Below are 57,671 nucleotides of genomic sequence, written 5' to 3'. Positions count from 1 at the left end.
GGGATCAGGCAGAATAAATCCGCCAGTACCGGTCGGGCCGTCATCAGCTCAAGATGATACGGCGCGCTGAAACGCCCGGCGGTGAGGGGCGCGGGTTTGCTGACGGCAATCGTCGCCTGTTTGCGGATTTTTGCGCAGGCGATGGACGGGCTGTCTGATTCGGCAGCGTTCGCCGAAATCGCACGTTTCACGCAGACGTACTGCGATTCCGGGTAATGGTTGCGGATCCAGGTATCGAGATGGTCATCGCCGGTCACCAGCCACAGCGGGACGCCCAGTTCAGCCCCGGCGGCGGCGTATAAATCACTTTCGCCCACCACATTGCCGTTAAGTTTGACGCGGTAAAAAGCGCGGCCATTGATGGTGTGCGCCAGTACACCGTTTTCGCCCGCAGCGGTGTGAAAACCGACAAACATCAGACCATCGTATTGCTGCTGTTGCAGCCCTTCGACCATCGACAGGCCGCGCGGTTTGCCCTGCACCAGACGGGCGCGCGGGTCGATTTTATCGGCGCGCAGGTTTTGCATCATCGCGTGGCTGTCAGCGACCGTCACTTCCATCGCGCCACCGGCAAAGGCACCGTCAATGGCGGCGTTGACTTCCCCTTCCATCAGCGCACGGGCGGCGTCGTAATCCGCATTGCCGGGGCTGCATTGTTCAGGGCGCATCACGCCCGCGATCCCTTCAATATCTGCAGAGATAAATACTTTCATCATTCGTTCCCTATTTGGTTGGGTGACCAGACTCCCCCGGCGTTCTCCTCGTGAGAGGGGAAGGCGCCAGGCGAGTTCGCCAGATTATCTAATACGTCACTTAACCCCAGCCGGTAATGTCCGTCGAATCCGCAGACCGTTTCTGCACTCAGTAAGGCATCCATGATCGCGTGCTCGGTGGCGTCCGCCGCCATCGCCAGCAGCGGTTCCAGCGCACCGTCGGATAACGTGACACCGTCACGCTGAGTTGAAAAAGCCAGCGCGATATCCCCCGAGCCGTGCCCCCAGTAACTGCCAAGGCGCCCTAACCCGGCACCGGCGCGTTTGGCGATGCGCGAGAGCTGGCGGCTGTCGAGATAACGGTCGCAGGCCATGATGATGATCACCGAACCGGCGTCAACCTGCGGAGCAAGTTGCGGTAAAACCTGCGCGATCGCCTCGCCCGCCCGTACACCGTCGAGCGTCAGTTCTGAAAGTTTGCCAAAATTCGCCAGCACCAGAACGCCCAGCGTGGCATTCAGTTCTTCACACCAGCGGGAAGCGGTGCCAACCCCACCTTTCAGGCCGAAACAGCTCATGCCGCGCCCGGCACCGACGCTGCCACGGGTGAAAGACGTTGCTGCGCTGTCGATGGCTGTTAACGCGTCATCTTCACACACCGCCATGGCCTGAATGTCGTTAAGGTAGAAGTCATTGCACTCGAGGATCACCGGATTGATGGTCGCATCCGGGCGGCCAATCTGTGGAAATTGCTGGCAGCTGCGGGCGATCATCGCGTTGAATATCGCACCGGTGGCGAAAGTGTTACTGAGCAGGATCGGGGTTTGCAGTTCGCCCAGTTCAATCAGCTGAATCAGCCCCATCGGTTTGGCAAATCCGTTGAGCACCGCCACGCCACAGGGCAGCGGGTGCTGATAAAGCGTGTCCCCCGGCGGCACAATCGCGGTGACGCCGGTCTGCACGTTTCCCGCCGCCAGCGTGCTGTGACCGACGGTCACGCCGTCAACGTCAGTGATCGCGTTGGTGGCGCCGCATGCATATCGCGGGCGAAAAATCTGGCGCGTGGTGCGCCAGCGGTGCAGCAACGCGGCCAGCGCCTGTTGCGTGAATTCATCATGTTCAGGGGCTTGCGGATGCATCACTCTTCCAATTCAGCGGGTTAAGTCAGTTTTACTATTTCTTTAGTTTAGGATCCAGCGTATCGCGCAGCGCGTCGCCGAGCAGATTAAATGCCAGGACTGTGAGAAATATCGCAAGCCCGGGGAAAACGCTGACGTTCCATTTTCCCGCCATCATCATATTGCGGCTCATTGCCAGAATATTGCCCCATTCAGGGACGTCCGGTTCCGGGCCAAGCCCGATAAAGCTCAGGCTGGCCGCCGTCAGAATACTGGTTCCGATGCGCATGGTGAAATAGACAATCACATTCGACAGCGTGCCCGGCAGAATGTGGCGCAAAATGACCACTCTGTCCGGCGCGCCGACACAGCGAACCGCTTCGACGTAAGCACTTTGTTTGATCGATAATGTGGCGGCGCGCACGATGCGGGCAAATACCGGCACGCTGAACACCGCGACTGCAATAATCACGTTATTCAGACCGGGGCCAAGGATCGCCACCACCGCAATCGCCAGCAACATGCCCGGAAAGGCGAACAGTACGTCCGAGCCGCGCATGATCAGCATATCGAGCCATTTGCCATAATAGCCCGCCAGCAACCCCAGCAATACCCCGGCGATCATGCCAAGCGTGACCGAGAAAATACCGACGTAAAGTGAGATCCGCGCCCCAAAAATGATGCGGCTGAGCACATCGCGGCCCAGATCATCGGTGCCGAACCAGTGTTCCGCCGTCGGCCCGACGCCGAGCGCCATCCAGTCCGGCGTCATCGGGTCATAAGGCGCCAGCCACGGCGCGAACACGGCCACCAACACCAGCAGCAGAATAAATCCGCCGGAAACCAGCGCCATCGGGTGGCGTAAAAACGTGTGAAAAAAGTCGTACCACGGTGAACGGATATCGTCGTTATGCGCGATAACCGCAGCCGGTGTGGTTTCTTCCAGCACAGAGACGGGGTCGGTCATGTGCAGCTCCTAACGCAGACGGATAGCGGGGTTGACCACGGCATACAGCAGGTCAACCAGCAGATTTATCAGAATAAATTCAAACACGAACAGCATCACCAGCGCCTGAATCACCGGCTGATCCTGCGTTTTGATGGATTCGATCAGCAGCCAGCCTAATCCCGGCCAGCTGAACACGCTTTCGACAATGATCGAGCCGCCGAGCAAAAAACCGAACTGCAAACCGAGCATGGTGATGATCGGGATCAGCGCGTTGCGCATGATGTGTTTCCAGGTCACCAGCCGCGCACGCAGGCCTTTTGCCCTGGCGGTGCGCACATAATCTTCCTGCGCCACGTCGAGAAACGCCGAACGGGTAAAGCGCGCCATCACCGCCGCCACCGAAGAACCGAGGGTGATCGCCGGTAATATGATGTCAGTCGGCTGGTTAAATCCGCTGACCGCGAAGAGCCCGAACGGCATGGCGACGAACTGGATAAGCAGCAACCCGAGCCAGAACGGCGGCATGGAAATCCCGCCGACGGCCATACTCATCAGCGTCCAGTCCTGCCATTTTCCGCGCTTGAGTGCGGACACCACGCCAATCACCAGCCCCAGCACGACAGACCATGCGAAGCCCGCCAGCGCCAGCAGCAGCGTTGGCATAAACCCACTTTGAATCACGTTTAACACCGGCTGGCGCGTGCGGTAAGTTGTGCCCAGATCGCCGTGCACCATGCCATCGAGCCAGTGCCAGTACTGCGCGGGCAAAGGATCGTTGAGGCCAAGCAGTTGTCGCGCTGACTCAACCGCCTCGATCGGCGCATCCTGTCCGGCGTAAATACGCGCAGGGTCACCCGGAAGCAGCTTGATAAAGCCAAACACCAGTAACGACACCACCAGTAAAACGGGGATCATTTCCAGTATCCGGCGGATAAAATAGGTCAGCATAAATACGTTTCCCTGAATCTGAATGGGAGAAGTGCTTACTCCTCCCCTTTGCAGGGGAGAGAGTTAATTAAAAAAATTACTTAAACTGTGCCTGATTAAAGATCAGCGAACCGTCAGCAAGCATGTAGACGCCGGTCAGATCTTTGCTCTTTCCGACCAGATTGTCCGGCACGCCAAGGAAGGCCACCGGGGCATCAGCCCACAGCAATTTCTGCGCATCCGCGTAAGCGGCCTGACGTTTGGCGATGTCGGCGGTTTGCAGGCCGGCGGTGATCGCCGCATCCACCTGCTTGTTGCTGTAATAAGAGACGTTATACGCCGACGGGATCCAGGATTCGGTGGCAAACAGCGGGCGCAGCGCCCAGTCTGCATCACCGGTCGACGCCGACCAGGCGCCGTAATACATTTCCACTTTGGCATCCGCCGGTTTCGGGGTGCTCCACAGACGCTGGTTGAGTGAACCGGAATCCATCGGCACCAGTTTCACCCGCACGCCAATCAGCGACAGCTGCTGTTTCAGGAACTGCGCGCTGCGGATACGGTCGGTTTTGTTCGAGCTCCACATTTCCACATCGAAGCCCTTCTCATAACCGGCCTCTTTCATCAGCGCTTTGGCTTTGGCGATGTTGTAGCTGTAATCCGGCGTGTTTTGCTTCTGGTAGAACTGAACGTTTTTCGGCAACGGCGACGTTGAAGGCGACCCCATTCCGGCGAACCCGACTTTCAGCCACAGGTTACGGTCAACGGCATAGTTGATCGCCTGACGGACACGCACGTCGGAGAACTCTTTTTTCTGCGTATTAAACGCGATGTAATACAGATAGATGCCCGGATTTTGCGAAATATCCAGCTTAGGATCGCTCTTCACGGTGTCCACCAGATCGGACGGCAGCGGATAAACGGCCTCCACACCGCCGGATTTCAGTTTCGCCACCTGCGTGGAATCTTCCGGCGTCGGGTAGAGCGTCACGGAATCGACTTTCGGCCAGCCCTTCTGCCAGTAGTTGTCATATTTCACCAGCTTGACGTCTTTGCCCTGCTGCCATTCCACAAACTTAAACGGACCGGTGCCGACCGGATGCACACTCAGATCCTGCTCGTTCGGATACTGTTTCAGCGACGCCGGGCTGTGCATCACCGCCGACGGATGCGCCAGGGTGTTGATCATCGCGCCAAAGGGTTTATTCAGGGTGATCCTGACCTGATAAGGCGTCACCACGTCGACGGATTTGATCATGCTGAACAGCGAGTTACGTTTCAGATGATTGGCCGGATCCGCCAGGCGGTCGAGGTTGATTTTCACCGCCTCCGCGTTGAACGGCGTACCGTCCTGGAAGGTCACGTCGTGACGCAGGTTGATCGTAAACTCGGTGGCATCGCTGTTGCTGGTGTAATCCGTCGCCAGCACCGGCACGACGGCCATTTTGCTGTCGAACTGGAATAAGCGTTCAAAAATACCGCTCTGAATGGAATAGCTCAGCGTATCCGTGGTGTCGTGCGGATCAAAACCGGTCACGTCGGCATACATGGAAATGCGCAGGTCTTTCGCCTCAGCCGTAGCGCCGAAACACAGCACCAGACCGGCAGCCATCAGCGTTTTACGGAAAACCCGGGTGTTACCAAGAAATGTCGAATGCATGTACTTCTCCTGTGTGTTGCAAAAAAGAAAAGAAAGATCGTTATGCCTGCGGTTCCGCTACCCAGTGATGCGGGGAAACCTGGCTGTACCTGAGTTTTTCTATCTGTACCCCGGCAGGATGCACCGGCGATTTCACTTCCACGTCGTCAAACTGACGCAACGCACGCTGCGTCGGATCCGCCACCGGCACGGAACTGAGCAGGCGTCGGGTGTATGCATGTTGAGGATTGCTAAACACTGAATCCCGTGGCCCAATCTCAACAATCTGGCCGCTGTACATCACCGCCACACGGTTGGCGATACGTTCCACCACCGCCATATCGTGCGAAATAAACAGCCAGGCCACGCCGGTATCGCGCTGCAGATCCATCATCAGATTGACCACCTGCGCCTGAATCGACACATCCAGCGCGGACACCGCTTCATCCGCGATGATCACCTGCGGTTGCAGCGCCATCGCGCGGGCGATAGCAATACGCTGACGCTGCCCTCCGGAGAATTCGTGGGGGTAACGCCGGGCAAATGCCGGATCCAGCCCGACGCTTTTCAGCAACTGGTTTACCGTCGGGGTGGCTTCCGCCAGCGATTTTTTCAGGCCGTGCAGCAACAAGGGTTCGGCAATGGAAAATCCGACGGTCAGACGCGGGTTGAGCGAGGCGTAGGGATCCTGAAACACCATCTGAATCTGACGGCGCACCGCCTGAAACGGCGTGTCGCGCATCAGGGTGATTTCTTTGCCCTGAAGATGAATGCTTTCGGATTCGCTGCCGACCAGCCGCAAAATTGCGCGTCCGGTGGTGGATTTACCGCAACCGCTCTCACCCACCAGCGCCAGCGTTTCCCCCGGCCAGATGGAGAAATCGATCTGTTCAACGGCGTGAACTTCTTTGGTAATGCGCGAGAGCACGCCGGAGCGGATCGGGTAGCAGACACGCAGTCCGCGCACGTCGAGGAGAGGCGGTGCATCGTAATTGGCGGTCTTCTGGTCGTCATCAGCCAGTAAAGTGTGAGGCTCATCACCTGCAACCGATTGCTTTTCTGCCGCATTTTTAGCCGTCATGACGGCACCTGCCTGCGTACTCAGCAACGGGAAACGGCGCGGCCATTTCAGCCCCTGCATATCGCCCAGTTTTGGCACGGCGGCAAGCAATGCGCGGGTATAAGGATGCTGCGCGTTGGCGAAAATCTCGGTCACGCTGCCCTGCTCCACCACCTTGCCCTGATACATCACCACCACGCGATCGGCGATTTCCGCCACCACGCCCATATCGTGCGTAATGAACAGAACCGACATATCCGTGCCCTGTTGCAGATCACGCAGAATTTGCAAAATGCGCGCCTGCACGGTGACGTCGAGCGCGGTAGTGGGTTCATCCGCAATCAGCAATGCCGGGTCGCAGGCCAGTGCCTGCGCAATCATCACCCGCTGGCGCATACCGCCGGAGAGTTCATGGGGATAACATTTGAGAATGCGTTCGACGTCCGGAATGCGTACCTGTTTCAGCAGTTCGCGGGCTTTGATCAGCGCATTGGCTTTGGTCGCCATGCCGTGATCGAGTAAGCCCTCTGTCAGCTGATCGCCGACGCGCAGCACCGGATTGAGCGAAGTCATCGGCTCCTGGAAGATCATCGACATTTCCTGACCGCGCAGTTTTCGGCGCGCTTCTGCAGACAATGCGGTCAGCGCATGGCGCGTGCCATTACGGCCAATAAAATCGATGCTGCCTGCGTCGATGTGCGCCGAATCAGGCAGTAATCCCATCACGCTCAGGGACGTGACGGATTTACCGGAGCCGCTTTCGCCGACCACCGCCACCACTTCACCTTTATTAATAGAGAAGGAAACGCCTTTCAGCGCCTGCGTTTTGCCTTGCCGGCCGGAAAACGTCACCGACAAATCGTTAATCTGCAAAATGGGCACTGTCATCAATAAACGCCTCCTTTATAAGTTGAACTGTTAAAGCCAGACTTCGCCGTTCTCATAGCGCAATGCCGGTTCGGCGTCCTGCGCCAGCCAGATCGGGCCATCGAGATCGACACGCTCAGCCTGCACCGCCACCGGCAGCGCGGCTTCCATCGCTAACGAGGAACCGAGCATACAACCGACCATGATGCGCAGGCCGAGGTGCCGCGCCTGCGCAGTCATCGCCAGCGCTTCCGTCAGGCCACCGCATTTGTCGAGCTTGATGTTGATCATCTCGTAACGATCTGCCAGCCCGGCAATATCTGCGCTGACATGGCAGCTCTCGTCGGCGCAGACAGGTACAGGATGCAAACAACGCACCAGATCCTGATCATTTCCGGCAGGCAACGGTTGTTCGATCATCGCAACGCCAAATTCATGCAGTGCCAGAAACAGGCTTTCGAGATCCAGACCCAGCCAGGATTCGTTGGCATCCACCACCAGCGTCGCCTGCGGTGCCGCCGCACGGATGGCCGCCACTTTTTCGACGATCTCGTCACGGTCGAGTTTGATTTTCAGCAATTTCGCACCACCGGCGACCGCCACGGCGGCTGCGGCTGCCATGTTTTCCCGCGTATCCAGACTCAGCGTTTCTGCGGTGATCACTGATACCGGTGCCGGCATATCCAGCAGTTGCCAGACGCTCTTGCCCTGTTTTGCCGCATCGAGACGCCACATTGCACAATCAAGGGCATTGCGCGCGGAACCGGCCGGTAACGCCTGTTGCAGTGCGTCGCGGCTCAGACCCTGCTCAACCTGCGGGCGGATAAAGGCAAGTTGTTCACCCACGCTGTCGGCTGATTCCTGATAATGCGCCGTCGGCGTGCATTCACCGGTGGCGCTGAATTCACCGTCGGTCAGCGTGACCCGCACCACGGTAACGGCGGTGCGGGTGCCGCGGGAAATCACAAAAGGTTTTGCCAGCGGTAACTCCACGGCACCAAAACTCATCTCAGTCATCAGCCGTTGTCCCTGATCCATTGCGCGATATTTTTGATGCCAAAACGCACCGGATCGGTGGCCGGTACGCCAAATTCTTCGCTGATGTCAGCCAGCGCCGCGATGGCTTCTTCTTCACTCACACCGGATGTATTCAGGGAGAAACCGGCGATCCTGACGTCCGGGCTGGTGAGGCGGGCTGCGGCGAGGTTGGTGTCGAGGCACTGACGCAACGTCGGCATAAACTGGTGCGGCAGATGGCGCATGTGCGGGCGGCCCAGTTCATGACACATCACTAATAAATGGGCCTGCGCGCCGTGGATCAGGCCCATGCTGACACCGGCAAAAGACGGGTGATACAGCGAGCCCTGACCTTCGATGATGTCCCAGTGATTGTCGTCGTTGGCGGGGGCTAACAGCTCCACCGCGCCGGAGATGAAATCGGCAATCACTGCATCAATCGCAATGCCTGCACCGGCCACCAGGATCCCGGTCTGGCCGGTGGCACGAAAATCAGCGTTCAGATCCAGCTCGCGCATGGCGGATTCCAGCGCCAGTGAGGTGTACATTTTGCCGACCGAGCAGTCTGTCCCCACGGTCAGAATGCGTTTACCACTGCGTGGGATGCCGGTGCCGGTGTCCAGCTCAGGGCGCATATGGCGCACGTCGAACAGCTCAACATGGTGTTCTGCCGCCAGTTCGACCAGTTCAGGAATATCATTGAGGCCCTGATGCAGACCGTTCGCGACGTTCATCCCGGCGCGGATCGCCGTTTTGATGGAGTCGATCCAGTGTTTAGGCAGTTTTCCGCCGGAGTTGGCCGTGCCCAGCACCATGGTTTTCGCGCCCTGCGCTTTCGCGGTGGCGATATCCATTTCCGGTAATCCGAGGGACACCGAGTCCGTCGCCAGACGAATTTGTCCGACGCAAGATTCAGGGCGCCAGACGTGAATGCCGCGCGCTGTTTTAGCGGCCAGCGGATCCATCACATCGCCGAGGAATAACAGGTACGGCATCGGTATTTGCTGCATGTCAGTTTCTCCGTTGAGATTTTTTAGAATGTGTTTTGGTGGTGCGTGCACAGACTATTCCATGCGCAGACACGGGTGACGAATACTTGTTTGGCGAGGGGGTATAACCTGAGGCTATAGGTTTATTTTATTGAATTTAAAGTGGTTATTAAAAGTGGCTTAGCCGGAGAGGCTGACAGACAAAACGGGGGATTGCAGGCATAAAAAAAGGCAGAGCCAATGAACTCTGCCTTTGCGATTACCTTTTTCAGACACAGAATGGGGTAATAATTTTGTTCACTAACTTAGAAGCGGTAAGTCAGTGCTACAGCAACGATGTCATCAGAGCTTACGCCCAGTTTGTTGTTGTCATCGATCTGGTTGATCATGTAGTCAACATAGGTGTACATGTTTTTGTTGAAGTAGTAGGTTGCGCCGATTTCGAAGTATTTAACCAGGTCAACATCGCCCACGTTTTCAACATCTTTCGCTTTGGACTGCACGTAACCGATTGACGGACGCAGACCATTTTCAAACTGGTACTGTGCAACTAACTCATAACCCTGAGTTTTGTTAGCGAAGCCGCCAGGGATAGACGCCAGGTTGCGGGTTTCGTTATACATTGCAGAGAGATAAATCTGGTTAGCATCGTATTTCAGAGCCGTTGCCCATGCAGAGGCTTTATCACCGCCACCGATGGCAGAGTTAGCTTGTGCATTGGTACGGTCAGAGGAAGAACCTGCGATAACCGCGCCGATACCAGAACCTGCGATATCTTCATAATCGATGGATGCGCCGTAACCGTCGCCGTTCGCTTTGTTGGACGCGCGGCCGTCGTTTTCGTTCTTAGCCTGGTACTGCAAGGCCAGGTTCAGACCGGTGACCAGACCGAAGAAGTCCTGGTTACGGTAAGTGGCGAGGCTGTTAGAGCGGCCAACCATGAAGTTATCGGAGTTAGCGGTATCACCACCAAACTCTGGCAGCATATCGGTGAAGCCCAGTGCGTCATATACCACACCGTAGTTACGGCCGTAGTCGATGGAACCGAAGTCTTTCACTTTCAGACCCGCAAAGCCCAGACGGGTTTTGTTGCCCAGGTCGCCCTGAGATTCAGCGTGGTTAGCCTGAATGTTATATTCCCACTGGCCATAACCGGTCAGTGTATCGTTAATTTGAGTCTCACCCTTGAAGCCCAGACGCGCATAAGTGTAATCGCCGTCAGAACTCTTATCGTCGGAGAAATAATGCTTGGCAGTCACGCGACCGTAGAGGTCCAGTTTATTACCGTCTTTATTATAAATCTCGGCTGCATTTGCGGTTGAACCCACTGCAATTAAAGAGACCGCTAAGGCCAGCACACTGCGCTTCATCATTATTTAAATTTCCTTGATTTTTTTATAAAGGATGTCTCATGCCCGCTTTCTTTTATATGACTGGAATATCAGGCTGTGAGTATTTGTACATGTTTTTAGATGCGTCTGTCTGTAAAACGACTTGAACCTTAACACTGCGCACAAAAAGTTAAAATGGAAAAGTTCGGCGATCTGAGTCTTTTTTACGTAAAGAGATGTAACATTATGTTTCTATCATAAGCCGCTAACCCACTGATTATATGCGGTTTTCGCATAACGTTTTGCACCACCACAGTGCACCGCATCAATTTGGTGCAAAAAGGGTCGGAGTTTGTAAAGTAGTTGCAAGCCAGATCACCATTCTCAAACGTTTTTTTCTGTTAACAATCATTAAGGAATTATCTGAAAAATCGTGCCTGTTGCCTTTTAATAGTGCATAGCAGGATAATTATTTTCATTGAAATTTCATTATCTAAAAAATAGAAAATGCAGCCATAAGAATTTTGTACTACTCAATTTTTTTGCCTTTAGGATTTTTAATAAAGGCGCTGATTAAATTAAAACCAAATTTAAGATAAATATAATTACGCGGGTGATTAAATTGAACGAACTCGCCTATTTCTAAATGACCGTCTGGGTTATTTTATATTCAAAACGGGCTTTTGTTTAAAATGGCGATAGGGGAACAGAGAAAGTTTGATGTAGGTGTGGGCGTTTTTCGGGGAGAATTTTTTGGTGAAGTGGCGGTGAATCCTCCACTTCAGCCCTCCCCGTGAGAGGAGGGCGTCAGGAATCAACGGAACTGTGCGGCGTGAAGCTGGGCGTAGCGCCCCTGAAGTGAGAGCAGAGATTCATGCGTGCCCTGCTCGACGATCCCTTCTTTATCTACCACCACAATACGGTCTGCATTCTGGATGGTCGCCAGACGGTGAGCGATAACCAGTGTGGTACGCCCCTGAGAGAGTTCAGCCAGTGATTGCTGGATGGCCTGTTCGGTGGCGGTATCCAGTGCTGACGTTGCTTCATCAAGGATCAGGATCGGCGGATTCTTCAGGAAAATGCGCGCAATCGACAGCCGCTGCTTCTGGCCGCCGGAGAGTTTGACGCCGCGCTCCCCGATCACCGTGTCCATTCCCAGCGGTAACGCCCCGATGACTTCATCTAAACGCGCCCGGCTGGCGGCCAGGCGGATCTCCTCTTCGCTGGCATCGAGCTTGCCGTACGCAATGTTCTCGCGGATTGTGCCGCCAAACAGGAAGACGTCCTGCTGCACAATGCCAATGTTATGGCGCAGCGAGGTTTGCGTCATGTCGCGGATATCGATGCCATCGATGGTGATGCTGCCGCTGTCCAGCTCATAAAAGCGGGGCAACAGCGAGCACAGCGTGGTTTTCCCCGCGCCGGACGGCCCGACAAACGCCAGCGTCTCACCGGCATTAATAGAAAGCGTGATGCCGTTGAGGATTTTTCCGGCGGGCGTGTAACCAAAGGTCACGTTGTCGTAATGAATGTCGCCACGCAGATGGCTGACGTTCCGCGCGCCGGGGCGATCGACGATATCCGGGGCGGTATCGATAAGTTGCGTAAAGCGTTTAAAACCGGCAATGCCTTTCGGATAGCTTTCCAGTACCGAACTGATTTTCGCCACCGGGCGGAAGAACACTTCCACCAGCAACAGGAAGCCGACAAATCCGCCATAGGTCAGCTGATCGTTAATCACATACCAGGTGCCGGCGATCATCACGATAATCTGTACCAGGCGGGTACTGAGATAACTCAGCGTCAGGCTGGCCGTCATGATTTTGTAGGCTTTCAGCTTGGTGATGCGGTAGTTGTTGTTATCCGACGCGAACAGCTTTTGTTCGTGCTCTTCATTAGCAAACGCTTTCACCACCCGGATGCCACCAATGCTTTCTTCTATACGTGCGTTGAAATTACCCACCATGCCGAACAGCCGCCGCCAGGTGTCTGTCATCTGCGCGCCGTAACGGCTGACCATCCAGGTCATGGCCGGAACAATAATGATGGTCATCAGCGCCAGCTGCACATGCACGGTCGCCATCAGAATGAACGCGCCAATAAAGGTCATCACCGCGATAAACACATCTTCCGGGCCGTGGTGGGCGATCTCCCCCACCTCTTCCAGATCTTTGGTGACGTGAGTGATGATGTGCCCGGTTTTGGTATTGTCGTAATAACGGAAAGAGAGTTTCTGTAAATGGCTGAACGCCTGACGACGCATGTCAGTTTCAATCCCGACGCCCAGCGCGTGACCCCAGTAGTTCACGATCGCCATCAGCAAGGTGTTGATCACATAAATCAGCAGCAAGCCGACGGTTGCACCGATGATCAGCACCCAGTCATGAGCAGGCAAAAGTTTGTCGATAAAGGTTTTGATCGCCATCGGGAAGCCCAGCTCCAGCAGCCCGGCCAGAATGGCGCATCCGAAATCGAGGAAGAACAGCTTTTTATAAGGAACGTAATAAGAGAAGAAACGGCGGAGCATCAGGCATCCTCATAGAATCGGCCCGCAGCGGGCAAGTCCGTCAGTCTAAATGAAAATAGTTATCGATAAAGATAATTTTAGACTTGCCCGCCTGAAGACCGTTTTCACAGAAGTTTGCGCACGCCGCTCAGAATCACGGTAAACGCCGCGTTAAGCGCCTGCCAGGCGATCTCCGTCGTGATCGCTTCATAGGTGGTCAGCACCGCCACAAAGGTGGATTTTTGAGTCGCCAGTAAAGACTCATATTCCCCCGAGCGGAAATCGCTTTTGCCCTTTTCAATCTCCCATGTCACCTGTAACAGGGCTTCAATCTGCGGAACGGCACTGTTTGCCACCGTATTCCAGTTTGCCCCCAGTGAAGCTTTTGCCGCCGCAATAGCACTGTCTTTTACATCAAAAATATCACTCATCTTTATCACCTTTATTATTTATTCGCTGTGCCTGTACCATTTTTTAATACCAGCTGATACGTCAGCATTGACTGTAAAATCACGTTGACCTGTTTACGCTGGATATTGATATATGCCGGAGAGTCTTGTTGCGAACAATGCTGCCTTTTATAACGGACCTGATAGAAGATATTTCGCAGCCCAAACATCTGCTGATCAATAGCAGGATTGTTATTTAAGGTTTTGGTGCGTGATTCAATCAGTGTTAAATCCGTTTCCGCGGAATTAAAAAACTGACTGTCAGGTTCTGAAGGGGCGGATATCAGCGAAAGTGCCTGCCCTGCCGCCACGGGCGCGGCCTGACAGGCCACCACCGGGGTAACAGGCGGTGGATTATCCGCCATTGCCTGCGCGGTCCAGGCAACAAACTGCCGGTCAGCCTTTAGCTGAAAATCGGTGATTTGATTATCTAACGTGGGATCGTATTGATGTGTGGAACACCCGGCCATTGTCATCACGATAATACACATCGCGACGCGGGCTTTAATGATTGAGTTCAAAATGCCTCTCCTGTGACTGATTCAGAGGGCGGACAGTATTCCATTGTCCGTGCCATCAAAAATTAGTCACAAGAGAGGAGCGACGCAATCAACCGGTTAATCATTTTCAATAAAATGATAAGGCCATTTTTCTCATTGGAATAAAAAAGGCGTGGGTGATTATTTTAATTTCTGGCTGCCCTGCCATCGCGTGCCATTATCATTTATAACGTCATACTCCACTTTATCCGCCAGGGTTTTATCTGCCGGAATGTCCACCCGCTCTGAAGTGAACGGCGCCACCATCACACCGGGTAACGCCGTCTTTCCCGAGCGAAGGGAAGAAAGCGTCAGATGCCACGGCGTGGGGTTTTGTATCAACAGTGTTTTATTGCCCGACTCACGATCGATGCTGAACTGCAATTTTTGCGCATCATTTTCCTGCAATTCACCAATCTTTTCCGGCCTGACAAACACCTTCATGCGGATTTTTAATGGCAGTACGATCTTTTTGTCACCTTTATGCTGCGTTTCGGTATTTGGCGGGATCTGATAGATATTCAGCCAGTAAACACTTTCACGGTCCTGCGGCAGACTTCCTGCTGACACCAGCAGCAGGCGAATATTGCGGATCTCCCCCGGTTTCATTTTGAATACCGGCGGGTTAATCACAACCGGCGTATGTACCTGATCCGGGCTGACGGTCGGGTCACCGTTGTCAGTCCACACCTGCACTACCACCGGTTCTTTCTCGGAATTCACTAATGACAGTGATTCGGCGATGCTTCCCGAATTGAACACCACGCGGGTCTTTTCCGCATTAACCACCGCGCTGGCGTGAAACGCCGCGCAACAGAGCATAATGCCCGCCGCAACGGTGACTTTATTGAAAACTGACCACCACTTGTAACTGTGCATTGACGCTTCCCGTCGTCACTGTTTCACCGCTGATGGCTTCCAGAGAGGCTGTAAAATTCCCGGTGTAGGTGATCAAACCATCCGTCGAGTCCTCCTGGCTGGTTGTGAGATCTTTGTAGGCATACCACCCGCCAGCATTACCCGTTGCACTTGTGTTACTGGAAAGGAGATTTAATGCACTACCATTTTCATCATAAATCCGAATCCCTACTCCAGAAGCTACTCCAGAACTTCCGTAGTTAGTATCCAGCAAATAAGTTAATCCATTGGTTGATGTCAGGCCAAGAGAAGTCGCCGCAGATACAGCTTCAGCTTGATTAACTAAAAATCCCATAGCAACGTTTGCTGAAGATGATGATGATGTGCTTACGCTTGAAATAGCACTATCTTCGCAGCTCAGACTAATCGAGAAATTACTTTGGCTATACTCTCCATTATTAAGAGACGCAGCGGAAATTGTAGGCAAAATAACTACAGAAGGGTAATCTTTAATTGTACAAGTATTGCCCCTTACGAAAGTTACGCCCGTCAATTGCCATACAGCTGGCCAATTTGCATAATACCCAAGGATAACGGAACGAGAATCATCCCCGGCATTTAAATTAGCAGTGTTCAATCCTGGGCCTTTAAATGCCAATCTTCCTATTGGATAGGTATAAGAATATACATAACGTGTTGAAGAATTCCTAAAATAACTTTCTGAGTCAATTTTAAAAAGCTCTACCTTGACATTGCTAAAGGCGCTTGCAGGAATATATATGTAGTTATCATCCTGAACCCAGTCGTCAGAGGTAAACTCTCTCGACTTCCAATAACGGCTATAGTATTCACCAGTTGAAACATTTGTTAGTCGAAAAGCAACATTTTTCACATAAGAATAATATCCCTCCTCAATTTCGTCTGTAACTCGGTAACCTGTGTAGTCACCAGGTGAATAGGCACGAAGTGAATACATTTCAAATAAAGACCCCGCGTCAGTGAGTGCACAACGGTAAAGTATCTGCTGCGATGAATACCCTCCGGATCGACCTGAAGTTAACATCTCTTCAGTTGCACTGGCCAGTAGAGTTCCTGATGGCATTAAAGTGCTTGAGCTACTTATTGAAACAACGTTTGATATTGTTGTACTGCCATTACAGGTATCACAGCCGCCAGTCCAAGAGGCTGCAGTGTATCCAGCAGCAATTAGTTCACTAGTTAGCGAAGAGGTGCTTGTAACCTTTATGCAATCTGCATGCGCTAAAATTGGCACTATAAGAATCCCAAAAATTATTTTTTCTGTTAGTTTAAAAAAAACACTTCGCATTTAAAACTCCATTTGAAAAAATTAATTGTAAAATTTCATCATACTTTACTGGAAGTTAATAACTCCCTCAAGACTATGAATCCCTCACTAAATAAACGCACCTGATCAGCCATTATTTTACTGAAGGCAGAATAATCAACCATTTCCATAAGAATATAATTTATTATTAGACCACCGTGTGCCATTATCATTAATGACCTCGTACATGATTTCATTTGTGATAGTGTGATCTTTAGGTATTTCCATCAACTTCCTGCTAAAGGGTTCCACCATCACACCAGAGAGCTCTGTATTCCCGGACTTAAGCGATGAAATCGTCAAATGCCACGGCGTCGGGTTTTGGATCATCAGCTTTTTGCCGTTTGCGCCATTTCTAATGCTGAACTGCAATTTCTGCGCATCACTTTCCTTCAATTCCCCGACTTTCTCCGGCCGTATAAATACTTTCATCCTGATTTTTAACGGCAGCACGACTCTTTTATCACCTTTATGCTGCGCTTCGGTATTTGGCGGAATTTGAAAGATATTCAGCCAGAACACGCTTTCACGATCCTGCGGCAGGCTTCCAGCCGAAACCAATAAAAGGCGGATATTGCGGATCTCAGCCGGTTTCATTTTGAAAACAGGCGGATTAATCACAATCGGCGTATGCACCTTATCCGGGTTCACCGTCGGGTCGCCGTTATCAGTCCAGACCTGCACCACTACCGGTTCTTTCTCGGAATTCACTAATGACAGTGATTCAGCAATGCTGCCGGAACTGAACACCACGCGGGTCTTTTCCGCATTAACCACCGCGCTGGCGTGAAACGCCGTGCTACAGAGCATAATCCCCACCGCAACGGTGACTTTATTGAAAATAAACCACCACTTGTAATTGCGCATTGACTTTTCCCGCCGTAATTGTTTCGCCACTGATAGCCTCCAAAGAGGCTGTGAAATTTCTGGTGTAGGTTGCTACACCGTCCGTGAATCATCCTGATTGGTGGTCGGGTCTTTGTAGGCATACCAGCCGCCTGCATTACCTGTTGTGGCCGTCTTACTCCAAGATTGGGTTTGCCTATAATGTTCCCGCAGGCATAAGACTATCGCTTGAAATAACAGAGATGACTGAAGGCTAACCGATATTATAACCGGCTCCTCTTGTAACGCCTGTCCAACTTTTCGCAATATAACCTGCTGCCGTGATCTCACTGGATAATCAGGATGTAATTGTAACCTTTGTACAGTTCGCATGAGATGCAATGGGACACGTCAGCACAAAAAAGGGGATGATGTGTTTTAATTTAATCATTATTTATAATCCAAAATTTAATTTTTGCATGGGAGCGTTAACTGGGCAAATTCATCATCATTCGTTGCAGGCAACTGATAATTAATGCGGCATTTTTCCGTATCGTCCTTTCCCCACGAAACAAACAATACGCCGGAACGATCATTAATACGTGCGTAAATCTGCCCGGCCTGACCGACCATGCCTATATTATTTCCGTCTTTATCGATTACGTCCGCGCCCATCGGGATCATCTGATCGCCATCGAGCGTAGTGTTAATTAATACCTGTTTACCCGAGACGGTTTCAAAATTAACCTGAACAATGGCACCGGAATAAGGCACGACCTGCTGACTTCCGCCCTGAATATCCACTTTTGAGTTTAATCCCTTTGGATCCAAACTCACGGTGTTATAACGGTAAGGAGATAGCGACGGCATAATAGCGTAACCAAAACTGTCTATTTTCGCGCCCTGCCCGTTCTTAATCTCTGCCCCTTTGGCACCTTTGGCTTTGACCAGCGCAAAGGTATCGCTGACATAAGGTCCGTAGGTCACTCCACCGGGATGGATCAATAAGGTGCCAGAGGTGCCCAATCCAAACTGCTTATAGCCACTACCCTGAGAATAAGAACCGCGGAATGCGCCTTTCGACGTATTCTGCTGAAGTGAACCGCCCCAGGTCATTTCGTTGCCGCTACTCTGATAGTTCTCTACGCCGCTGTAGAGGGAATAGGATAAGTTACTTTTCTCGCCTACCGAGCCAGAAAGACTGGTCGTCGCTGACTCTGATGTTTTATTTTTCGCCAGATTAAACGAAACATTGGATCTTGAGTCTGTCCAGTCCAGCGGCATAGAGAAGCCAATGGAAATGGTGTTCTCTGTATATTTCTGACGATTATCACTGTTATCCGCGTCGCTGTAGTAGTTGCTGCGGGTACTGTAACTGGTGCGCTGTCTGCCAACGTTGATGTTATAGCTGATCTTTTTATAGCTATTGCTGTAGCCCAGCTGCATCTGAGTAATACGTGAATTATTACTGTAATAATCTGAAGTACTGGCATTCAGCGAAAGTGACCCGAACGTATCAAAACTTTGGGCGATGGTCGCGCTGAACTGATTCTTCTGATTCAACGTGTCCGAATAGTAAGTGGTGGTATTTTCAGCTGCTCGCCTTACACCCAGCACATCCTGCAAATCCCGGAAACCTTTTGTCGAGTAGCGATATGCCGCCAGCGTCAGGTTAGTACCAGTAGTAAAAGTTTTGCTGTAACTGGCTTGAGCTCGCCAGCCAGACTGACTTTTATTATTTTCAGCCACAGCATGTGAATAAGTCGTGTTAAGCCCGATAGCACCAAACTGTGTAGCTATAACGCCACCCAGCAAATACGCCTCGTAGTCTTTCGCCAGACGGATACCGGCATTACCCGTGAAACGATTGCTTATCCCCCGTTGCAGGACACCTTCTACAAATTCGTTATCCACACTGTAATACTGCCGCACTCTTCCAAGTGCCAGTTCATAGTTCCAGGAGCCAGGGCGGATTGAATCTGGCACCGCAGAATAGGGAACGGTAAAAGAGGATGTCTGCCCGTTTGCTTCAATGACCGTGACCTGAAGATCGCCCTGACCTTTGGTATTAGATAAATCGTCGATAACAAACGGACCTGGCGATACCACTGTTTCATAGATAGTTTTACCGAGCTGGCTGACCACTACGCGCGCAGTGGTACTGGCAACGCCGCGAACTTCTGGCGCGTAACCGCGTTTGCCCTGAGGCATCATACGGGTATCGCTGGCGAGTTTAACGCCATTGAAAGACAGGCTGCCAAACAGGCTGCTGTTGGTAAAGCTGTCACCCAGAGTCACCAATGAATTAATTGATGGCAGAGGTCGCTGTGCATTAGTGCGCACGCTGGTCCATTTATGACTGGTGCGCCCGTTATTATCGGTATAGCGCAGATTTGACTGATTTCTTAATTGCCAAAGACCAATATTGGTTCCGCTGTTCAATCCGCTCCAAAGATTTTTAGTTTTATAGCCACCGGTGTTACTGGTCTCATAATAGTTGGTGTTGTGCTTAACAAATAGCCCCAGGACGCCGCTGTCCCACTGGGAGACCGGAATATAACCGCGTGGCTGACGGTATAGTAAGCTCTGCGGGATCAGCAGTTTCAGCTTCTGCGTAGACTGTTCCAGTTCCCATGAAGAGGCTTTTGAGAGATCCGAAAACCACATACATTGTTTACCAAAAGGAATTAAGCTGACTGCATCCACTTTCAGCTGAATCAGTTTTATATCTTCAGCATTCAGGCAAGGCTGAACAGTAACATTTTCACCCTCAGATTTACGGCTAAAGGTGATCTCAGTATTTTCTTTAACGAGTTTATTATTGACGTAGAGATCTACGCGATAGGTTCCCGCATCCGCAGAGACAACTTTTTCGTTAAGTTTATCCAGATTCACTGATACGCCAGAACCCTGCAGCAAGCTGGGATCAAAATAGAAATCTTCAGCTAACGCCACGGAACTGTAAGTAGAGAGAATACATAAAGTTAATAGCGTTGGTGTCAGTTTTTTATTTTTGGTGGCTAATTTCATATTCGTGGCTTATTATTGCACCCTGATCATTGAGGTAATCAACAATAACTGTCGCACCTTTAACATCCTGGATATTTTTGAATAAAACGCTTCCTTCAGCAAACGGTGCGATCATTTCTGCTTTTTGCTTATAAATCTGTTTTCCGCGTTTAATTCTTATATCGATCACTGATGCATAAAATGGGGAGTCGTTTTCAATATTGATGACAGTCCCGCCATTTTTTGACTGAGGAGTAACATTAATTTTATCAAAATATGTTTTACTTCCGGAGGCAATAGCAACGGGTCTGTAAAAAACCTTCACACGGTTTTTTAACATGATCAGCATTTTATTCTTTTGTTGAGCGCCTGCTTCACCCGCATTAACCGGAGGTATTTGAAGAAAATTAAAGTAAAAAACAGATTCCCGGTCCTGCGGCAAATTTCTGTTGCCATTAAAGGCAATACGAAGTACTTGTCCGCCGTTGGCCGCAATTCGAAATAGTGGAGGCGAAGCAATAAACGGAGCCTTACCTGTTGTGGGTGTGGACTCAGTATCGCCATCATCCAGCCATGTTTGCACGGCATAAGGAATGATATCTTTATTTCTAAATTCAACGTTTACCGAAGCGTTATCTGAAGGATAAATAATCCGGTTGCCAATCATGGTGACACTGGCGGATACCGTTACAGAGAACAGTGACGATATCAACAACAGAAACAGACCAGTTATTTTTTTAATCAGAGTGCAATTATTAAACATGTGAAAATTAAACTTATAAGTTTGTTGGATATCAGTGGCACACTGCATGATATAAAATAAGATGGCAGAGTTCTGCCATCTTGCGATGATTTAACGATTACTGATAAGTAATTGCATATTGCAGTGATGCAGCTACAGTACCTGCAGTTGCTGCATCAGTCGCATAATATTGTGCGGTATATGTCGCGGTCGAAGCAGTGTCACCTGCAGCCAAAGTCAGATCGCCTTCGGCCGTGTAGGTTGAGCTTAAATCGATCGGTTCACCTGCAGTATCCAGAATTTGAACTGTTACGTTTGCTGCTGTACCGGTATTACCCAACGTGCCATTAGTGGTTTCAACCAGATTGCCGGCAAATACTGTACTAATAGTTGTTGAGTCAGTACTACCTGTGCAACCACTCACACCCATTTCAAATGTCGTCGCACCAATAACATCACCTGAGGCGGCTAAATCGGATATTGCGACAGTGGGTAATAAAATAATTGGCGCACTTTCATTGCCGTTTACGGTCAATGAACAGGTTTCATCTGTGACTTCACCCTGAAACGAAATAGTGTTATCAGATACAGCAGACGCTGTCATTGAATAACCCGCCACCAGCAAACCACAAGCCACTAAAATTTTCTTATTCACATCTTTTCTCCATTAGATTAATTTCCTTCTGACGCAACGGGCCTTCAGCCGTTCAATCAGAGTGGATAATCATAATGTCGTGACAAATTTTGGTAAGTAATTACATCCAAAACAGATAAATCAGTGAATTATTCTAACACAAGTCACATTAACATCACTTTTGTGCTGAAATTGATATAAATACAAAAACCACTCAGAGAAATAATCTGCAATTTTTGACAATGTTTTGTTACCAGGTGCGGGATTTACATATTCTTAACTAGGAATATTCTCACTACAATTAAACACAGGGTAATCTCACGGGTTATTTAATGCAGGTTAAATGGCAGGTTTGAATATTATTCATTCATTCCATCGCTAAATTCACGATATAAATTATTCACTCAGACAAACACCTGGGTAATGTTATGTCATCAATTCGTAAATATTGATTTGGCACATAAACAATACGCGATGACTTTTGGCTCCCGCTGATCCTCATCAGGTTCTGCCACCGATGCCTGGAACAAAAAGACGTGGTTTGCGCTGATTAGCCCGCACAGGGAAATGCAGACGATTTTATCGAATGAACTGCAGGGGATTTTAAGCACAGGTGTTCACCACATTGCGAAGGTGTATGGCACGCGGATGAAGTTTGAGAGGGTGAAAATTGAAGGGATAAATTGAAGGGATAAACAGAAATCAGCGGGTGCCGGTTAAAAGGCGGTTCAGGGGCTGCCAGCCCCTGTCCGTCGGGTTCAGATCAGAGTTTTTCCACCTCCACCGGCCTGCCATATAACCAACCTTGTCCGACCACGGTCGGGGAATGGCTCAGTAAGAAATCAGCCTGGGGCTGCTCTTCAATCCCCTCCACGATGATGGTTGCGCCGGTGTGAGTGAGCATTTCGAGCATCATTTTTAGCATGTTGAAGCTGACCGATTCTGTGCCGATGGCATCGGTGAATATCTTGTCTATTTTAATAAAATCAAAAGATAACTTGCTCAGATAATCCAGATTGGAATAACCGGTACCAAAGTCATCCAGCGCAATCCGGTAGCCGTACTCTCTCAGCCTGACCAGCGCGTCTTTCAGCACCCGATGATCTGCCGTCGAACGCTCCGTGATCTCAAGTACAATTTGCTGACGTTCAACCCCCGCGTTATCGAGTTCTTCTTCGAGAAACACTTTAAAGTCCGGATCTGTCACATCCGCCGTGGTGATATTTATACTCACGAACAGCGCTTTATTACTGCGCAGATGCGGGCCTATATCTTTCAGCGCGCGGGAGACGACAGAACGGGTCAGCGCTTTAATCTGATGAGTGGACTCAGCGAGTTTGATAAAAATATCAGGCGGGATATTGTCACCGTGGGTATCTTTCCAGCGGGCTAATGCTTCGTAGCCCATCACCTTGCCCGTCGACATTTCAATAAAGGGCTGAAAATTGATATAGATATCATCATGGCTGATCGCCATTTTGAGTTTATTCTGCATTGAACGGTTATTGCTGACATATTGCACAAGTGCAAATGTAAACATGCCGCCGGCGACCAGACCGGCCAGAATAATAAAGACAATGGCGGTCACCGGCAGGGAGAAAATGCCAATCTGAGTATTTCTTGCCAATACGCAAATATCATATTTTTTGCTGCATTCGGTGAAAAAGGCCTGATGCGACCAGGCCATACGCCCCGGTTTGGTGGCGCCCTCCACTAATCCTGCCGTTTCTCCGAACAACCGGAACACGTGGTTGTGCTGATGGTTGGTCAGCACCGCACCAAATCCCTTGTATGGAACATAAATGTCGCGAAAAGCCGCCGGTGTGGGGAACAGCAGCACATTTCTGGATTCCATCATATCGGCGGTAATGCGCGGATCGACAATGCCGCTGAATGACGTCCAGATGCGCTGCCCGTAAAGGGTCACCGCATCAGGCACAGACATGGTCACCGGCTCCGGCAAGCGGCCACGCATCGCCGTACATTTCAGCTGGTGGTCCTGGGTGTAACCAATATCCGAGATAAACACCGAGGTAAACGAAAGATAGCGAATTTCATCAAGAAATCTGTCACTGCAAGGCTCTAACCGTAACGAATTGACATTACTGACAATATTGTGGGATTCATCAGCCACTTCCAGCCCTCGCGCCATGATATGTCGGGCGTAAGAAGCCAGATCGTCGCGGTCATACGCGGCGATAGCGAAATGGGTCATCACCAGAGTGAGTGCGGCCACCAAAACAGTGCTGAACAGGATGAACAGGGGTTGGCCAAAAGGTTTCGCGGTCTTCATTGTGTACCTGAATCTGAAAGGTTATTGGCCCGGTGCGTTCAAGGAGACGGGCGGATAGTCGCCAAATTTACTGCCGGCCAGCGCCATCAGCTGACTGAATGCCACATTGTTACTGACTTTCAGTTTTTTCATCATAGCGTGTTTCGTCCGGCTGATACGGCGATAGTCCGTTTTCATTTCTGTCGAGATAGTGGTAATACTCATTTGCTGGCTGAACATAATCAGCACCTGCCATTCGAAGTCGTTCAGCATACCGAAATCGTAATGACGTTTTCGGTCTTCATAAAAAAGAACGCTGACCATACTTTCGGCATTTAATATTTGAGCCGCAGAGGCACGGCAGCCCTCAACGCCTAATTGTTTCATATAAATAGCGTCAGCATTACTTTGGATCAGCAGGGCTGGAATTTCTATTTCGGTGTGAACGATAATATCTATTGCGGGAAACTGAGCTTTGAGTTTTCTGAGGAAGTCCAGCCCCTGAATAATAGACGTATTGGCGTCATACACTTCGCTAAAAATGACATCAATCTTTCTTAATTCCAGCAAAGATTGCAGTGATAAAAAACTTGAAAGTGTGCCCTCAATAATAACCCCGCCCTCTTCTCTTAAAATCTGCGACATGACATCGCTGACCATAGAAAGGGGTTCCATAATTGCCACTTTCTCTCTTCTTTTCCACGCCATCTTTATTCCTTACTTTGATGAAATCCTCGTTTTATTTTATCAATTGATTTTGGGATTTTTGATTTGGGAATATATTTTTAGATTAGGTCAATAATCATGAAAAAACCAGTATGGCCGTGGAATACTTCAGCTAATGTCAGGTATTTGTATTATTTCAGAATAAATCTCTGTCAGGATCCTGACAGAACAGTGAATACACAAAGTGGTAATAGTTTGGCAACTAAGAATAATCTCATTCAAATTAAACCGGAACAGGATGAGCGCCGCGGGGGGGCAGCGCGCAGTGAAAGAGCCGGAGATTCTTAAGAGGCCCGGCGAGAGGCGCCTCTTAAGGCCGGTTTGGGTGGCAACCCTGGGTTTTGAAATTAAAGCTGAAGCTGAACGTAAACGAACAACCGATCAGATCTGACCTTTCTTCTTTTTATTACGGATCACCAGCCAGCTGATCCCGCCCATTACCGCACCCATAAAAATAAACCAGATGCCAAGCAGCAATTGCGGCGCCATTTCTCCCGGCGGGGTTTCAGGGCTGCCGACGATCAGGCCGTGGAGAGTGGCAACGATGCCGATCACCAGTAAAATCATGCTGTTGCGAAGTAAACGGCGGGCTACGGTCATTGGAGGTCTTGGAGTGGCCATTAATGCGTCCTTGAGCAATAAAAAAAGATAAGGGCGCATCATAGCGCCCTTCTTTTTTATGTCAAAACAGACAGTTCACAATCTGCTGAGGTCAATCAGCGACGATTGCGTACCAGCTGATAGCGGCGGGTGAGATATTCCACCGGTGCGCTCCAGATATGTACTAAACGGCAGAACGGGAACAGCAGGAATAATGTCATCCCCAGGACCAGATGCACGCGGAAGATAAAGGCCACGCCATCGAGATGCGCCGCCGCACCGCCACGGAAGGTCACCACAGACTGCGCCCAGCCGACCAGTTTCATCATTTCGCTGCCATCGGTATGCTGCGCGGAGAAGGGAATGGTGCTCAGACCCAGCGCGCACTGGATCACCAGCAACGCGATGATCATGATGTCACCAAAGCTTGAGGTCGAGCGCACGCGTTCGTTGCTCAGGCGTCGCCACAGCAGCAGACCGCCGCCGATCAGCGTCAGCACGCCACAGGCACCGCCTGCCCACATCGCCATTTGCTGTTTCACCGGCACCGGCAGGAAGGATTCGTACATCCAGTGCGGGGTCAGCATCCCGAAGGCGTGACCCGCGATGATGCCAAGAATACCCACGTGAAACATCGGCGAGGCAATGCGCAGGATTTTCTTCTCAAGGATCTGGCTGGAACCGGCACGCCAGCTGTACTGACCATAGTCGTAACGCAGCCAGCTGCCCACCAGAAAGACCGTGCCACACAGGTACGGGTAGATGTTAAAGAAGAAGTTATTGAGGAAGTCAGTCATTTGCGTGGTTCCCCGCAGGTAGGTCGTCAAGGTTCAGATACTGTGGCGCGACCGCGCCGGCAAAGCGTTTCTGGTGCGCGGCTTCTTCACCTGTCGCACAGCTTTGCTCACCGAGGAACTTGATTTGTTCCTCTTCCCATACCGCGTCCAGCGCCGCAGGCGTGTCGTCACGGGCTTCCTGTTTGATCCCGGCGCGCACGGTGTCGGTGGCGATATCACTGCCGGACAGCGCCAGCAGCAGATCAAACAGTTGCGCGTAGTGGCTGTCGCGTTCCTGCATACGGGCGCTCAGCAGCGCGAGGATGGGTGCGATATCACGCAGGCCGTCTCGCGCCTGCGTTTCATCACGTGTGGTCAGATATTCCAGATACAGCGGCAGATAATCCGGCAGCTCGCGGCTGTCGATCTCGAGACCGGCAGCACGGTATTGCTCCATCAGGTCAACCATCGCCTGACCCCGATCGCGGGATTCGCCGTGCACATGCTCGAACAGCAGTAACGAGGTGGCGCGGCCACGATCGAACAACCCGGTGTACGCCGACTGCGCATCCAGCAGATCCTGTTTGCAAAACGATGTGATGTACAGCGCCAGATCAAGGCGCTGCTGAGGGTCCAGTTCCGGGGAGTCGGTCACCGCTTCCAGCAGTTCGATCTGGTGTTCCCAGAGATCGGCTGAAGGATAATCGAGCAGTAATCCTATGAGTCGTAAACTGTTCATTCGCCCTTCCTTTCCGTTTTCGCGCCGATGTCGATGGCGTCAATACGTTTACTGTTGAACAGGTTGAATTTGCTGTCGCTGCCGTGGCAACCGTCACCGAAGCTGAAACCGCAGCCTTTGGCTTCCGGGAAGGCTTCGCGTGCCTGTTCACGGTGGCTGGAAGGCACCACGAAACGGTCTTCGTAGTTGGCGATCGCCAGATAGCGGTACATTTCTTCCGCCTGCGCCGCAGACAATCCGACCTGTTCCAGCGCGCTGGTGTCGGTCACGCCGTCCACGGTTTCAGCGCGTTTGAAGTGGCGCATCGCCAGCATACGTTTCAGCGCCCGCAATACCGGCGCGGTGTCGCCCGCGGTCAGCAGGTTCGCCAGGTATTCCACCGGAATACGCAGGCTTTCGACGTCCGGCAGCACGCCGCTGTGCGGCAATGCCCCGGCGTCGGCGGCTGACTGAATCGGAGACAGCGGCGGCACGTACCAGACCATCGGCAGTGTGCGGTATTCCGGGTGCAGCGGCAGTGCCAGCTTCCATTCAATCGCCATTTTGTAGACCGGCGACTGACGCGCGGCGTCCATGACGGAAATCGGAATGCCGTCTTTTTCAGCCTGGGCAATCACTTCAGGATCGTTCGGATCGAGGAAGATGCTCATCTGGCTTTCGTACAAGTCTTTCTCGTTCTCAACCGATGCCGCTTCGGCGATACGGTCGGCGTCATACAACACCACGCCGAGATAACGGATACGGCCGACGCAGGTTTCGGAACAGACCGTTGGCTGGCCCGCTTCGATGCGCGGATAACAGAAAATACATTTTTCTGATTTACCGCTTTTCCAGTTGAAGTAGATTTTTTTGTACGGGCAGCCGGTCAGGCACATGCGCCAGCCGCGGCATTTGTCCTGGTCGATCAGCACGATGCCGTCTTCGCCGCGTTTATAAATCGCGCCGCTAGGACAGGTCGCCACACACGCCGGATTCAGGCAGTGTTCGCACAGACGCGGCAGGTACGCCATAAAGGTATTTTCGAACTCGCCGTACATCTCTTTCTGCATGTTGGCGAAGTTCTGATCGGCAGAACGTTTGCTGAACTCCGTGCCCAGATCGTCTTCCCAGTTTGGGCCGCCGACAATTTTCTTCATGCGTTTGCCGGTCAGCAGCGAACGCGGACGCGCCACCGGCTGATGTTTACCGTCTTTCGCGGTGTGCAGGTGCTGATAATCAAAATCGAACGGTTCGTAGTAATCATCGATTTCCGGCATGTGCGGGTTAGCGAAGATTTTATGCAGCAGGTTGGCTTTGTTACCCATACGCGGCTGCAGTTTGCCGTTGATTTTGCGGATCCAGCCGCCCTTCCATTTTTCCTGGTTTTCCCAGTCGTGCGGATAACCCAGACCCGGTTTGGTTTCCACGTTGTTAAACCACGCGTATTCCATCCCTTCGCGGCTGGTCCAGACGTTTTTACAGGTCACGGAACAGGTGTGGCAGCCAATGCATTTGTCGAGATTCAGCACCATGCCGACTTGTGAACGAATTTTCATTTGGCTTTCTCCTGTTTGACCGCGTCCTGCACGTAGTCGTTACCTTCGTCATCCAGCCAGTCGATGCGGTTCATTTTGCGCACAATCACGAATTCATCGCGGTTAGAACCGACGGTGCCGTAGTAGTTAAAGCCGTACGCCAGCTGGGCGTAGCCGCCGATCATGTGGGTTGGTTTCGGGCACACGCGGGTGACGGAGTTGTGAATACCGCCGCGCTGCTGGCTGATTTCCGAACCCGGAATGTTCACGATGCGTTCCTGTGCGTGGTACATCATGGTCATCCCCGCCGGTACGCGCTGGCTGACCACCGCACGGGCGCTCAGCGAGCCATTGGCGTTGAAGGCTTCGATCCAGTCGTTGTCTTCGATACCCAGTTTTGTTGCATCGTCTTCACTCAGCCAGACAATCGGGCCGCCGCGACCTAAAGTCAGCATCAGCAGGTTGTCGCTGTAGGTGGAGTGAATGCCCCATTTCTGGTGCGGCGTCAGGAAGTTCAGCGCCATTTCCGGGTTGCCGTTCGGCTTCGCATTCAGCAACGGCTGCGCCGCGCGGGTGTCGATTGGCGGACGGTACACCAGCAGGCTTTCACCGAAGGCGCGCATCCACGCGTGATCCTGATAAATCTGCTGACGGCCTGACAGCGTGCGCCACGGGATCAGCTCATGCACATTGGTGTAACAGGCGTTGTAAGACACGTGTTCATCTTCCAGACCAGACCAGGTCGGGCTGGAGATGATTTTGCGCGGCTGTGCCTGAATATCGCGGAAGCGGATTTTCTCGTCTTCTTTGTTCAGCGCCAGATGCGTATGGTCGCGGCCGGTGTTCTGGCTCAGCGCCGCCCAGGCTTTCACGGCCACCTGGCCGTTAGTTTCCGGTGCCAGCGTCAGGATGACTTCCGCCGCATCAATCGCGGTGTTGATCATCGGCTGGCCTTTGGCGGTACCGTCCGGTTTGGTGTAATTCAGTTTTTTCAGTAAATCGACTTCGCTGTCGGTATTCCAGCTGATGCCTTTACCGCCGTTACCGAGTTTTTCCAGCAACGGACCGACCGAGGTGAAGCGCTCGTAGGTGTTCGGATAGTCGCGTTCAACGGCCATCAGATGCGGCGCGGTACGCCCCGGGATCAGGTCGCATTCGCCTTTCTTCCAGTCTTCCACGCCAAACGGCTGCGCCAGCTCAGCGGCGGAATCGTGCTGAATAGGCATCGTGACCATGTCGGTTTCCACACCCAGATGACCGACGCAGACGCGGGAGAACTCTTTGGCGATGCCTTTGTAGATTTCCCAGTCGCTTTTAGAATCCCAGGCCGGGTCAACGGCGGCTGATAGCGGATGAATAAACGGATGCATGTCCGAGGTATTCATGTCGTCTTTTTCGTACCAGGTGGCGGTTGGCAGCACGATGTCGGAATACAGACAGGTGCTGGACATACGGAAATCAAGCGTCACCACCAGATCCAGTTTGCCTTCGCCGCCCTGCGCCTGCCATTCGACTTCTTCCGGCATCACGCCGCCCTGAATACCGAGATCATCTCCCTGAATACCGTGTTCGGTGCCCAGCAGATATTTCAGCATGTACTCGTGGCCTTTGCCGGAAGAACCCAGCAGGTTGGAGCGCCAGACGAACAGGTTACGCGGGAAGTTCTGCGGATTGTCCGGCTGTTCAGCGGCAAAGCGCACGCTGCCGTCTTTCAGGGCTGCGACGGTGAAATCGGCAGGCGATAAGCCGACCGCTTTCGCCTGTTCCGCGATGTGCAGCGGGTTAACGTTGAGCTGCGGCGCAGACGGCAGCCAGCCCATACGCTCGGCGCGCACGTTGTAGTCGATCATGCTGCCGGTGAATTTGGATTTATCCGCCAGCGGGGACAACAGTTCCTGCGGCGCGACGGTTTCGTAACGCCACTGGCTGGAATGGTTGTAGAAAAACGAGGTGCTGTTCATCTGGCGCGGCGGACGCTGCCAGTCCAGACCAAACGCCAGCGGCTGCCAGCCGGTTTGCGGACGCAATTTTTCCTGCCCGACGTAGTGTGCCCAGCCGCCGCCGCTCTGGCCGACGCAACCACAGAAGATCAGCATGTTGATCAGACCGCGGTAGTTCATGTCGAGGTGATACCAGTGGTTCATCCCGGCACCGACGATGATCATCGAACGGCCATGGGTTTTGTTGGCGTTATCGGCAAACTCATGGGCGATACGCGCAATGTTCTGCTGAGAAACGCCGGTGATTTTTTCGGCCCAGGCTGGCGTGTAGGCTTTGATTTCGTCATAGCTTTGCGCGCAGTTTTCGTCGTTCAGGCCGCGCTCAATGCCGTAGTTCGCCAGCGTCAGATCGTAAACGCTCGCCACCAGACCGGTGCTGCCGTCTGCCAGTTGCAGGCGTTTGACCGGCAGTTTGTGCATCAGGATTTCATCCAGCGCCACGCTGTTGAAATGCTCGCTGACCGCGCCGCCGAAGTACGGATACCCGACGTTGACCACCTCATCGTGATCGTCGAGCAGGCTCAGCTTCAGGCTGACGTCTTTATGATCTTTCCCTTCACGGGATTCCAGATTCCACTGGCCTTTTTCGCCCCAGCGGTAACCGATAGAACCTAACGGTGACACCAGTTCGCCGGTGTTTTCGTCAAAGGCGATGGTTTTCCACTGCGGGTTATTTTCCTGACCCAGATTGTCCACCAGATCGGACGCACGCAGCATACGGCCTGCGGCATAGGAGCCGTCTTCGCGCGGTTCGAGCATTACCAGCATCGGCATGTCGGTGTAGCGACGCACGTAGTCGGTGAAGTACTGGCTTGGGTTATCAATATGGAAGGATTTGAGGATCACATGGCCCATTGCCAGCGCCAGCGCGCTGTCGGTGCCTTGTTTCGGCGCCAGCCACTGGTCGCAAATTTTGGCGATTTCGGCGTAATCCGGCGTTATGGCAACGGTTTTGGTGCCTTTGTAACGCACTTCGGTGAAGAAGTGGGCGTCCGGGGTACGGGTCTGCGGAACGTTAGAGCCCCAGGCGATAATATAAGAAGAGTTGTACCAGTCAGCGGATTCAGGGACGTCGGTCTGCTCGCCCCAGGTTTGCGGGGAAGCCGGTGGCAAATCGCAATACCAGTCGTAGAAGCTCAGACACACGCCGCCGATCAGCGACAAATAGCGCGCGCCGGAGGCGTAAGACACCATCGACATCGCCGGAATTGGCGAGAAACCGATAATGCGGTCCGGGCCGAAGGTTTTGGCGGTATAAACGTTGGAAGCCGCAATCAGCTCATTCACTTCCTGCCAGCTTGAACGCACAAAGCCACCGCGACCGCGTGCGGCTTTATATTCTTTGGCTTTTTCCGGCTGATTGACGATCGAGCCCCAGGCATCGACCGGATCGCTGTATTGCAGTTTGGCTTCGCGCCATAACTGGATCAGCTTTTTACGCATCAGCGGGTATTTCAGGCGGTTAGCACTGTAGAGATACCAGGAGTAGCTGGCGCCACGCGGGCAGCCACGCGGTTCGTGGTTTGGCAAATCAGGACGGGTGCGCGGGTAGTCAGTCTGCTGGGTTTCCCAGGTGACCAGACCGTTTTTAACGTAAATCTTCCAGCTACAGGAACCGGTGCAGTTCACACCGTGCGTGGAACGGACCACTTTGTCGTGCTGCCAGCGGCTACGGTAGCCGTCTTCCCAGTCACGGTTGGTATTCAGCGTCTGGCCGTGGCCGTCAGCGAAGGGTTCAGCTAGCTGTTTGAAATAGCGAAACCGGTCAAGAAACTTGCTCATCCGGGAATCTCCTGTGCAAAGGCCTGTGGCGCTTTGTCATTATGTGAATGGCGGGGAATACAACTACATTGCTCAAGTTGGCCTCAGGGTATGCACCCCACACGCGCGTCTACTTGATTGCGATCAACGCCGCGTCGTCGTATAAAAATTCACATAACGATAAATACCCCTTAAGGGGTATTCTGCCATTTCTTAATAATTGCTTGTTTTTAAACGGGTAATTTCTGAAAAACACCCCAAAAGCCCATCAGGAAGCCGGAGAAGGAAAATTGGGGGTAAGGCGGCGGGAATGTGACGGATTTGTGAAATTAGCGGGTGGCATATTGTATTTGTGCCGATGTCTGGCGTAATGGAGAAACCTGTTTTCTCCGCCAGAAGCCTTTAATGCAGACAGAAAAACCCGTCGTACTCAATTTCAATGATGAAGTCACCGGAATGATTTACGGCTTCGTTTTTCGGCCAAACCGCCCTGCCGAGCGCGTCTCTTCCCAACAGGTTCAGGAAGCCTATCAGCAGATCTGCCATGACCAGGGGTTTGTCTGGATCCACGTCAATCTCAATCACGCCATGGCAGAAAAATGGCTGAAAAAGCATTTTGCGGTCGGGGATGTGTTTTTCGAAGAAATCCGTGAAGGGTCGCGCAGTACGCGCATAGAACGGGTGGACGACACCTTGCTGGCGGTGCTCAACGACGTGATTTTTCGCCCCGATGAAACCAGTGATGAAGCCTCCACCCTGTGGCTGAGCTGCCATCAGCAACTGGTGGTGACCGCACGCCACAAACCAGTGCGGCTGATCGAGCGGCTGTTTAAACGGCTGGATCACCTGAACATCGGCTCGCCGACCGCGCTGCTGGTGCATCTGCTGGAAGAACAGGAGGAGTTGCTGGAGCAGATCGTCCGCCGCGCCAACCAGTACGTGGATACCATTGAAGAGCGCCTGCTCAGTCATCACGTCAAAAAGAACCGCGCCAGTCTGGGCCGGCTGCGGCGAATGCTGATGCGTTTTCAGCGGTTGCTGGCGCCGGAGCCGACGGCGCTTTTTCGCCTGCTGAACCGCCCTCCCGCGTGGATCGCGCCCGCCGTGGTGCAGGATTTACGTCAGTTTGCCGAAGAATTTTCCGTGGTGCTCAATGATCTGATCGCACTGACCGAGCGGATCCGTTTGCTACAGGAAGAAATCACCTCGCGCCAGATGGAGCAAAGTAACCGCACGCTGTACGTGCTGACGGTGATCACCGTGCTGGCGCTGCCGATCAATATTGTGGCGGGATTTTTTGGCATGAACGTCGGAGGCATTCCGCTCGCCGGCAATCACCACGGTTTTATCCTGCTGGTGGTGATTGTCGGCGTCTGTACCCTGCTGGCGGGCTGGTACGCTTTCAGGCGCAGCGACGAGAACTGAGGCAAAGTTACAGGAAGTGGCTGGCCTTATTTAACAGCGCCGCCTTGGTGATCACGCCCAGCAGGCGGCGCGACTGTGCATTTTCCAGTACTGGCAAACGTTCGAGCGGCGACGTGCTGAACATCGCCCACGCCTGTTCGTAGCTGGCCTGCTGGAACAGCGTGGTGAACTCCTGTTCGATAAACCCGTCGATCGGGCTGTCAGATTGCAGGCTGCCGTCAATGATGCCGCTCGCCAGCACGTTGGTCGGCACCACGCCGAGGAACCGCTCTTCTCTGTCCACCACGTAAACGTAGCGCGTGCGCTGCTTCAGCCCTTCGCTCACCACCTCGGAGAGTGAGGCGTCCACGTACATTTTCGAGCAGGGCGTCACCAGCGAAGCCACGGTGCTGTACTCAAACTCGTTCTTTGCGAGGAAGCGGGCGTTGTGGCGCGTCAGCACCGGGTAGGTCCCGCCCTCTTTCAGACGGGAGGCAACCACGTAGGAAATCGCCGTCGCCAGCATCAGCGGGAACAACAGCGAGCTGTTGAGGGTCATTTCAAACGCCATCATGATCGACATCAGCGGCGCATGGCTGGTGGCCGCCAGCAGCGCACTCATGCCGATCGCCGCATACAGCCCGACCGGGCCGGGATCAAAGCCCAGCCATTGCAGGAAAGTACACACCAGCGCGCCGCCCGCCGCGCCGATCAGCAATGACGGCGTAAACAGCCCGCCCACCGCGCCGGAGCCGATGGTGATCGCCGTGGCGACAATTTTCAGGATCAGCAAGACCAGCAACGACGTCTGTAAATCGCCGTTGTTGAGGATTAAATCGATCACTTCAAAGCCGTTGCCCAGCACCAGCGGGGAAATCATGGCCACCAGCCCGACACCCAGCCCGCCAAGGCCAAGACGCAGCGCCGGATGCGAAATGGGTTTCATCCACAGGCGCACTTTGTCTATGGAGGAGATAAACAGCGGCCCGAGCACGCCCGTTGCCGCGCCGATGATCAGCACGGTAATGATCGCGCCAAATGACGGGCTGAAGGTCGCCGAGGAGTAAAGGTAGAGCGGCGCATAATCGGTCAGCGACCGCACGGTAAGCACCGCGACCGAGGCCGAGATAAACAGCGGGATCAGCCGCTGCACCGCCGTCACGCCAAAGGCAATTTCCGCCACAAACAGCGCCCCCGCAAACGGCGCGTGGTACACCGCTGCCAGCCCGCCTGCCGCCGCCATGGCGATGATATCGGACTGATGGACGCCCTTAAAACGCGAGAAGCGCCCGACCAGACTGCCGCTCAGCGCGGAGAGTTGCACCATCGCGCCTTCACGCCCGATCGACCCACCGCTGGCGATACTGGCGAGCGACGACAGCCCGCGCAGCACGGTGCTGACCACCGGAATGCCCGGCAGACGCTGGTCGATCACATCGAGGTAATCCGGCATTTTGCCGTGCTTTTCTTCATGGCGCAGCGCCCACAGCAAAATGAAACCGGCAATAATGCCGCCTGCGGTCGTGATCAGCGGCCAGACCAGCCGGGGGTATTCGTTAAAGGCTTTGGTAATGTCGCTGCCGTCGGCAAACATCAGGCCGTTAATGCCGGATATCGCGCCGCGAAACGCAATGGTGACCAGTGCGGCAACAATCCCGGCGGGGATTGCGATCAGCAGGTTAATCCAGTCACCCTTTTGCAGGGAATCAAATGCTTTCAGGCCCATCAGGTTCTCATTATGGAAAGAGGCTGACGGGGAGAATACCATTTCAGCGTGAGTTTCTCATGCCCGCACTTTGCCGGGCGATTTCACGCTTTCGGTGCCGTCTCAGGGGCCGGAGGGAGATTTTCGGCGGGAAAATAAAGGGGTTTTTGAAAGTTGCCCGGTATTCCTATAAAACATCCTCAGTACCTTCAATTCTGATTCCTGTTTAATAAGGGCCACGCCATGATAACCGTTGAGAAAGCAGATTTTTTCTCGCCCGAATCGCAATATTTAATCGAAAAGTTGTCATCAGAACTTGCCGCGATCACCGGTAACAGTGGCAAAAGCCATTTCACGGCAGACTCACTCGAAGAGGAGCGCTCGCTGTGGGTACTGGCAAGAAACCCACAAGGTGAAGCGATTGGTTGTGGAGCGATAAGGCCGTTAACACAACATATCGCCGAACTGAAAAGGATGTTTGCTGACCGAAGTTCACCCGGCATTGGTCAGGCTTTACTCGATTTTCTGGAAACATCGGCAGCACAGCGAGGTTATACCGAACTCTGGCTTGAAACCCGCCACGTTAACGTCAGGGCTGTCCGTTTTTACCTCAAAAATGGCTACGGACAAATTGAAAATTACGGCCCCTATATTGGCCGGGAAGAGGCAGTCTGTTTCTCGAAAACATTGCGGCCCGTTCATTTGGCATAAATCGCAGGCAACGCCCCCTCCGGCAGAAAAATCCGCCCTCAGCGGGAGGCTGTTGCGCAGATTATGCGCAGCCAGGAACTAATTTTTGCAAAAACGAAGATGCACTCTATGCTTCGTGAGCAACAGAATTATTCAAAGGAATTAAAATGGTGGTTAAAGGTATTTCCAAGGGGTTTTTTCTTACGATTCTGGTCATCGTAACGTTGGCTTTTTTTGATGTTTTACGGCCTTACTACTCTTCCGTTTTATGGGCGATTATTCTGGCAGTGATTTTCAATCCATTAAAAAATCGTCTCAAACTGTACGTCGGCGATCGCAACGGCGTGGTTTCGCTGATCACGGTGTTGATCATTTGTCTTATCGTCTTCACCCCGCTGGCAATTATTATTTCCTCGCTGGCGATTGAGTTCAACGCGGTGTACGTCAAGTTGCAGGGAAATGAAACACAGCTGCCGGTGATCCTGGCGGATGTGATTCATCATCTGCCTCGCTGGGCGCGCCATTTCCTGTCCGATCACGATCTGGACAGCACCACTGAAATTCAGAAGAAGCTGTCTGATGTGGCATTGCAGGGGAGCCAGTATCTGGCGGGCAGCGTTTTCGTTATCGGTAAGAGCACCTTCGGGTTTGCGCTCGGTTTCGTCATCATGCTGTACATCCTGTTCTTCCTGATCAAAGACGGCGCTTATCTGGTGAACCTGACGCTGGCTGCCCTGCCGCTGTCGAGCTACGTGAAACACCATCTGTTCATGAAGTTCGCCGCCGTGGCTCGCGCAACGGTAAAAGGTACGGTGGTGGTGGCTATCGTTCAGGGTGCGCTGGGGGGGATTGCGTTTTACATCGCCGGTCTGGAAGGAAGCCTGCTGTGGGGCGCGCTGATGGCGTTTCTGTCCATCATTCCGGCCGTGGGTTCAGCGATCATCTGGGTACCGGCAGCCATCTATTTCTTTGCTTCCGGCATGCTGTGGAAAGGCATCTTTATTGTGGTGTTCTTCGTGGTGATCATTGGTCTGGTGGATAATATTCTCCGTCCGCTGCTGGTCGGCAAAGACACCAAAATGCCTGACTATCTCATTCTGATCAGTACATTGGGCGGAATGGAAGTGTACGGCATTAACGGATTCGTTATCGGCCCGCTGATTGCGGCGCTGTTTATCGCCTGCTGGAATATTCTTTCCGGGCGCGATCATCGCGATAACATTGAAGAGATTGACGAGGATTTTATCGAAGAAGGTAAAAACCATCCGGGAGCCTGACGGTTCCCGGCACTAATCTGAACATGAGCGGCCTGCGTGCCGCTCATTTTTTTGCTTATCCCGCCGCCCGCTCTTCACACCAGCGTTCGAACAGATCAGGGTTGAGCGGCATGGAGTAGTAGTAACCCTGCACTTCGTCACACCCCAGCCCGCGTAAAATATCCACCGTCTCCTCGTTTTCCACCCCTTCCGCCAGCACTTCATAATCCAGCTGTTTGAGCAGACGGATGACATTTCTGACGATCACCAGACTGGCGTGATCGGTAGAAATGGTGCCGACAATGGAGCGGTCGAGTTTGATGGTATCCATGGGAATTTTGCGCAGCACGTTGATGTTGCTGTACCCCGAACCGAAATCGTCGAGTGAAATCTTAAACCCGCGCAGCTTGAGCATTTCGAGCCCGGAAAGCGCATCCGGGCTTTCGAGCATTTTCTCGGTTTCCAGACATTCCACGCTGAGTAAAGCCGGCGGCAACGTGTGGCTGAGCATCTTCTCTTCCAGCGCATCGGCAAAACCGGGGCGGGAGAAATCGCTGGCCGCCAGATTGATGGACACCGGCACCCGCAGGTTTTTGTCGCCCCACAGGCTGAGCTGCCGGATAGCGTGCTCGATAACCCAGTCGGTCAGCTCACTCATCAGGCTGGTTTTTTGCACCAGCGGAATAAACTGCCCCGGCATGATCTCGCCGAGCAACGGGTGTTTCCAGCGGATAAGCGCTTCCGCGCCGGTGACCTCGCCGGTGGTGAGGGAGATTTTCGGCTGATAAACCAGGTATAAACCGCTGCGCTCGTGCAGCGCTTTTCTCAGCTCGGCCAGCAGCTGGAAATCATTGCGTTTTTTATCATCGATGTCGGCGTCATACGTCATGAACCTTTTCTTCTGACTGATCGCCTCATGCAGAGCACTGACCGCCCTGCGCAGTATTTCCGCCGGATTGAGCTGCGGGGAGAATTCACCGGAATCACCGATATGAATGTCCAGATTAAGCGGGATCTGGTTATTCAGGCTGGCCTGTGTGCCGGTGAGCTTTTCACTGATCGTTTGCAGGCAAGGGGTATCGCTGTCTTTAAGGAAGAAGGCGTAACGCCCGACGGCGACTGCGTATAACAGCCCGTCGAGTTTCAGGCGGGCTTTCAGTTGCAGCGCCATATCCTGCAGCAGGCTTTCCACCGCGCCCATCCCCATGGAACGTGCAACTTCATAGGCAAAGGCAATATCCAGACAGTCGATAATGACCAGCGTGCTGTCCGCACCGTTGAGGTAGGACATATCCCGCAGCAAACGCTGGCGGTTAGGCAGCAACGTCACAATATCGACGTAACCGACCGCATGCCAGGTTTCCAGAAACACGGACATCAGCTCGGCAATTTTCTCAAACGTTTCGATTTGCTCATGGGTAAACTCGCGCGCCTCACTGTCCAGCACGCACAGCGTGCCGACGATCACTCCTTCACGCGTGCGCAGCGGGGATCCGCCGTAGAAGCGGATATAGGGGGCTTCGTGAACCAGGCGGTAATGCATAAAGGTTTCATCCTGCAGCGTATCGTTGCAGATGAGGGTTTGTTCGCTGCGAATGGTGTGTGCGCAAAACGCATCGCTCAGGCTGGTTTCAGTAAAAGGAACGTTCTGGGCTGATTTAACAAATTGTTTTTCATCATCTAAAACGGACACAAAACACATCGGCACATTGAGCAAGCGACAGGCAAGAAAGGTGTATTTTTGCAGCGTCTCGTCACGGCCTCTGTCATCTGCCTTAAGAGCATCGATCGCCGCATGCCTTTTTGCTTCATTGTTACTTAAATTGGTCAGCATGGTTACACTCTTAAAATCAGAAATTTTTCTAATAATATTCTTATACCCTTTGGCGAACACATTCGACCAGTACTGGATCCACGTGGATCCAGAGGGATAAAAGCCGTTAATTTTATTTAATTCAGCGGGGAAACTGTTAAGAAAAGCCAATCTTTCCGCTTTTGACACGCGGCAATGCAAGGTTAATGAATACAAGTAAAATAACAAGGAAAATGCCGAAATACTCACATTTCGCGCTTCTGCAGCGCTTGTCCTTATGCATGTCGTGGATTATCTGTTTTAGTATGTGCTAGCCTGCTGTGAGAAATCTGATGTGTCGGGAATAAGATTTTCCTGCCCCGCTAAACAGACTCTTCAAAAAATGATTAACTTATTGATTATCTGAATATTACAGACAGTCGTTGAACCAGGCGAAGAAATAACGAGCGGGTAACACTTCTCTCTCTGTAGGAGCCATAACAAAATGAAAAACATTATATTAAGCATGATCGCCAAAATCTCCCGGATGGAAGCAGACGCTAAACAACTGACTGCACAGGTAGAAGCGCAGTCACTTCTTTTAAGCGCACTGTTTTTAACGGTGGGTAAAAATGGCGGTCCGCAGGAAATTATTGAGAGCGTAAATAAAGCCATTAATTCCGTGCTCGACTCGGACGACGACGCAATTAAATCCGACGCTTCACTTTTATTCGAGCAATTTCAGGCAATTATTTCGACCACACGCTTAATTGATCAGGCCGACCCGGAACTGAATGCTGAAGCACTGAACACGCTCAACGGCACCAGCCCGGATGCTGTTACTGAATCATAACATTTGATTGCACACGCAGCCCCTGTTTTGCTCACACGTTTGGCATCCGGGCTGCGTTCAGAAAATTCTCGGAATGTGCCCCGGTGAGTGCAAGGACAGAGATTCCCTACTACGCTTTAAGTCTGCAAACAAAGGAGAATACGATGTCATCACAAGATTACGATAAAGACCTGAACAAAGACGCAAACCGTCTGGCTGATAAAGTTGAAAACAAAGCCAATGAATTTGCCGGTGAAGCGCAGAAGCAATTCGGCAACTTTGTTGACTCGCCAAAGCACCAGATTGAAGGCGCTGCCCGTAAGTTGTCCGGACAGGCAAGTGAAGCCCTCTCCGGCGTGGCTGACAAGGTGAAAGATAACCCGCTGTCTGGTCTTATCGCCGCAGGCGCCATTGGTGTTGTGCTGGGTTTACTGCTTGGCCGTAAGTAATAAGCCGTAATTCGTAAAACTTACGCCTCAGGGCCGGGAAACCGGCCCTGATAAAAATCCGGAGACTTCAGGTTTCCGGATTTTTTTTTGCGTGCAATTGGGGGAAGAGGCAAAGCAATCAGGCTCAGGAGAAATTTTCCAGCACCGACAGGAAGGAGTGTCTGTCGCCATGCCCCTCGGTGAGTCGCACGCGCCCTTCGATATCGGCCAGATGGTGGTCCATCAACTGCCGGGCTTTATTCAGATCTTTTTCTTTCAGCGCCGCCACAATCATGCGGTGATGATCCGCACCGCAGTCGTCTTTTCTTTTTTCCTCATACAGCGACATCACCAGCGAAAGCCGCGCTACGATTTTCGCCAGCATTTCCGTCAGCACAGGATTTCCCGCCAGCTCTGCCAGCACAATGTGAAACTTGCCGGAGAGCACGGTTTTGGATTTTTCATCGCCGTGAGAATGGGTGTGCTCTTCTTCGTCTGCCAGTTTCTCCAGCGCGCTGAGCTGTTCAGGCGTCGCGCGCTCAATCACGAATTCCAGCAACAGCGCTTCAATTCTGCGGCGCGCCTCAAACAGATTTTTGGCTTCTTCAATGCCCGGTTCGGCCACAAAGGTGCCCCGGTTCCTTTTGCGCTCCAGAAGATGATCGCTTTCCAGCACCCCCAGCGCGCCGCGCACCACGGTGCGGCTGACGCCGAAATGATCGGCAATCGCTTCTTCAAGTATTTTGGTGCCGGGGGTCAGCGCGCCCTCGCCGATCGCCGCCGCCAGCGTGGCGCGAATACGTTCGGACACATCGTCATTGCTGTCCGACTGGGTCACCGGTTTTTTGGCCGATGTTGCGGCTTTGCGAACCGGTACGCGCGGTTTGCGGGTTGTCTTTTCCACATCTGACCTCTTCTGGGATAAATTCGCAGTAACTGATGATGTTGTAATTATCTCGATAATAATATTGATTCGCCAATACACAATAGCCACGTGCAACCGGCTGCCGTGGCATTGCGTGGCGATCGGCCCGCCACAAGCCGCTTTATGACGCCTGCAACGGGATCCCTTTTTCGGTACACAGGGAGCGGATGTGGTGTGCAGATTTTTTGATGAAATGCACTGCCTCGCTGAAACCGTAAGATTGCTGTTCATAGGCAGGGTAGCCATAATTCAGGGTTTCATAGGTTTCCCAGTCTGCGATTTCACCGGCTTTCACCCTCCGCTCAAACGCGTCCACCATCGATAAATACGCTTCAAGCTCATGTGGCGACAAATCCGGATGACCGGCGCGCCACAGCGGATCGTCGAGCTGAATACACTGACGCGGATTGGCCTGACGGCGGTTGTCATCTGTCGACTGGGCGATTTCCAGCGAGAGATTCAGCGTCGGGTTGACCTTCGCCAGAACCGGCAGTATCGCGGCAAAATCGACGATGCCCTCACCGCACGGGCGCGGCTGGAAGTCAAAACCGCCCGGCGCTCTTCCCACGTAAGCGTCTTTGATGTGCGTCTGACGGACATAAGGCGCCAGTCGCTGCGTGGCCAGCAGCGGATGTTCACCGCGTTGCAGCATATTGGCGGTATCCAGCACCACGCCCACGCAGTCCTCACCCACCGCTTCTATCAGACGTAAGATCTCGAAAGAGGTGATTTCGTCATGCGTTTCGATATTCATATGAACACCACAGGCACGCGCCGCCGGTGCGAGCTTTCGCAGCACGTTTTCGATGCCCAGCAATTGCTCGTCCCAGGTGACATCTGTCCGAAAGCGGTCCACGGCCAGCCGCCCGCGATAGGCAGGTTTAAAATTGCCCGGCGACACCCACAATTCCCGGCAGCCGTTTTCGGCGCTGACTTCCATCATCCTGATCAACCCGGCGATAATGTCCCCGCCTCCTGCCGCACGCAGCTCGGGGGATTCAGCACTGCAATAGGGGTTAATTTTCCCCAGCCCGCTTTCCAGATACAGCCCCAGTTCATCAGCTTTTGCGCGGATATCACGCAGCAATCCCCTGTCGAGATCAGGGCTCATATCTAAAACGCTACTGAAGAAGATGCCCTCCAGCCCCAACGCTTTTACGTGATCCAGACTCGCCAGCGGTCCGCGTTTTTTCACTTCGGGTAATTTCAGCCCGTCAATGCCCAGTCTCATTCATAACTCCTAAACAGTGTGGAACGACCTGTCATGCGCTGCAAGGGTCATGCCAGCAAAGATAAAAAGGCCGGGACCATAAGTTCATCTCACTGATTTAATGCGGCTTTAGGGTGAAATTAATATTATTATAAACTTTCGTATACTTGTACGAATCACAAACACTCCACTGAAGATCAACTTACGCAGCGGGTTCCGGTGATGCTGAAAAATTCAAATAAATTACTAAACCACTGAAAAATAATGTTTTTAATTCTTTTCCTCTTTTTGGCCGGAAACAACGCTGTTATCAGGGCGCTCCCATTTTGTTTGTTTATTGCACCATCACGACCCGTTTATCGCACCAAAATGGCGAAAACAGACTGAAAACTAATATTCGAATATTTAGTATTATGTTTGTGATTATTAATATTCGGATATTAAAAAATTAAATATCACTTTATATTCAATGCATTAAAAAACTTTTCTGCTTAAAAATTCATACTGGCATGCCGTTTGCTCTTTCCTTTTCCATGCACCACCACCCAAAACCGTCCATGACTGCGACGTAGGATCAGGAAGCAATATGTCAGATATGCAAAACAGCGCTGAAACCAAACGCCTGAAAGTTCAGGGTCTTACTCACAGCTACGGCGGGAAAAACGCAATCGACAATGTCTCCTTCAATATTGAAGCCGGAGAAATTGTGGCGCTGCTCGGGCCGAGTGGCTGCGGTAAATCGACGGTACTGCGGGCCATCGCCGGTTTAATCCAGCCGAAAGCGGGTCGCATTGAACTGGGCGGGCAGGATCTCAGCGTCGTCTCGGCCAGAGCGCGCGGCATCGGGATGGTGTTTCAAAATTATGCGTTATTCCCGCATCTCACCGTTGCCGAAAACATCGCTTACCCGCTGGCCTGCCAGCAAGTTTCGCGGGCGGAACGCAAACAGCGCGTGGAGGAAATGCTGGCGCTGGTGAGACTCAGTGATTTTGGTAACCGCCTGCCCCGCGAACTTTCCGGCGGGCAACAGCAGCGTGTCGCGGTGGCACGCGCCATTGCCGGACGTCCTTCACTGCTGCTGCTGGATGAGCCTTTTGGTGCGCTGGATCGCGCGCTGCGTTTTGATCTGCAGGTGGAATTGCTGCATCTGCAAAAAACGCTCGGCATCACGACGCTTATCGTTACCCACGATCAGGAAGAAGCGCAGAGTCTGGCTAACCGTCTGGTGCTGATGAACAAAGGTGAAGTGGAACAAATCGACACGCCGATGGCGGTGTATGACACGCCTAAGACGCTGTTCGTCAACACCTTTATCGGGCAAACCAATATGCTGCACGGCACGGTATCGAGCCTCGGCGAGAACACCACGCTGATAAGCCTTGCCAATGAAAAGACGCTGCGCCTGCCGCGCCGTCTGAATTTCACTCAGGGTTCGAAGGTGACCCTCACTTTCCGCCCGGAAGAAGTTCGCCTCACGACCCAACCCAGCGACAGTGCCCAGCCGGTGCGGATGACCGTATCCGTTCCGCTGGGGCCGTCGCTGGTGCATGACCTGGCCTTTGAGGATGGCACCCGTCTGCGGGCGTCGGAACTCAGAGGCCCGTCCACCCGGATCCCGCCACCGGGCGCACAGCTTTTTGCCGAGATCGACACCGCACGGTGCCACGCTTTTCCGGCTGAGCCGGAATTCACACGTTAATCACTGACTATCAGAGGTAGAGACAATGAAGGACTTTGAAATAAGTCGTCGCCGGTTCGGTTATCTTGTGGCGGGAGTAGCGGCATCGACAATGATGCCCTTTTCTCTGCGCGCCGCGGCTGCCAGCAAAAGCAGCGCCGTGGCAGCAACCTTTCCCGGTAACTGGGAAGACGCCTACCGCACCGTAATTACACCGGTGCTGCAAAAAGAGGGCTACGGACTGACCATCGCGCCGGTCATGGCACAGGACCAACTGGCAAAAACCCTGGCAAGCCCGGGCCGCCCGCCTTATGACACGTTGCTGATGTCGCCGGGGCAAACAACGATTGCCGTTGAAAAAGACCTGATCCAGAAGATTGACCCTGCCCGCCTGAAAAACTGGGCCTTGCTCGACCCGTCATTTCAGGGGGAATACGGCCCGACGGTGACCATTGAAGTCAATGGCATTGCCTACAATCCCGATCTGGTTCCGCGCCCCAAAGGTTACCGGGATCTGTTTGAAAATCCGGCTTACAAAGGGCTGGTGTCATGGACTGGTTTTGAGTCAAACACTGCCGTCATGGCGTATACCGAGATCGCGAAAATCTTTGGTTCCGGCGCGCAGGACATGCAGGCAGTGTTCGATCTGTTCAAAAAGCACCCTGAGCAACTTAAGGCGATCGTCGACAGCACCAACCATCAGATGACGCTATTTCAGCAGGGAGAGATCGCGGTCTTCATGTGCAGCACCAACAACGTTGCCCGCCTGAAAAGTCTGGGAATGAATGCCGAGTTTGTGCATCCCGAAACCGGCTCTCCGGCGGCACCGGTCAATATTCATCTGACCAAAGGCGCCGCGAACCTGGATGCGGCCTACGCCTATATGGACGCGGCCATTTCACAGAGCGTTCAGCAGCAACTGATGCAACCGCCCACCGACATGTTCCCGACCAACCGGACGGTGGCGCTGACCCCGGCGATTGCCGCGTACCTGACGCGTGATCAGATCAAAACGCTGGTCTACCCGGACTGGGCGGCCATCAATAAAAACCGTGACAGCTGGATCCGCCAGTTCGATACGCTTGTGGCGGGCTAAGGTGAAAACATGAAGCAGAGCGGCTTTCCCTATGTGATACCGATGCTGGTACTTTCGGTGGTGTTTTTCGCCACGCCGCTGGCGGTACTGGTCGGATACAGTTTCGCCGGTGCCGGTGGCATGACCCTCAGCCACTACGGCCAGTTTTTCGGCGACGCCTTTAATTTTCGCGTTCTGATTAACACGGCCCGTCTTGGCATCGAAACGGTGATCGGCACCACCTTGCTCGGCGTTCCCGTGGCTCTGCTTTACTGGCACAGCGGCAAGAATGTGCGCCAGGCGATCGTCTTTCTGACGCTCATTCCCATGCTGACCAGCAACGTGGTCCGCACCTTTGCCTGGATAGTCATTCTCGGGCGTCAGGGGCCGATCAGCCAGACGCTGTTCTCACTGGGCATTACCGACGTGCCCACCAGCCTGATGTTCACCGAGCTCGGGCTGGTGATGGCGATGTGCCAGATTGATTTACCGCTGATCATCCTGCCGCTGATTGCCGTGCTTTCGCGCACGCCTTATCAGCTGACGGAAGCCGCTCAGGTTTCCGGCGCCGGTTCCTGGCGCATTCTGTTTACCCTGCTGGTGCCACTGATGCTGCCGGGGCTGCTGGCGGGCTGGATCCTGGTGTTCGCCAGCACCAGCAGTTCGTTCGTGACTCAGGCGGTGATCGGCGGCGCGCGTAACGTGTACGTGCCGCAGCTGATTTACCGCGAAGTGGGGACGCTGTTCAACTGGCCGCTGGCCTCCGCCATTGCCGTGGTGCTGCTGCTGACCACCGGTTGTCTGCTGGTCGCACTGACCATGATTTCACGCCACAGGAGACTGGTCGGCCATGCATAAACATCGCGAGAACCCGCTTCCGTCTTTGCTGTATAAGATTTTTGTTTTCGGCTTTGGCACGCTGTGCGTCATCTATCTGGTGGCGCCGATCGTGATCGCCCTGATGATGTCGTTCACCTCGGGGCAGACCCTTAAGTATCCGCCGCAGGGCTTTTCCCTGCGCTGGTATGAAGCGCTGCTGGACCCGGTGAAATCGGCAACGGAGCACATTGCAGCCTGGAACTCGCTGAAAATTGCCGGTCTGGCGGTGGCTGGCGCACTGCTGTTTGCGGTGCCTGCCACCATCGGTATGACCCGCATGAAGCGCCGCAGCGTCAATACGCTCGAGCCTTTGCTGCTGGCACCGCTGGTTCTGCCAAGCCTGGTTTACGGGCTGGCAGCGTTGATCGTCGCCAATTTTATCGGCTTCCCGCCTTCTCTCTGGCTGACCGTGACCGGGCACGTGGTGGTGTTCGGGCCGCTGATGTACCGCGCGGTGTCGGTGGTTGCGCAGGGCATGAATCCGTCGCTTGCCGAAGCCTCGACAACCCTGGGCGCCAGCTGGTTTATGACGCTGCGACGCGTCACGCTGCCGCTGCTGACGCCGGGCATCCTGGCCGGTGCCTTTTTGGTGTTTATCCAGTCGCTGGATAACGTCACAGTGTCACTTTTCCTGGCTGACGCGCGCACCACCGTTCTGCCGTTGCGCATGTTTGCGCTTATCGAAGAATCACTCGACGTCCGCGTGGCGGCAATGTCTGGAATATTAATCGCCGTGACATTGCTTGGCTTGCTCGTTGCCCGGCGGGTGCTGACCCCTGCGCGACAGCCTTAACACGCCATTTCCATGATCTTTTTTGAAAGGAACACCCTATGAATACTCGTGCGACACCTGCCGCTGGCTATCGCATCGGGTCGTTGCTGGCCGGTTTCGAGCCAGATTTCGACTTCTCCGCCCCGTTACCTCTTCCGCTGGAGGAGTTTGAGGAGCGCCTGCGCAAAATCAGACGTCAGGCCGTAGAGGCCGGGCACGACGCGATCGTCGTTCATGCCGGCAGCGTGGGCTGGTTCCATGCCTCTAATGCCTACCTGCGCTACATTTGCGACTGGATGCGCGAAGGGGTCCTGATTATCCCGACGGATTCAGATAAACCACTGACCCTGCTGTCATTTTTCACCCAGTCGGTACTGCTGCCGCCGGGCGGTGAGCCTCTGCTGGTGGAAGATATCTGGCAGATTGGTCCGGTGGGCCGCGAGTATGCCGATCGCCCTGGCGATGCGGTGTTAAACACGGCAGAAAAGTGCGCAGACATCCTTTCACGGCTGGGCATGAAGAATGCACAAATTGGCAGGATCGGCGACCGGACCTCCCTCACCTTTTGGGCCGCACTCAGCGCGCGGTTACCCGGCTGTCAGTTCGTTGCCGATAACGGCATTCTCGATCGGCTGCAAAAAGTCAGGTCACCGCGTGAAATTGAGATGTTCCGCGCCGCGGCGCAGTTGATCAGCATCGGCACTCAGGCGGCTTATCACGTCGCCAGACCCGGCGTGACCGATCACGAAATCTTCGCCGCGTTTACCGCAGCGCAAATGGCTTTTGGCGGCGAAACCGGCGACGGGTATCAGATTGGTATTAATGAATTTGGTACGCACTGCGGGAAACCTTACGGCCACGTCGTCCGTCCCGGTGATCTGATTAATCTGTACATTTCGAACGTCACCTGGCGGGGATATACCGCGCAGACGGCGCGTATGATCGCCGTCGGCGAGATCACCTCGCGCCAGGAAGAAGTGCTGGCCGCCTGCACACAAGGCGTTAAGCGTGCCGAGCAACTGATAAAACCCGGCGCACTGATGCGGGATATTAACAATGCCGCGTTTGGCCCGATGATAGAGCGCGGCATGCTGACGTCACCGGAAGCGCGCACCATGCCTTACAACTGGTCGCCGGAGTCAGACGGTTCCGCAAGACTTATTCCGCGTCAGTATGTGCGCGATATCGACTGGGAAGCGCAGGGTCGGACCCTGATGCACGTTTATCCGGCGACGCACGGTCCGCACAATCCTAATCTCGGCCATTCCGTTGGCATGGCGGGCGCGCAAAACAGTTTTAATATTTCATCTCATAACTACGATCGCCTGGAAGAAGGCATGGTGTTTGTGCTGCACGCCCAATGGCTGGAACCGCTGTCCGCCGGATGTAATATCGGCGATTGCTACGTCGTCACCCGGGACGGGTTTGAGAACCTCAGCCGTCATACCCCGCTTGAGACACATCGCATAAAAACCGGAGCCTGAGATGAACAGCAAGACATCCCATACCTATTTTGATTTTGCGACGCTGACTGAGAGGGAACGCTACAAAATTTTGATCGGCACCGTGATCCCCCGCCCTGTGGCGCTGGTGACGACCCTGAGTACAGACGGCATTCCGAATGCAGGACCCTTCAGTTTTTTCAATGTACTCACTCACGATCCGGCAATTGTTGCGATTGGCGTGGAGAATTATGCCGACATGCGCTTTAAAGACACGGCGCGCAATATTCGTGAAACCGGTGAGTTTACCGTGCACATAGTCGACGATGCGCTGGTCAGCCAGATGGAAATCTGTGCTATCAAATTTGGTCCGCAGGTCAATGAACTTGATGAGGCGGGGCTTGAGACAACGCCCGGTGAACGGGTGCGCAGCCCGCGTATTCTCGCCGCACCGGCCGCGCTGGAGTGTCGGCGACATACCATTTTGCAGGTGGGCGCCGCCCGTGAAATTATTCTGGGCGAAGTGGTGGGGGTTTATGTGCGCAGCGATGCCGTGAACCCGGAGAATTTACACATCGACCAGCAACTGATGGATGCGGTCGGTCGCATGGGCGGCAACACCTATTGCAGAACGCGGGAGCAGTTCGATGTAAAAACCCTCACCCCGGAACAATGGGAGGCGCGCAGGCTGGCACAATAATCGGGGAAATATGCCAAATCCTAATGAATTGACTCACATAGGCTATCATTAAGGTTTAGCTGAGAATGAGGAAACAACCATGACTCCAGTTGCCAGTTACACCGGTGCCGCAGTGTTTGTCCTGATTGGGATAGTGATGATCGTCATATTGTTCCGAAATCACAGAAGCAAGACTAACAGCAAGTTCCTGACGCCCGGCAATTGCCTGTTATCGGCTCTGGCGGTGGTGTCGTTCGTGATTGCCATCATCTTTGTGGGATCGTCGTCAGCCATGTGACGGCACAGTGATGCGGCGGCCTGCCGCATCGCTTTCCATCAGCAGTTCACTTCAGACAGTTACTTCAGACAGTTACTTCGCCCAGCTTGGTTTGTTCAGGATGTGATCCTGCCAGTCTTCCACGTCATCTTCGCGTACAGCGATATAACGCACGGAGATCTGCGCGGTGTGCATCGCGGATTTAGAGGCTTTGTTCAGCAGCGGGTGCCACGGAAACAGCGGTTTACCTTCGCCAATCAGACGGTAGGCGCAGGTCGGCGGCAACCAGTCGAAGGTGGTCAGGTTTTCGCGGGTCAGTTTGATGCAGTCTTCTTCAAGCGTAAAACGACGCTCGTAGTTGCGGCACTGACAGGATTTGATGTTCAGCTGATTACAGGCGACGTTGGTGAAATAGATTTCATCCGTGTCTTCATCTATCAGCTTGTGTAGACAGCATTGCCCGCAACCGTCGCACAATGCTTCCCATTCTTCGTTAGTCATTTCAGGCAGCGTCTTTTGCTGCCAAAAAGCGGGTTCAGTCATAGTGTGCATCCGGTAGAAGTAAAATGAGGGTGCTTATATAGACGCTTTGCGCCGCAGATGCAAGCAAAGCCGCCGGAAACGCACTCCGGCGCAGAGGAAAATTATCTCAGATCACGCGGGTGGTGACGTCCTTACCGTTCAGTGTAGCGCAGATTTCATCCCCCGCTTTTAACGGGCCAACGCCATGCGGCGTACCGGTCAAAATAATGTCACCGGCGCGCAGGGTGAAGAAACGGCTCATGTAGGCGATCAGCGGCAGGATAGGCGTCAGCATATCGCGCGTGTTCCCCTCCTGACGCAGTTCGCCGTTAATCAACAGGCGCAGCTCCGCCTGTTGCGCATCACCAAACTCACTCACCGGAATAAAACCGCTCATCGGGCAGGCACCATCGAAACCTTTGGCCTTTTCCCACGGCTGACCGGCGGCTTTGAACTGGCTCTGCAAATCGCGCAGCGTCAGATCAAGCGCAAGGCCGTATCCGGCAATGGCGTTGGCCACCCTGTCTGGCGTCGCCTGTTTCAACGGCGTGCCGATAAGCACCGCCAGTTCGATTTCGTGATGTACCGAACCCAGACCTGTGGGCAGCGCGATGGGCTGGCGGATATCGCACAGCGCCGTTTCCGGTTTGATAAACACCACCGGCTCCGCAGACACCTGACTGCCCATCTCTTTAATATGATCGGCGTAGTTATTGCCGACACACACCACCTTGTTCACCGGAAAATCCAGTAATGCGCCCTGCCAGTCTCTGTGTTGGTACATAACGTGACTCCTTGGTAAAAAGCCTTAGCCGCTGAACGGATTATGCGGCGCAGGTGCCAGTGGGGCGGACGGCGCTGAAGGCGCAGGTGCCAGCTCGCCGGAGGCTACCGGTGCCTGTGTCTGCGCGCCCATAATGCCGTCAGCCATCATGCCGATGCTCAGTGCAAAATAGGTTGAGCGGTTCCAGTGCATGATGGTGCGGAAATTATCGTAAACCAGGAACGCGCGGCCCTGCACATCATCCGGCGTAATCACCCATGCGCGCGTGGCGGTGGAAGCCAGCGGGCTGCCGTCTGCCTGCGTAATGCCCTGCTGCTGCCAGTAACTGGCCGGATGCATCTGGTTGTTTTTCAGACCCGCCAGGCTGGCATCAAAGTTAGCCGGAAGTTTGACTTCCTGACCCCATCCCTGATTATTCTTCCAGCCTTCTTTTGATAAGTAGTTCGCGGTAGAAGCAAAGACGTCGTCGGTATTTTTCCAGATATCGATTTTGCCGTCGCCATTGCCGTCAGCGCCGTAGTTCAGATAAGAACTTGGCATGAACTGCGACTGCCCCATCGCGCCTGCCCAGGAGCCTTTCATCATGTCGCTGGTGGCGTGACCGGAGTCGACGATTTTAAGCGCTGACATAAACTCTTTGGTGAAGAAGGCTTCGCGGCGCCCCTCAAAGGCCAGCGTCGCCAGCGCAGAGAACACGTCCTCTTTACCCTGGATCTTCCCGAAGCTGCTTTCCATTCCCCACAGCGCCACAATGTACTGAGGCTGCACGCCGTAGCGCGCGCTTGCCTGTTTCAGTGCTGGCAGGTTGTTCTGATACTGCTCCTGTGCGGCTTTGATTTTCCACTCAGGCAGAACGCGGGTCAGGTAATCGTCGAGGGTAATTTTCTTTTCCAGCTGATTACGGTCCGAATTGATGACGCGATCCACGAAATGGATATTGGCGAAGGTGCTGTCGAGGGTTTGCTGGCTGATGCCTTGCGCCAGCGCCTGGGCTTTCAGTTGTTCAACGTAAGCCGGAAATTCTGCCGGATCCCTTCCCTGTTCTGCCAGTGAGGTTTTGGCAGGGGCGGCTGGCGGCGTTGATGCGGGTGCCTGAGCGGCAGCCGCTGGCTGTGTGGCGGGTTGCCCGGAGGTGGCTTTCTGCGCTGCGCAACCGCTAAGGATAATCAGGGGCGTTAATACTGCCAGTGCCGACAATTTCATCAAACTCTTCCTTTTGACATTCTAAAAATGATTCATCGCTGTAAGCTTTAGATACTACAACGATGAATGCAAGTTATGAGGTCCGAAAGTTCGGGAAATGCCGAAACTAATGTCAGGAAAGGATTATTTATTGCTGTCGCTGAGGTGCATGTTCAATAAACTTTCAACCGGTGGTGGCACTTGCAAATAATAACCTTGTTCTTCGAGTGCCTGACGGACTTTGGCAATATCAGCCGTGGCCAATTTTTCGCGGTTCGCCAGATTGAGCATCATTGAGAACTGTGGCACGCCAAAACCTTTAAGTAATTCTTCAGGCACGCGAGAGAAATCGTCTTTTTTTTCGACATACAGATAAGTCCGGTCGCGTTTAGTACTTCTATAGATCACACAAAACATTTTTTTAACTCTATTTAATTGAAACGGCGGCTTGCGGAGATATAACTGTAACTATACCATGCTTAATGTACATCGGAATATCGCCCCCCGAGTGGTATTCCGGGGATTTAGAGTTGCTGAGACTGAGTCAGGATAGATGTCACAATCGCCAATAGAACTAAAAGGCAGCAGTTTTACCTTATCGGTTGTTCATTTACATAGTTCACAACCTGAGGTTATTTACCAGGCATTACAGGAAAAAGTGGAGCAAGCTCCGGCCTTTTTGAAAAATGCCCCTGTTGTTATCAACGTTGCATCACTCAGTGGTGACGCAAACTGGAAAGACATTCAACAGGCTGTCGCTTCTGCAGGCTTTCGCGTTGTTGGCATCAGTGGTTGCAAAGACGAAAAGCAAAAACGCGCACTTTCCCGCACCGGTTTACCGCTGCTGAGTGAAGGCCGTGCACAGCGTATCGCCGCCGAGCCGCCCGTCCCTGTCGTACCCGATAATGCCCCGGCTAAAACCCGCATTGTCAGTACGCCGGTCAGATCCGGCCAACAGATTTATGCCCGTAACAGCGACCTCATTGTGACGAGCAGCGTCAGCGCAGGTGCGGAACTGATTGCCGATGGCAATATCCACATCTACGGCATGATGCGAGGAAGAGCACTGGCAGGGGCCGCAGGGGATGCAAATTGTCAGATTTTTTGCACACTGCTGGGCGCTGAGCTGGTTTCTATCGCAGGGCAGTACTGGTTGAGTGATCAAATCCCGGCCGACTATCTCGGTCAGGCCGCGCGCCTCAGCCTGATAAATAACGTGTTAACCATACAACCTTTAAACTAAGCCCTTTTGACAAGGAATCCATTCATGGCACGCATCATAGTTGTTACATCGGGTAAAGGGGGCGTTGGCAAGACCACTTCAAGCGCGGCCATCGCTACCGGTTTAGCTCAAAAAGGCAAGAAGACTGTTGTTATCGATTTCGATATTGGTTTGCGTAACCTGGATCTGATCATGGGCTGTGAACGCCGCGTGGTGTATGACTTCGTTAACGTTATCCAGGGCGATGCCACGCTGAATCAGGCGCTGATTAAAGATAAGCGCACCGATAACCTGTTCATTCTTCCGGCTTCTCAAACGCGTGATAAAGACGCGCTGACGCACGAAGGCGTCGAAAAAATCCTCAATGATTTAAACGAAATGCAATTTGACTTCGTGGTGTGCGATTCCCCTGCGGGCATCGAAACCGGCGCGCTGATGGCGCTGTATTTTGCCGATGAAGCGATCATCACCACCAACCCTGAAGTCTCTTCCGTTCGTGACTCAGACCGCATTTTGGGCATTTTATCGTCTAAATCCCGTCGTGCGGAGAAAGGCTTAGAGCCTATCAAAGAACATCTGCTTCTCACTCGTTATAACCCGGGTCGCGTAAGCCGTGGCGATATGCTGAGCATGGAAGACGTGCTGGAAATTCTGCGTATTCCACTGTTGGGTGTGATCCCTGAAGACCAGTCAGTGCTGCGCGCGTCCAACCAGGGCGAGCCGGTGATTCTGGATCAGGAATCCGATGCAGGCAAAGCGTACGATGACACCGTCAGCCGTTTGCTTGGTGAAGAACGTGCGTTCCGTTTTATTGAGGAAGAGAAGAAGAGTTTCCTGAAACGCCTTTTTGGGGGATAAACCATGGCCTTGTTAGATTTCTTTCTGTCCCGTAAAAAGCCGACAGCCAATATAGCCAAGGAACGGCTACAAATCATCGTAGCAGAGCGACGCAGGGGGGACAGCGAACCCTCCTATTTGCCTGATCTGAAACGTGATATTTTGGCGGTGATCTGTAAATACATTAAGATCGATCCGGAGATGTTGCAGGTTCAGTTTGAGCAAAAAGGGGATGATATTTCAGTGCTTGAGCTGAACGTCACCTTGCCTGAATCGGAAGAAACGCCTAAATGACAGCAGTTGAGTTGCAGGTTATTACGGTGTATTTACCAGGTTAATGTCCCCCTGCTCGCTCAGGGGGTTACCTGAACATGACGTTATTCGTTAAACACTGTATAACCACCCACTGTTTAAATAAACACGCTTTCCGTTTTACCCTGCTTTATTTCTGTTTTTCTGACGATCTTCTATTAAGACTCATCCCATTTAGCCTGGCTGATATTCCCTTTACTGTGGCTTAATGCCCCTATTCTAAGTTGTACTTCCCTGTCCATTATTCCGGCGTTTGCGGAAATAAAATGCACAAATAAAAAAAGGACGAAATTAATTCCGCCCTTTTTATTCATCAACTGAATTTAATTACCCTTACGGGAATGATGACTCAGTAATCTTTCAGTATTTCCGCCAGCCTTTCGCCTAACAGTTTACCGCGCCAGCCGCTGATTAATTCAGGCTGGGATTCTTTGGTTTTTAACTGCCAGTGGCTGCTCAGTAATTGATTTATCTGACGACGCGACGCCAGAAGTTCAACACTCAGGCCGCTCTCTTCGCTGACGGTCTGGATAAGCGCTTTAATGTCTTTGAAGACTTTGCGATAGCCCGACTGATCAATCAGGTTCTGGATCGGCGCAGGCAATTCAGACTCATCCAGCGCATTCGACTCTTCCACCAGCGCCAGCAGCGTGCGCCCATGATAGCGGATTTCCGGGCCGCTCAAGCCCAGGGACTCAAGCTCACCCAGTGAACCAGGCTGATAGCGCGCGACCTGCCACAGATTCTCTTCACGTACCACGAAGTTAACCGCCAGGTCACGCTGACGGGCCTGGTTAAGACGCCATGCCGCCAGCAGTTTCAGACAACCCAACTGACGCGGGCGCAACTGGAATGCATTGGTGATCTCCAGATATGCCAGTTCCGGTTGCAGCACCTCTTTACGTCGGCGGCACAGCGCCAGACATTCATCCAGCGCAGCATCCATCCACCCGGCTTCTTCGGTTTCTTTCATCAACTGGTCAGCAAGCGGTAATAGATACCACACGTCAGCGGCAGCGTAGACGCACTGTTTTTCGCTCAGCGGACGGGCGATCCAGTCGGTGCGGGATTCACTTTTATCCAGCTCAACGCCGGTCGTTTCCGCTACCAGACGTGCAAAACCGCAGGACAGCGGACGCCCGCTGAAGGCCGCCAGGATCTGCGTATCAATCAGAGGTGTCGGCATCACGCCAAAGGCGTTGAGAAACACTTCCAGATCTTCGCTGCCGGCGTGCAGGAATTTCACCACATCAGGATTGGTCAGCAGATCGATAAAAGGCTGCCAGGCCGTGATCGGTAACGGGTCGATCAGCGTCAGCTTCTCGCCGTCGAATAACTGGATCAGACCCAGTTGCGGATAATAGGTGCGGGTGCGGACAAATTCGGTATCCAGCGCGATTTTACTGTGCGCTTTCGCCTGGAGGCAAACCTGCTCCAGCGCGTCATTGGTGGTAATTAACTGATAATTCAAATCTTATTTCTCTTAATCATAACTGCGTTATAACGTGACAACGCCGGACATCGCCGGCGTTTGGAGTCTGACCATCACTGAGTGGCATGCTAACCGTTATGCAGCGTCCTGTTTGGGGTCGGCTTTCGGTTTAGTCTGTTCATCACGAAGCTCGCGTCGGAGAATTTTTCCGACATTAGACTTCGGTAATTCATCGCGAAACTCAACTATCTTCGGTACTTTGTAACCGGTTAATAACCGGCGGCAATGCGCCAGGAGTTCTTCGCTGGTCAGTGACGGGTCTTTCTTCACCACGCAAATTTTGACGATTTCACCGGACGCGTCATTAGGTACGCCAATAGCAGCGACCTCCAGAACCTTGTCATGTTGTGAAACCACCTCTTCAATTTCGTTAGGGTAGACATTGAAACCTGAAACCAGAATCATGTCTTTTTTACGATCGACAATCCTGATAAAACCCTGCTCGTCCACTGTAACGATATCGCCCGTCGATAACCAGCCATCTTTTAGCACCTCATCGGTGGCGGAAGGCCGTTGCCAGTAACCGAGCATCACCTGCGGGCCACGAACCAGCAACTCACCCGGCTCTCCGGGTGCGACGTCCTGACCGTTGTCATCGACCAGACGTATTTCTGTGGAGGGCACCGGTATACCGATGCTGCCGCTGTAGTGCTTCAGATCGTACGGATTTCCCGCCACCAGTGGCGAACATTCGGTCAGACCGTAGCCTTCCAGCAGATGCTTGCCGGTGAGTTTTTCCCATTTATCCGCCACAGATTTCTGCACGGACATTCCGCCGCCCACAGAAAGGCGCAGCGTCGAGAAATCCAGCTCGCGGAAATCTTCGTTATTCAGCATTGCATTAAATAACGTATTCACGCCACTGATGGCGGTAAACGGATATTTCGCCAGCTCTTTCACCATTCCCGGCACATCGCGCGGGTTGGTGATCAGCAAGCTGCGCCCGCCCATTTCGAGGAAAAGCAGGCAGTTTACGGTCAGTGCGAAGATGTGGTAAAGCGGCAGCGCCGTCACCACCAGCTCCTGGCCGGGACGCAACAGAGGCGCATAGGCCGCTTTCGCCTGCTCCAGATTTGCCTGCATATTACGGTGTGTCAGCATCGCGCCTTTGGCCACGCCCGTGGTACCGCCGGTGTATTGCAGAAACGCCAGATCGTCATTAATCACATCGGGTTTGATGTATTGCAGACGGCGTCCGCGTTGCAATGCTGTACGGAAAGAGATCGCGTTCGGCAGATGGTATTTCGGCACCAGGCGTTTGATATATTTAACGACGAAATTCACCAGCGTGCCTTTGGCCGCAGAAAGCTGATCGCCCATACGGGTGAGGATCACATGCTTCACCTGCGTTTTGTAGACCACTTTTTCCAGCGTATGAGCAAAATTGGAGACAATGACAATCGCACTTGCGCCGCTGTCATTGAGCTGATGTTCCAGCTCGCGCGGGGTATAAAGCGGATTGACGTTAACCACCACCATGCCCGCGCGCAACACCCCAAACAGGGCAATCGGGTATTGCAGCAGATTCGGCATCATCAGCGCCACGCGGTCACCCTTTTGCAAACCCAGCTCGTTTTGCAGGTAGGCAGCAAAGGCCCGGCTGCGCTCTTCGAGTTTTCGAAAAGTCATCACCTCGCCCATGTTGATGAATGCCGGACTGTCGGCATAACGCAACGTGGCGTTCTCAAACATCTCGACCAGCGAGCTGTAGCGATCGGGGTCGATGTTCTCAGGAACATCTGCCGGATAACGTTTTAGCCAGACCTTTTCCAAGGTATTACTCCTGAATCTGTTGCCATCTCAATGCGACGAGTTTTATCACGTCTTTAACAATATTTTAACTCAGCTTACCAGTTGCGTTTCAAACAATGTCGAGGTTGAGAGGCATATCACTATTTCCACGCCGTCCGTGGCTAAAAAAGAAAAAGGCGGCAATTAAGCCGCCTTAAAAACGATCTTGTCTGAGTGTTATGTCTGCGGCGGAGGCCTGCGCCGCAGTGCTTTATTCAGTAACGACACTCTCGACCCGTGCAGGTGTCGTGTCATACCATCCCGGCCCGAAGCCCGGCCCAAACCCTCGCCCCCAGGAATCATAAGGACCACCGTAGCCCCAGCCCCAAGGGCCGATAGGTTGCGGTGGCATGACCACCTGTTGCTGGATCCGCCAGCGTTTATAGCTGTTGACGTTCACGGTCACAAAATCATAGGACGATTCGCCAATCTTGCCCTTTTCAACGCCGGTGATAGGCCCGACAACGGTCACCAGCTGATTGCGATAATCGACAGGATCAACGAATCCATTGATGTACGCCAGAATACGCCCGCGTGAGGCCGCGCCTAAGATCGGTCGCGCGCCGTCATCCAGCGGAAC

Annotated in this window: 51 protein-coding genes and 1 pseudogene (1 of these 52 cut by a window edge); 15 read left to right on the top strand and 37 right to left on the bottom strand. The window is 53.0% G+C overall.

The window, feature by feature from the left end:
- From ED901_RS05205 to ED901_RS05080, 26 genes and pseudogenes are all read right to left on the bottom strand, one after another.
- Positions 1–713, bottom strand: the 5' portion of a protein-coding gene (locus ED901_RS05205) for a M55 family metallopeptidase (RefSeq protein ID WP_056770217.1). Its footprint begins 109 nt before the window's first position; 713 of the gene's 822 nt are visible here — the first part of the coding sequence; it begins with the start codon at positions 711–713; the stop codon falls past the left edge of the window.
- Positions 713–1,852: a P1 family peptidase gene (locus tag ED901_RS05200; protein WP_122095175.1), complete on the bottom strand. Its 1,140-nt coding sequence runs from the start codon at positions 1,850–1,852 to the stop codon at positions 713–715. The genes ED901_RS05205 and ED901_RS05200 overlap by 1 nt, the downstream gene beginning before the upstream one ends.
- Positions 1,853–1,886: 34 nt before the next feature.
- On the bottom strand, positions 1,887–2,798 hold the full coding sequence (locus ED901_RS05195; protein ID WP_122095173.1) for an ABC transporter permease subunit: 912 nt from the start codon (positions 2,796–2,798) through the stop codon (positions 1,887–1,889).
- A gap of 9 nt (positions 2,799–2,807) precedes the next feature.
- The gene (locus tag ED901_RS05190; RefSeq protein ID WP_056770212.1) at positions 2,808–3,728 is read right to left on the bottom strand and encodes an ABC transporter permease subunit; all 921 of its coding nucleotides are present in this window, start codon (positions 3,726–3,728) and stop codon (positions 2,808–2,810) included.
- Between the two features lie 76 nt (positions 3,729–3,804).
- Positions 3,805–5,367 carry a glutathione ABC transporter substrate-binding protein gene (locus ED901_RS05185; protein WP_122095171.1) on the bottom strand — a complete coding sequence of 521 codons (1,563 nt, stop codon included), beginning with the start codon at positions 5,365–5,367 and terminating at the stop codon, positions 3,805–3,807.
- Positions 5,368–5,407: 40 nt separating this feature from the next.
- On the bottom strand, positions 5,408–7,294 hold the full coding sequence (locus ED901_RS05180) for an ABC transporter ATP-binding protein (RefSeq protein WP_056770205.1): 1,887 nt from the start codon (positions 7,292–7,294) through the stop codon (positions 5,408–5,410).
- A 30-nt stretch (positions 7,295–7,324) separates the two neighbouring features.
- The gene (gene dgcA, locus ED901_RS05175; RefSeq protein ID WP_122095169.1) at positions 7,325–8,290 is read right to left on the bottom strand and encodes an N-acetyl-D-Glu racemase DgcA; all 966 of its coding nucleotides are present in this window, start codon (positions 8,288–8,290) and stop codon (positions 7,325–7,327) included.
- Positions 8,290–9,300 (bottom strand): N-acetyltransferase DgcN, encoded by a 1,011-nt coding sequence (gene dgcN, locus ED901_RS05170; RefSeq protein ID WP_056770200.1) that lies wholly within the window; start codon positions 9,298–9,300, stop codon positions 8,290–8,292. Before dgcN ends, dgcA begins: the two co-directional genes overlap by 1 nt.
- 284 nt (positions 9,301–9,584) lie before the next feature.
- Positions 9,585–10,652 (bottom strand): porin, encoded by a 1,068-nt coding sequence (locus tag ED901_RS05165; protein WP_122095167.1) that lies wholly within the window; start codon positions 10,650–10,652, stop codon positions 9,585–9,587.
- 772 nt (positions 10,653–11,424) lie between these two features.
- A complete protein-coding gene (locus ED901_RS05160; protein WP_122095165.1) occupies positions 11,425–13,137 on the bottom strand; it encodes an ABC transporter ATP-binding protein in 1,713 nt (570 codons plus the stop codon).
- Between the two features lie 104 nt (positions 13,138–13,241).
- Positions 13,242–13,547: a hypothetical protein gene (locus ED901_RS05155; protein WP_122095163.1), complete on the bottom strand. Its 306-nt coding sequence runs from the start codon at positions 13,545–13,547 to the stop codon at positions 13,242–13,244.
- A 14-nt stretch (positions 13,548–13,561) separates the two neighbouring features.
- On the bottom strand, positions 13,562–14,086 hold the full coding sequence (locus ED901_RS05150) for a hypothetical protein (RefSeq protein WP_122095161.1): 525 nt from the start codon (positions 14,084–14,086) through the stop codon (positions 13,562–13,564).
- A 159-nt stretch (positions 14,087–14,245) separates the two neighbouring features.
- Complete coding sequence (locus ED901_RS05145) at positions 14,246–14,983, bottom strand: fimbria/pilus periplasmic chaperone (RefSeq protein WP_122095159.1); 738 nt, start codon at positions 14,981–14,983, stop codon at positions 14,246–14,248.
- Positions 14,949–16,289, bottom strand: coding sequence for a fimbrial usher protein StbD (gene stbD / locus ED901_RS05140; protein ID WP_122095157.1), 1,341 nt, complete (start codon positions 16,287–16,289; stop codon positions 14,949–14,951). Before stbD ends, ED901_RS05145 begins: the two co-directional genes overlap by 35 nt.
- A 135-nt stretch (positions 16,290–16,424) precedes the next feature.
- Entirely contained in the window at positions 16,425–17,204 is a 780-nt protein-coding gene (locus ED901_RS05135) for a fimbria/pilus periplasmic chaperone (protein WP_162997814.1), read from the bottom strand.
- Positions 17,140–17,318: pseudogene (locus tag ED901_RS25320) on the bottom strand (fimbrial protein); the annotation flags it as partial. The gene ED901_RS05135 and the pseudogene ED901_RS25320, both read right to left, overlap by 65 nt.
- A gap of 282 nt (positions 17,319–17,600) precedes the next feature.
- The gene (locus tag ED901_RS05125; RefSeq protein WP_122095153.1) at positions 17,601–20,162 is read right to left on the bottom strand and encodes a fimbrial outer membrane usher protein; all 2,562 of its coding nucleotides are present in this window, start codon (positions 20,160–20,162) and stop codon (positions 17,601–17,603) included.
- Positions 20,140–20,808 (bottom strand): fimbria/pilus periplasmic chaperone, encoded by a 669-nt coding sequence (locus ED901_RS05120; protein ID WP_162997813.1) that lies wholly within the window; start codon positions 20,806–20,808, stop codon positions 20,140–20,142. Before ED901_RS05120 ends, ED901_RS05125 begins: the two co-directional genes overlap by 23 nt.
- Positions 20,809–21,001: 193 nt before the next feature.
- Positions 21,002–21,487 carry a fimbrial protein gene (locus tag ED901_RS05115; RefSeq protein WP_122095619.1) on the bottom strand — a complete coding sequence of 162 codons (486 nt, stop codon included), beginning with the start codon at positions 21,485–21,487 and terminating at the stop codon, positions 21,002–21,004.
- 793 nt (positions 21,488–22,280) lie between these two features.
- Positions 22,281–23,810, bottom strand: a complete 1,530-nt coding sequence (locus ED901_RS05110; RefSeq protein WP_122095149.1) for an EAL domain-containing protein — start codon at positions 23,808–23,810, stop codon at positions 22,281–22,283.
- A gap of 21 nt (positions 23,811–23,831) precedes the next feature.
- Positions 23,832–24,497, bottom strand: a complete 666-nt coding sequence (locus ED901_RS05105; RefSeq protein ID WP_136376404.1) for a response regulator transcription factor — start codon at positions 24,495–24,497, stop codon at positions 23,832–23,834.
- A 399-nt stretch (positions 24,498–24,896) separates the two neighbouring features.
- Positions 24,897–25,136 carry a hypothetical protein gene (locus ED901_RS05100; RefSeq protein ID WP_056770162.1) on the bottom strand — a complete coding sequence of 80 codons (240 nt, stop codon included), beginning with the start codon at positions 25,134–25,136 and terminating at the stop codon, positions 24,897–24,899.
- A gap of 95 nt (positions 25,137–25,231) precedes the next feature.
- Positions 25,232–25,912, bottom strand: coding sequence for a respiratory nitrate reductase subunit gamma (gene narI / locus ED901_RS05095; protein WP_056770158.1), 681 nt, complete (start codon positions 25,910–25,912; stop codon positions 25,232–25,234).
- The gene (gene narJ, locus ED901_RS05090; protein ID WP_122095147.1) at positions 25,905–26,630 is read right to left on the bottom strand and encodes a nitrate reductase molybdenum cofactor assembly chaperone; all 726 of its coding nucleotides are present in this window, start codon (positions 26,628–26,630) and stop codon (positions 25,905–25,907) included. Before narJ ends, narI begins: the two co-directional genes overlap by 8 nt.
- On the bottom strand, positions 26,627–28,165 hold the full coding sequence (gene narH / locus ED901_RS05085; protein WP_122095145.1) for a nitrate reductase subunit beta: 1,539 nt from the start codon (positions 28,163–28,165) through the stop codon (positions 26,627–26,629). The genes narJ and narH overlap by 4 nt, the downstream gene beginning before the upstream one ends.
- On the bottom strand, positions 28,162–31,926 hold the full coding sequence (locus tag ED901_RS05080; RefSeq protein ID WP_122095143.1) for a nitrate reductase subunit alpha: 3,765 nt from the start codon (positions 31,924–31,926) through the stop codon (positions 28,162–28,164). Before ED901_RS05080 ends, narH begins: the two co-directional genes overlap by 4 nt.
- Positions 31,927–32,310: 384 nt before the next feature.
- On the opposite strand from ED901_RS05080, the gene ED901_RS05075 reads away from it, so the two are divergent.
- Positions 32,311–33,330 (top strand): transporter, encoded by a 1,020-nt coding sequence (locus ED901_RS05075; RefSeq protein ID WP_122095141.1) that lies wholly within the window; start codon positions 32,311–32,313, stop codon positions 33,328–33,330.
- Between the two features lie 7 nt (positions 33,331–33,337).
- Here the strand turns inward: ED901_RS05075 and ED901_RS05070 are convergent, their stop codons facing one another.
- Positions 33,338–35,035 carry a chloride channel protein gene (locus tag ED901_RS05070; RefSeq protein ID WP_056770140.1) on the bottom strand — a complete coding sequence of 566 codons (1,698 nt, stop codon included), beginning with the start codon at positions 35,033–35,035 and terminating at the stop codon, positions 33,338–33,340.
- A 222-nt stretch (positions 35,036–35,257) separates the two neighbouring features.
- Between ED901_RS05070 and ED901_RS05065 the strand changes: the two genes are divergently transcribed.
- Entirely contained in the window at positions 35,258–35,725 is a 468-nt protein-coding gene (locus tag ED901_RS05065; RefSeq protein WP_122095139.1) for a GNAT family N-acetyltransferase, read from the top strand.
- Positions 35,726–35,871: 146 nt separating this feature from the next.
- A complete protein-coding gene (locus ED901_RS05060; RefSeq protein WP_056770133.1) occupies positions 35,872–36,981 on the top strand; it encodes an AI-2E family transporter in 1,110 nt (369 codons plus the stop codon).
- Between the two features lie 55 nt (positions 36,982–37,036).
- Here the strand turns inward: ED901_RS05060 and ED901_RS05055 are convergent, their stop codons facing one another.
- Complete coding sequence (locus tag ED901_RS05055) at positions 37,037–38,794, bottom strand: EAL domain-containing protein (RefSeq protein WP_122095137.1); 1,758 nt, start codon at positions 38,792–38,794, stop codon at positions 37,037–37,039.
- 463 nt (positions 38,795–39,257) lie between these two features.
- On the opposite strand from ED901_RS05055, the gene iraP reads away from it, so the two are divergent.
- Positions 39,258–39,605, top strand: coding sequence for an anti-adapter protein IraP (gene iraP, locus ED901_RS05050; protein ID WP_056770126.1), 348 nt, complete (start codon positions 39,258–39,260; stop codon positions 39,603–39,605).
- Positions 39,606–39,748: 143 nt separating this feature from the next.
- Complete coding sequence (locus ED901_RS05045) at positions 39,749–40,033, top strand: YqjD family protein (protein WP_056770122.1); 285 nt, start codon at positions 39,749–39,751, stop codon at positions 40,031–40,033.
- 124 nt (positions 40,034–40,157) lie between these two features.
- Here the strand turns inward: ED901_RS05045 and ED901_RS05040 are convergent, their stop codons facing one another.
- The gene (locus ED901_RS05040; RefSeq protein ID WP_240993868.1) at positions 40,158–40,916 is read right to left on the bottom strand and encodes a GntR family transcriptional regulator; all 759 of its coding nucleotides are present in this window, start codon (positions 40,914–40,916) and stop codon (positions 40,158–40,160) included.
- Between the two features lie 142 nt (positions 40,917–41,058).
- On the bottom strand, positions 41,059–42,168 hold the full coding sequence (locus ED901_RS05035) for a sugar phosphate isomerase/epimerase family protein (protein WP_122095135.1): 1,110 nt from the start codon (positions 42,166–42,168) through the stop codon (positions 41,059–41,061).
- A gap of 565 nt (positions 42,169–42,733) precedes the next feature.
- Here ED901_RS05035 and ED901_RS05030 point away from each other — a divergent pair.
- The 7 genes from ED901_RS05030 to ED901_RS05000 all read left to right on the top strand — a co-directional run bounded on the left by ED901_RS05030 (position 42,734) and on the right by ED901_RS05000 (position 48,970).
- Entirely contained in the window at positions 42,734–43,846 is a 1,113-nt protein-coding gene (locus ED901_RS05030; protein ID WP_056770115.1) for an ABC transporter ATP-binding protein, read from the top strand.
- Positions 43,847–43,871: 25 nt separating this feature from the next.
- Positions 43,872–44,921 (top strand): PotD/PotF family extracellular solute-binding protein, encoded by a 1,050-nt coding sequence (locus ED901_RS05025; protein ID WP_122095133.1) that lies wholly within the window; start codon positions 43,872–43,874, stop codon positions 44,919–44,921.
- A 9-nt stretch (positions 44,922–44,930) separates the two neighbouring features.
- Positions 44,931–45,758 carry an ABC transporter permease gene (locus ED901_RS05020; RefSeq protein ID WP_056770107.1) on the top strand — a complete coding sequence of 276 codons (828 nt, stop codon included), beginning with the start codon at positions 44,931–44,933 and terminating at the stop codon, positions 45,756–45,758.
- The gene (locus tag ED901_RS05015) at positions 45,751–46,572 is read left to right on the top strand and encodes an ABC transporter permease (protein WP_056770104.1); all 822 of its coding nucleotides are present in this window, start codon (positions 45,751–45,753) and stop codon (positions 46,570–46,572) included. The genes ED901_RS05020 and ED901_RS05015 overlap by 8 nt, the downstream gene beginning before the upstream one ends.
- A 38-nt stretch (positions 46,573–46,610) precedes the next feature.
- Positions 46,611–48,035: a Xaa-Pro peptidase family protein gene (locus tag ED901_RS05010; RefSeq protein WP_122095131.1), complete on the top strand. Its 1,425-nt coding sequence runs from the start codon at positions 46,611–46,613 to the stop codon at positions 48,033–48,035.
- Position 48,036: 1 nt separating this feature from the next.
- Positions 48,037–48,693, top strand: coding sequence for a flavin reductase family protein (locus ED901_RS05005; protein WP_122095128.1), 657 nt, complete (start codon positions 48,037–48,039; stop codon positions 48,691–48,693).
- Between the two features lie 79 nt (positions 48,694–48,772).
- Positions 48,773–48,970, top strand: a complete 198-nt coding sequence (locus tag ED901_RS05000; protein ID WP_056770092.1) for a hypothetical protein — start codon at positions 48,773–48,775, stop codon at positions 48,968–48,970.
- A 72-nt stretch (positions 48,971–49,042) separates the two neighbouring features.
- On the opposite strand, the gene ED901_RS04995 is transcribed toward ED901_RS05000, so the two are convergent.
- The 4 genes from ED901_RS04995 to ED901_RS04980 all read right to left on the bottom strand — a co-directional run bounded on the left by ED901_RS04995 (position 49,043) and on the right by ED901_RS04980 (position 51,854).
- Positions 49,043–49,492, bottom strand: coding sequence for a YcgN family cysteine cluster protein (locus ED901_RS04995; protein WP_056770089.1), 450 nt, complete (start codon positions 49,490–49,492; stop codon positions 49,043–49,045).
- A gap of 106 nt (positions 49,493–49,598) precedes the next feature.
- Positions 49,599–50,255: a fumarylacetoacetate hydrolase family protein gene (locus tag ED901_RS04990; protein WP_122095126.1), complete on the bottom strand. Its 657-nt coding sequence runs from the start codon at positions 50,253–50,255 to the stop codon at positions 49,599–49,601.
- Positions 50,256–50,279: 24 nt separating this feature from the next.
- Positions 50,280–51,458: a lytic transglycosylase domain-containing protein gene (locus ED901_RS04985; protein ID WP_056770078.1), complete on the bottom strand. Its 1,179-nt coding sequence runs from the start codon at positions 51,456–51,458 to the stop codon at positions 50,280–50,282.
- A gap of 123 nt (positions 51,459–51,581) precedes the next feature.
- Positions 51,582–51,854 carry a YcgL domain-containing protein gene (locus ED901_RS04980; protein ID WP_122095125.1) on the bottom strand — a complete coding sequence of 91 codons (273 nt, stop codon included), beginning with the start codon at positions 51,852–51,854 and terminating at the stop codon, positions 51,582–51,584.
- A 136-nt stretch (positions 51,855–51,990) separates the two neighbouring features.
- Here ED901_RS04980 and minC point away from each other — a divergent pair, with 136 nt between their 5' ends.
- Genes minC through minE form a run of 3 tightly spaced genes read left to right on the top strand, consistent with a single transcriptional unit; the run spans position 51,991 to position 53,790 of the window.
- On the top strand, positions 51,991–52,680 hold the full coding sequence (gene minC, locus ED901_RS04975) for a septum site-determining protein MinC (RefSeq protein WP_056770072.1): 690 nt from the start codon (positions 51,991–51,993) through the stop codon (positions 52,678–52,680).
- A 24-nt stretch (positions 52,681–52,704) separates the two neighbouring features.
- Complete coding sequence (gene minD / locus ED901_RS04970; protein WP_056770068.1) at positions 52,705–53,517, top strand: septum site-determining protein MinD; 813 nt, start codon at positions 52,705–52,707, stop codon at positions 53,515–53,517.
- Positions 53,518–53,520: 3 nt separating this feature from the next.
- Positions 53,521–53,790, top strand: a complete 270-nt coding sequence (gene minE, locus ED901_RS04965; protein ID WP_056770062.1) for a cell division topological specificity factor MinE — start codon at positions 53,521–53,523, stop codon at positions 53,788–53,790.
- 367 nt (positions 53,791–54,157) lie between these two features.
- Here minE and rnd read toward each other — a convergent pair whose 3' ends face one another.
- The 3 genes from rnd to ED901_RS04950 form a co-directional block, all read right to left on the bottom strand.
- Positions 54,158–55,279, bottom strand: coding sequence for a ribonuclease D (gene rnd / locus ED901_RS04960; protein WP_122095123.1), 1,122 nt, complete (start codon positions 55,277–55,279; stop codon positions 54,158–54,160).
- 96 nt (positions 55,280–55,375) lie between these two features.
- Positions 55,376–57,073 (bottom strand): long-chain-fatty-acid--CoA ligase FadD, encoded by a 1,698-nt coding sequence (gene fadD, locus ED901_RS04955; RefSeq protein WP_056770052.1) that lies wholly within the window; start codon positions 57,071–57,073, stop codon positions 55,376–55,378.
- Between the two features lie 229 nt (positions 57,074–57,302).
- Positions 57,303–57,671, bottom strand: a 369-nt coding sequence (locus tag ED901_RS04950) for a Slp family lipoprotein (RefSeq protein WP_122095121.1), incomplete at its 5' end; no start/stop codon positions are given.

The organism is Rahnella sp. Larv3_ips (assembly GCF_003697865.1).
GTDB classification, from domain to species: Bacteria; Pseudomonadota; Gammaproteobacteria; order Enterobacterales; family Enterobacteriaceae; genus Rahnella; species Rahnella rivi.
Note: the sequence above shows the minus strand (reverse complement) of the source record. Positions and strands in the feature narration are given on the sequence as shown.

Coding starts and splice junctions, on each gene's coding strand:
- ED901_RS05200 (WP_122095175.1), bottom strand. CDS start 1,852: ATGCATCCGCAAGCCCCTGAACATGATGAATTCACGCAACAGGCGCTG.
- ED901_RS05195 (WP_122095173.1), bottom strand. CDS start 2,798: ATGACCGACCCCGTCTCTGTGCTGGAAGAAACCACACCGGCTGCGGTT.
- ED901_RS05190 (WP_056770212.1), bottom strand. CDS start 3,728: ATGCTGACCTATTTTATCCGCCGGATACTGGAAATGATCCCCGTTTTA.
- ED901_RS05185 (WP_122095171.1), bottom strand. CDS start 5,367: ATGCATTCGACATTTCTTGGTAACACCCGGGTTTTCCGTAAAACGCTG.
- ED901_RS05180 (WP_056770205.1), bottom strand. CDS start 7,294: ATGACAGTGCCCATTTTGCAGATTAACGATTTGTCGGTGACGTTTTCC.
- dgcA (WP_122095169.1), bottom strand. CDS start 8,290: ATGACTGAGATGAGTTTTGGTGCCGTGGAGTTACCGCTGGCAAAACCT.
- dgcN (WP_056770200.1), bottom strand. CDS start 9,300: ATGCAGCAAATACCGATGCCGTACCTGTTATTCCTCGGCGATGTGATG.
- ED901_RS05165 (WP_122095167.1), bottom strand. CDS start 10,652: ATGATGAAGCGCAGTGTGCTGGCCTTAGCGGTCTCTTTAATTGCAGTG.
- ED901_RS05160 (WP_122095165.1), bottom strand. CDS start 13,137: ATGCTCCGCCGTTTCTTCTCTTATTACGTTCCTTATAAAAAGCTGTTC.
- ED901_RS05155 (WP_122095163.1), bottom strand. CDS start 13,547: ATGAGTGATATTTTTGATGTAAAAGACAGTGCTATTGCGGCGGCAAAA.
- ED901_RS05145 (WP_122095159.1), bottom strand. CDS start 14,983: ATGCACAGTTACAAGTGGTGGTCAGTTTTCAATAAAGTCACCGTTGCG.
- stbD (WP_122095157.1), bottom strand. CDS start 16,289: ATGCGAAGTGTTTTTTTTAAACTAACAGAAAAAATAATTTTTGGGATT.
- ED901_RS05125 (WP_122095153.1), bottom strand. CDS start 20,162: ATGAAATTAGCCACCAAAAATAAAAAACTGACACCAACGCTATTAACT.
- ED901_RS05120 (WP_162997813.1), bottom strand. CDS start 20,808: ATGATTGGCAACCGGATTATTTATCCTTCAGATAACGCTTCGGTAAAC.
- ED901_RS05115 (WP_122095619.1), bottom strand. CDS start 21,487: ATGACAGCGTCTGCTGTATCTGATAACACTATTTCGTTTCAGGGTGAA.
- ED901_RS05110 (WP_122095149.1), bottom strand. CDS start 23,810: ATGAAGACCGCGAAACCTTTTGGCCAACCCCTGTTCATCCTGTTCAGC.
- ED901_RS05105 (WP_136376404.1), bottom strand. CDS start 24,497: ATGGCGTGGAAAAGAAGAGAGAAAGTGGCAATTATGGAACCCCTTTCT.
- ED901_RS05100 (WP_056770162.1), bottom strand. CDS start 25,136: ATGGCCACTCCAAGACCTCCAATGACCGTAGCCCGCCGTTTACTTCGC.
- narI (WP_056770158.1), bottom strand. CDS start 25,912: ATGACTGACTTCCTCAATAACTTCTTCTTTAACATCTACCCGTACCTG.
- narJ (WP_122095147.1), bottom strand. CDS start 26,630: ATGAACAGTTTACGACTCATAGGATTACTGCTCGATTATCCTTCAGCC.
- narH (WP_122095145.1), bottom strand. CDS start 28,165: ATGAAAATTCGTTCACAAGTCGGCATGGTGCTGAATCTCGACAAATGC.
- ED901_RS05080 (WP_122095143.1), bottom strand. CDS start 31,926: ATGAGCAAGTTTCTTGACCGGTTTCGCTATTTCAAACAGCTAGCTGAA.
- ED901_RS05075 (WP_122095141.1), top strand. CDS start 32,311: ATGCAGACAGAAAAACCCGTCGTACTCAATTTCAATGATGAAGTCACC.
- ED901_RS05070 (WP_056770140.1), bottom strand. CDS start 35,035: ATGGGCCTGAAAGCATTTGATTCCCTGCAAAAGGGTGACTGGATTAAC.
- ED901_RS05065 (WP_122095139.1), top strand. CDS start 35,258: ATGATAACCGTTGAGAAAGCAGATTTTTTCTCGCCCGAATCGCAATAT.
- ED901_RS05060 (WP_056770133.1), top strand. CDS start 35,872: ATGGTGGTTAAAGGTATTTCCAAGGGGTTTTTTCTTACGATTCTGGTC.
- ED901_RS05055 (WP_122095137.1), bottom strand. CDS start 38,794: ATGCTGACCAATTTAAGTAACAATGAAGCAAAAAGGCATGCGGCGATC.
- iraP (WP_056770126.1), top strand. CDS start 39,258: ATGAAAAACATTATATTAAGCATGATCGCCAAAATCTCCCGGATGGAA.
- ED901_RS05045 (WP_056770122.1), top strand. CDS start 39,749: ATGTCATCACAAGATTACGATAAAGACCTGAACAAAGACGCAAACCGT.
- ED901_RS05035 (WP_122095135.1), bottom strand. CDS start 42,168: ATGAGACTGGGCATTGACGGGCTGAAATTACCCGAAGTGAAAAAACGC.
- ED901_RS05030 (WP_056770115.1), top strand. CDS start 42,734: ATGTCAGATATGCAAAACAGCGCTGAAACCAAACGCCTGAAAGTTCAG.
- ED901_RS05025 (WP_122095133.1), top strand. CDS start 43,872: ATGAAGGACTTTGAAATAAGTCGTCGCCGGTTCGGTTATCTTGTGGCG.
- ED901_RS05020 (WP_056770107.1), top strand. CDS start 44,931: ATGAAGCAGAGCGGCTTTCCCTATGTGATACCGATGCTGGTACTTTCG.
- ED901_RS05015 (WP_056770104.1), top strand. CDS start 45,751: ATGCATAAACATCGCGAGAACCCGCTTCCGTCTTTGCTGTATAAGATT.
- ED901_RS05010 (WP_122095131.1), top strand. CDS start 46,611: ATGAATACTCGTGCGACACCTGCCGCTGGCTATCGCATCGGGTCGTTG.
- ED901_RS05005 (WP_122095128.1), top strand. CDS start 48,037: ATGAACAGCAAGACATCCCATACCTATTTTGATTTTGCGACGCTGACT.
- ED901_RS05000 (WP_056770092.1), top strand. CDS start 48,773: ATGACTCCAGTTGCCAGTTACACCGGTGCCGCAGTGTTTGTCCTGATT.
- ED901_RS04995 (WP_056770089.1), bottom strand. CDS start 49,492: ATGACTGAACCCGCTTTTTGGCAGCAAAAGACGCTGCCTGAAATGACT.
- ED901_RS04990 (WP_122095126.1), bottom strand. CDS start 50,255: ATGTACCAACACAGAGACTGGCAGGGCGCATTACTGGATTTTCCGGTG.
- ED901_RS04985 (WP_056770078.1), bottom strand. CDS start 51,458: ATGAAATTGTCGGCACTGGCAGTATTAACGCCCCTGATTATCCTTAGC.
- ED901_RS04980 (WP_122095125.1), bottom strand. CDS start 51,854: ATGTTTTGTGTGATCTATAGAAGTACTAAACGCGACCGGACTTATCTG.
- minC (WP_056770072.1), top strand. CDS start 51,991: ATGTCACAATCGCCAATAGAACTAAAAGGCAGCAGTTTTACCTTATCG.
- minD (WP_056770068.1), top strand. CDS start 52,705: ATGGCACGCATCATAGTTGTTACATCGGGTAAAGGGGGCGTTGGCAAG.
- minE (WP_056770062.1), top strand. CDS start 53,521: ATGGCCTTGTTAGATTTCTTTCTGTCCCGTAAAAAGCCGACAGCCAAT.